This is a genomic window from Methylobacterium nonmethylotrophicum, from assembly GCF_004745635.1.
Taxonomy (GTDB): Bacteria; Pseudomonadota; Alphaproteobacteria; order Rhizobiales; family Beijerinckiaceae; genus Methylobacterium; species Methylobacterium nonmethylotrophicum.
The window spans coordinates 1-56,934 of the sequence record NZ_SRLB01000021.1; the positions used below are offsets into that span (position 1 = coordinate 1).

Sequence of the window (56,934 nt, forward strand, 5' to 3'; positions counted from 1 at the left end):
TCCGTCAGCATCGCGTCTCCTCGCTCAAAGCGCGGAAACGCTCACGACCGCAATAGGTTCAAGTGACAACAGGCCCTCGGCAACTGTCCGGCGCGGCGCTCAGGAAAAACACGAACGTCGCAGACTTGCCCGCATCCAGGCACCATCGCTCCCTCGAGAGCAGCGCGATCATCGCTGCCGGGCGTTCATCTGTTCCCACCGTGACTTGGAATAGCCGCCCTCCGCGGTGACCCATACCGAGGAGGATTAGAGGCATAATATTCCTCTGCCAGTTCCAGTTGGTATCCGGCCGCGTACTGTAATGCCTTTTGATCTCAGCCTGAACGTTATTGTGCCATCTTCTCAAGAGGCCACGATTCAAATTCGAAGCCAGAGTGATTTCATGCACGCCAAGCGTGAAGGTTTCTCCTCGTGTCGAACTGGGAACACGAGTCAGATAGGTGTACAACGTGCCTCTCCTGATTGCGACACCGGACGTCCTGCTCGTTATAATTTACATTCCTATAATATGATTGCGCAAAAACTTCAAGTAGCAATAAGCGATGACACATGATGTAACAAGTGAATTTCCTATTTTGACTTTAATATTTTCGCTTTCAGCAATCCCGGAGAACGAGCGATCGTATCCGGGATGCGCCGATGATGTCTTTCCTTCGATCTCCAGCGATTGGCCGGGATCAAGTCGCCCTCAGTAGCGCGGGCCGCCCGAGGTGTTGCCGAGCTGCTGCTGGTAGCCCGGGCGCGACGGGTTGCGGGCGTTCGGGTCGCCGCGCATCATGTGGTTGCGGCGCATGTGCCGGCGCATCATGCGGTCGTGCCGCTTCATGTGGCGGTAATGGTGGTGGCGGCGCATGGCGACGGGCTCGACCGTCGCCCCGGGGCCTGCGACGGTCGGGGCGGGCCCGGTCACGGCGGCCGAGGCCGAGGTCAGGGCGAGACCGCCCAGCAGCACGCTCGCCGCCAGGGCCAGGGTCAGAGACTTCATCGCGGGATCTCCAGATGGTGGCCCCCAAGGCCAGCCAGCCCGACAATCTTCGGCCGGGCCCGATGTTCCGCTGCGGCACCGGAAATCGACAGGAAACCTTTCACTGCGGCAGCGCGCGGGTGCGGCGTCGACGACCGGCCCGGGTCCCGTCTTGCGCCTTGCCGCCGCCTCCGCCATCCCGGCGCCCATGCGCTCCCTCCCCTCCCTGCCGATCGACTCCGTCCTGGGCGACCTCGCGGCGTCCCTCGCGGATCCCGCCGCGCGCGGGCGCCCCAACGCCGTGCTGGTGGCGCCGCCGGGCGCCGGCAAGACCACCCGGGTGCCGCTCGCCCTCCTGGAGGCGCCCTGGCGCGGCGACCGCCGGATCATCCTGCTCGAGCCGCGCCGCCTCGCCGCCCGGGCGGCGGCCGAGCGCATGGCCGCGACCCTGGGCGAGGCGGTCGGCGAGACGGTGGGCCTGCGGGTGCGCCTCGGCTCGAAGGTCTCGGCCCGCACCCGCATCGAGGTCGTCACCGAGGGCGTCTTCGCCCGCATGATCCTGGACGATCCGGAGCTCGACGGGATCGCCGCGGTGCTGTTCGACGAGTTCCACGAGCGCTCCCTCGACGCCGATCTCGGACTGGCGCTCGCCGTCGACGCGCAGGGCGCGCTGCGGGAGGACCTGCGCCTCCTGGCGATGTCGGCGACGATCGACGGCGCCCGGGTCGCCGCCCTGATGGGGGACGCCCCGGTGATCGTCTCCGAGGGCCGCGCCTTCCCGGTCGAGACCCGCTACCTCGACCGCGACCCGCAAACCCGCCTGGAGGACGCGGTGACCGACGCCGTGATGCGGGCGCTGCGGGCCGAGCCGGGCTCGGTGCTCGCCTTCCTGCCGGGCCAGGCCGAGATCCGCCGCACCGAGGAGCGCCTGCGCGAGCGCCTGGCCGACTGGCCGGACGTCGACCTCGCCCCGCTCTACGGCGCCCTCGACCGGGCCGAGCAGGACCGGGCGGTGCGGCCGAGCCCGGCCGGCCGCCGCAAGGTCGTGCTCGCCACCTCCATCGCCGAGACCTCGCTGACCATCGACGGCGTGCGGGTGGTGGTCGATTCCGGCCTCGCCCGGGTGCCGGTCTACGAGCCGGATCTGGGGCTGACCCGCCTCGTCACCCAGCGCGCCTCCCGCGCCTCCGTCGACCAGCGCCGGGGCCGCGCCGGCCGCACGCAGGCGGGGGTGTGCTACCGCCTGTGGTCCGAGGCCGCGACCGGCGCGCTCGAGCCGTTCACCCGGCCCGAGATCCTGGCCGCCGACCTCGCCGGGCTGGTGCTCGACTGCGCCGCCTGGGGCGTCGCCGACCCGACCACCCTGCCCTTCCTCGACGCGCCCCCGGCCCCGGCGCTCGCGGAAGCCCGCGCCCTGCTGACCGGCCTCGACGCCCTCGACGGCGACGGCCGCCTGACCCCGGTCGGCCGGGCGTTGCGCGCCCTGCCGCTGCCGCCGCGCCTCGCCCGCATGGTGGTGACCGCCGCCGGGCGCGGCCGGGAGGCGGCCCGGGCCGCCGCCGACCTCGCCGCCGTGCTGGTGGAGCGCGGCCTCGGGGGCGACGCCGTCGAGCTTGCCGAGCGGGTCGAGCGCTTCCGCCGCGACCGCTCCGGCCGGGCCGAGGACATGCGCCGCCTCGCCGCCGGCTGGGCCCGGCTGGCGACCGGCATGGCGGCCGCGCCGGCCGCCGCCGCCGAGCCGCCGGAGACCGGCGCCCTCCTGGCCCTCGCCTATCCGGACCGCATCGCCCGGGCCCGGGGCAAGACCGGCGAGTACGTGCTGGCGAACGGCCGCGGCGGCGCCCTCGATCCCGCATCCGCCCTCGCCCGCGAGCCGTTCCTCGCCGTGGCCGAGATCGTCGGCAAGGCCGCGTCCGCCCGCATCCTCGCGGCGGCGCCGATCACGCTGCCGGCCATCGAGGCGCTGTTTCCCGAGCGCATCGAGGCCCGCACCCGGGTCGAGTTCGATCCCGACGCGCGGGCCCTGCGGGCCCGGGCCCAGCGCCGCCTCGGCGCCGTCTCGCTGGCCGAGCGCATCCTGCCGGTCCCGGCCGATGCCGACAGCGCCGCGATCCTGGCCCGCGGCCTCGCCTCCCTCGGGGTCGCCGCGCTGCCCTGGTCGAAGGCGGCGCAGCAATGGCGCGAGCGGGTGATGTTCTTGCGCGCCGCCGAGGGCGAGCCCTGGCCCGACCTCTCGGACGACCACCTCGCCGCGACCCTGCCCGACTGGCTCGGACCCCGGCTCGCCGGCCTCACCCGCCTCGACGAGATCGGCGCCGATCGGCTCTCGGACGCCCTGCACGACCTCGTGCCCTGGACTCTCCGCGCCCGCCTCGACGCCGAGGCGCCGACCCATATCGAGGTCCCGACCGGCTCGCGCATCCCGGTCGACTACGCCGCCGAGGGCGGTCCGGCGCTCGCCGTGCGGGTGCAGGAGCTGTTCGGGCTCACCCGCCATCCGACCATCGGCGGAGGCCGGGTGCCGCTGGTGCTCCACCTGCTCTCGCCGGCCCAGCGCCCGATCCAGATCACCCGCGACCTGCCGGGCTTCTGGCGCGGCTCCTGGGCGGCGGTGCGGGCCGACATGCGCGGGCAATACCCGAAGCACCCCTGGCCGGAGGATCCGCTCGCCGCCCCGCCGACCCGGCGGGCCAAGCCGCGGGGGACGTGAGGGGACAGTCCGCACGCGGCCACCGCAGCGGCCTGCGGATCAGCGCATCGCAGCCCGCAAGGAAATCGCAGCACTTTCTGTGAGAGGCTTGTTCGACCAAAGAAGACCGGTTCATGCTGCCCGACGACCTCGACACGATCGCCGCCGACTGGTGCTGGCAGACCGATGCGGATCTGCGGCTGACCGAGGTACGCGGTCGCTACGAGGCACTCACGGGTCAGCCCGTACCGCTCGGGCACCGGTGGCCCGGGCTCGTGCCCGACGAGGGCGGGGTGCCGGATGCGGCGGCGCTCCTGCGGCGGGAGCCGTTCCGGGACCTCGTCCTGGCGCACCGGCACCGCGACGGGCGGACGCGCTGGTTCCGCTTCGGCGGGGCGCCGGCGACGCAACCGGACGGCTCCTTCTCGGGCTATCGCGGGATCTGCGCCGAGGTGCCGGGGCCGCCGTCCGGCCACCTCGAGCAGGTGCGGCGCTGCGAGGCGGTGATCGAGGCCCTGCCGATCGGGGTGAGCCTGTTCGACCGGGACCTTCGCCTCATCGCCTTCAACGACCGCCTGCGCGCGCTCTTCGACCTGCCCCCCGAGCTCATGCGCCTCGGCACGCCGCTCGAGAGCCTGATCCGCGCCAGCGCCCGCACCGGCAACTATCCGCACCTGACCCCCGACGAGGCCTGGGATTTCGTCTCGGCACGCATCGCCCGGCGGGTCAAGCTGGAGCGCGAGCGGCCGCTGCCGAGCGGCCTCCTCCTCAAGACCACCATCACGCCGCTGCCCGACGGCAGCACCATGGTGACCCACGAGGACGCCACGGACCGCGCGCTCGCCGACGCGAAGCTGGCGGAGCAGAACCGGCGCCTCGACCACGCCCTCGCCCACATGTCGCACGGCCTCGTCCTGTTCGACGCCGAGCACCGGGTCACGGTCGTCAACCGGCAGTTCCTCGACCTCTACGGCCTGTCCCCCGAGACCGTGCATCCCGGCATCACCGCCGAGGAGCTGATCCACCGGCGCACGGAGGCCGGCAACTTCCCGGGCCTCACGCCCGGGGAGGCCTGGCTCCAGGTCCGGGAGCGCATCGCCTCACGCCGCCGCTACCGGCTCGACCAGACGCTGGTCGACGGCCGGGTCATCGCCGTGACCTACGCGCCGACGCCCGACGGCGGCTTCGTCACGGTGCACGAGGACGTCACCGCGGCCAAGCGCGCCGAGGCCCAGATCGTCCACATGGCGCGCCACGACGCCCTGACGGGGCTGCCCAACCGCGCCCTGCTGCACGACGGCCTGAGCGAGGCCCTGGCCCGGGGTGCGGGCGTCACGGCGATCCTGTGCCTCGACCTCGACCGCTTCAAGACGGTCAACGACACCCTCGGCCACGCCGTCGGCGACAAGCTCCTGCGCGAGGTGACGGCCCGGCTCACCGCCGAGGTCCGGGCCGAGGCCGGGGCCAGCCTCGCGACCCTGGCGCGGCTCGGCGGCGACGAGTTTGCCCTCATCCTGCAGCCGACCTCGCGCTTCCGCGCCGGCCGCCTCGCCCGCCGGCTGATCGAGGCGGTCGGGCGCGGCTACGACATCGACGGCAAGCGCATCAATGTCGGCCTGAGCGTCGGCATCGCGCTGACGCCCGCGGACGGGCGCGAGCCCGAGGGCCTGTTGCGGGCCGCCGACATGGCGCTCTACCGCGCCAAGGCCGACGGCCGGGGGATCTCCCGCTTCTTCGAGCCGGCCATGGATGCGGCCATCCAGACCCGGCGCGGCGTCGAGCTCGACCTCGGGACCGCGCTGGCGCAGGAGCAGTTCGCGCTCGCGTTCCAGCCGTTCCTCGACCTCTCCGCCAACCGGATCGCGGGGTTCGAGGCGCTGCTGCGCTGGCATCATCCGGTCCGCGGCGTGGTGAGCCCGGCCGCCTTCGTGCCGATCGCCGAGGAGACCGGCCTGATCGTGCCTCTCGGCGAGTGGGTGCTGCGGCAGGCCTGCCGCGAGGCCGCGCGCTGGCCGCACGCCGTCCGCGTCTCGGTCAACCTCTCGCCGGTGCAGTTCCGCGGCGGCGCCATCGACGCCACCGTGATCGCGGCCCTGCGCGAGGCCGACCTCGATCCGCGCCGGCTCGAACTCGAGATCACCGAGGGCGTGCTGCTCCAGGACAGCGAGGCGACGCTCGCCATGCTGCACCGCCTCAAGCGCCTCGGGGTGCGGATCGCGATGGACGATTTCGGCACCGGCTACTCGTCCCTCGGCTACCTGCGGGCCTTCCCGTTCGACAAGATCAAGATCGACCGCGCCTTCGTGGCCGACCTCGCGGTGCGGCCCGATGCGCTGGCCATCGTGCGGGCGGTGACGACGCTGGCCGACAGCCTCGGCATGAGCACCACCGCCGAAGGGGTCGAGACCGAGGAGCAGCTCGCCCATCTGCGCGCGGCGGGCTGCACCGAGGTCCAGGGCTACCTGATCAGCCGACCGGTGGCGGCCGGTGCGGTGGCGCCGATGCTGAGATGCGGGTGACCGTCCGGGCGAGAGGCGAAGGTCCCGGCGCGGCCGGTCTTGCCCACCGCGCCGGTCCCGGGTGACGCCCGGCCGTCGGCTAGGACGGCTTTGCCGCCCGTCACTCGTCCTCGCCGTGGCCCAGGCTCTTCGGGGTCACGAACCGCTCGACGACGCCGTCCCCGGCCTCGACGGTCGCCCACGACTCCGCCGGCAGATCGATCACGGCGATCGCCGCGGTCGGATACTTCCTGGTCAGCGCCCGCCGCGCCTCCCCCGGCTTCGACAGGAGCCGGGCGAGGTCCTGGACGCCCGGGTTGTGCCCGATCATCAGGGCGGTCGCGGCGTCGTCCGGGATCGCCCGCACCACGTCGAGGAGGCGCGAGACCGGCGCCTCGTAGATCTGCGGCACGGTCTCGTCCGGCACCGCCCCGAGGGCCGGCTTGACGAGGTCCCAGGTCTCCTGCGTGCGCCGGGCCGGCGAGACCAGCACCCGGTCGGGGATCAGCGCTTGCGCCGCCAGGTAGGCGGCCATCTTCGGCGCCGCCTCCCGCCCGCGGGGGGCGAGCGGCCGGTCGGCATCGGCCATGCCCTCCGGCCAGTCGGACTTGGCGTGGCGGAGCAGGATGAGGCGGCGCATCGGCTCAGCGTCCCTCGCGGCGGCTCAGGAAAGCGAGCTTCTCGAAGAGCCCGACATCCTGCTCGTTCTTCAGCAGCGCCCCGTGCAGCGGCGGGATCAGCTTGCGGGGATCGCGCTCGCGCAGCTGCTCGGGCCCGATATCCTCGGCCATCAGGAGCTTCAGCCAGTCGAGCAGCTCGGAGGTCGACGGTTTCTTCTTGAGGCCCGGCGCCTCGCGCACCTCGAAGAAGATCCGCAAAGCCTCCTCGACCAGGCGCTGCTTGATGCCCGGGTAGTGGACGTCGACGATCGCCTTCAGCGTGTCGGCGTCCGGGAACTTGATGTAGTGGAAGAAGCAGCGGCGCAGGAAGGCGTCCGGCAGCTCCTTCTCGTTGTTCGAGGTGATGATCACGATCGGCCGGCGCGCCGCCCGCACGGTCTCGCCGGTCTCGTAGACGTGGAACTCCATCCGGTCGAGCTCGAGCAGCAGGTCGTTCGGGAACTCGATGTCGGCCTTGTCGATCTCGTCGATCAGCAGCACCGGCCGCTCGGGCGCCGTGAAGGCGTCCCAGAGCTTGCCGCGGCGGATGTAGTTGGCGATGTCGGAGACCCGCGGGTCGCCGAGCTGCGAGTCGCGCAGGCGCGAGACCGCGTCGTACTCGTAGAGGCCCTGCTGCGCCTTGGTGGTCGACTTGATGTGCCAGGTCAGCAGCGGGGCGTTCAAGCCCCGGGCGATCTCCTCCGCCAGGACGGTCTTGCCGGTGCCCGGCTCGCCCTTGACGAGGAGCGGCCGCTCCAGGGTGATGGCGGCGTTGACCGCGACGGTGAGGTCGCCGGTGGCGACGTAGCTCTCGGTTCCGGTGAAGCGCATCGGGCTCGTATCAGTCCTGTCGTCCGGGAATTTTCTTCGAACCTATGCGGCGAAAGCCGCGCTGGCGAGCCCCGCGGCGAAGTCAGAGCTTCGAGGGATCGAACCACACGCAGCTGCGGGCGATCACGGCGAAGTTCACCTCCGAGCGGGCCGGCTGGGGCAGCAATTCGCCGTCGATCGCCACCGTGGTCTGGTTCGAGGTGGCGCCGTCGCCGAAGGTCTGGGGCCGGGTCACGTAGCAATACTGCTTCTCGGGCTTCTGCTCGTCGCCCTTGAAGTTCCAGCCGGTGACGATCGAGCCGTCGAGGTAGGGCACGGTCTTGAACACCGTGAAGCTCGTGCGCACGGCCGCCGCCGCGGAAGCCGGCGCCTCGGTCTTGCCCTGGTTGCCGGTGAGCGAGGACACGTCGGGCCGGCCCTTCGCCGCCGGCACCCCGCCCTCGATCTTGAGGGTGTTGTCGGTGAGCCGGACCTCGCCGCTCGTCTTGATCGTCGTCGTCTCGAGGGCCTGGGTCAGGGCCTTCGCGAGCTTGTCGGAGGCGTTCCCGACCTCGTTCATCGTGGCGTAGCCGTAGAAGGCGGCGCCGAGGCCGGCACCGGCCAGCCCCACGAAGACCCCGAGGCCGATCGCCCGGAACAGGAACGCGCGGGCGTTGGAGATCCGGGCCTCGGCCCGCAGGCGCCCGTTGACGTGCTGGGCGAGCGCCACGTTCTCCGGCGTGCCCGGTGCGAGGTAGCTCACGGTCTCGGCCTCTCGATGCGGTCGTCGTCGCGCGCCGGCGGCGACGGGGGCGTGCCGGCCTGCGGCACGGTCGGCGAGCGGCGCTGGTCGAGGGGGATCGCGGCGCCCGACGCCACAGCCGCCTCCCGCATCGCCCGCTGCGCGTCCTGGATCTGGGTCGCGCTCTCCGCCACCTGGTTGAGGAGCAGCGGCACGCCCTCGGCCTGCATCACCGCGTCGAGGTCGTCCTCGTCGCCGTAGGTCCTGCGCACCTGCACGGCGCAGAGCGCCAGGAGCGTCGACGCGAAGGCCGCGCAGAGCGCCGGCGCGAACACGAAGACCCGCAGGAAGGCGTGGACCTGCTGGTCGGTGACGTCGACCGGATCGGCGCCGTAGACCATCGCGGTGAAGGAGTGCAATTGCGAGCGCCGCACCGCGTCGCGGTAGACGCCTTCGGCTTCCGTCACCCGGCGGTCGGCGGCGGCGCGGTCGAGCTGGGCCCGGGCGGCGCGGGCCTCCGCCAGGTTCCTGGCCACCACCGCCCGCTCGTCGCCGGCGGATTTCAGGCTGCCGGCGATGGTGGCGGTGCGCGGATCGGTGACGCAGCGCAGGTAGCTGTAGCGCTTGCCGCGGCTGTTGGTGCCCGACAGCCGCTCGCAGCGCTGGCCCGGCAGCCCGGCGAGCTGGGACGACGCCTCCGTGGTGCGCTTCTCGAGCGCCGCGGCCTCGGCCGCGTACTGCGCCACCCGGGCATCGGCCTGGGCGATGCGGTTGTCGATCGTGCCGCGGTCGGCCTCCGCTTCCCGCAGGGCAGTGCGGGCCTTCGACGCTTCGGCGAGGCGGGGATGGAACATCATCTCGCCGAGCTGCGACACCGACTTGGTGGTCACGCCGGCGGCCATCACGATGCCGATCACCGCGAGGCCCTTGATCAGCCAGTCGCGCTGCACCCGGATCAGGATGCCGAGCGGCACCCGGCACAGCTCGATCGCCGCGTAGACGATCGGCGCCAGTAGCATGAACCAGAAGCTCTGGTCGTTGCGGTCGGCATAGGTCTCGGCGAAGAACCAGGCCCCGGCGAGCGAGGTGCAGATCACCAGCGCCTCGACCACGTACGCGATGGCGACGTAGCCCCAGCGGATGCGGTAGCCCTTGCGGATCGCCCGGTCCTGCTTCCAGGCATCGGTCTCGTCGGTCCAGGCGCGCTGCTCGCGCGAGACCACCCGGTCGGGAGGCTGTCTGCCCATCGCGGCTCCTTGCGCCGGCCGCCCGGGAGCGGCCGCGTACACGGATTCTCAATCCTTCGTCCTATGCGGGTTTTGCGCCGAAAATGCGCCCTCTGCGAGCGGGGCTCGCCGCGGCGCAGCGTCCGGGCCGCGGTTTACGCACCGCAAAACGCTCCTGGCCGCGTTAGAACGTGCACCCTGGCGCGGTTCCTGCGCCGATTCCGACGCCGCCAGGCCGGCGTCGCCAGACTGGAGCGAGGCCCCGCATGTCGGACGACCGCTACCACAAGGACCGGCTGGGCAACCGCCGGCTGAACCCCGAGACCCTGATGCTCGGCTACGGCTACGACCCCGCCCTCTCGGAGGGGGCGGTGAAGCCGCCGGTCTTCCTGACCTCGACCTTCGTGTTCACCTCCGCCGAGCACGGCAAGGCGTTCTTCGACTACGTCTCGGGCAGGCGCGAGCCGCCGGCCGGCGAGGCGGCGGGTCTGGTCTATTCCCGCTTCAACCATCCCAACAGCGAGATCGTCGAGGACCGCCTGGCGGTGTTCGAGGAGGCCGAGGCGGCGCTCCTGTTCTCGTCGGGCATGTCGGCGATCGCCACCGTGATCCTGGCGCACGCCCGGCCCGGCGACGTCGTGCTGCATTCCCAGCCGCTCTACGGCGGCACCGAGACGCTGATCGCCAAGACGCTCGCGGGCTTGCGGATCGGCGCCGTCGGCTTCCAGGACGGCACCGACGCGGCGAGCGTCACGGCGGCGGCGGAGGCCGCCGAGGCCCTGGCGGCGAAGACCGGCGGGCGCGTCAGCGTCGTGATGGTCGAGACGCCGTCGAATCCCCTGAACACGCTGGTCGACCTCGCGCTCGTGCGCCAGGCCGCCGACCGGATCGGCGCCCGCCAAAGCGGGGCGGCGCCGGCGGTGGTCTGCGACAACACCCTGCTCGGGCCGCTCTTCCAGCACCCCCTGCGACACGGCGCCGACATCTCGGTCTACTCGCTGACGAAGTATGTCGGCGGCCATTCCGACCTCATCGCCGGGGCGGCGCTCGGCTCGGCCGCCCGGATGAAGCCGGTGCGGCTCCTGCGCTCGGCGATCGGCACCCAGCTCGATCCGCATTCCTGCTGGATGCTGGGACGCTCGCTGGAAACCCTGACCCTGCGGATGGAGAAGGCCAACCGCAACGGCGAGATCATCGCCGAGCGGCTGCGGGCCCACCCGAAGGTCACGCGCCTGCACCATCTCGGCCATCTCGCGCCCGGCTCCGGCGCCGCCCGGGTCTATGCCGCGCAATGCGCCGCCCCGGGCTCGACCTTCTCGTTCGACGTCGCGGGGGCTGAGCCGGAGGCGTTCCGGGTGCTCAACGCGCTCCAGCTGTTCAAGCTCGCGGTGAGCCTGGGCGGCACCGAATCGCTCGCCAGCCACCCGGCCTCGACGACGCATTCCGGCGTGCCGAAGGAGGTACGCGACCGCCTCGGCATCACCGACGCGACGATCCGGGTCTCGATCGGCATCGAGCATCCGGAGGACCTGGCGGCGGACCTGGAGGCGGCGCTCGCGACGCTGGAGTGATGCCGCCACGCGAGCCCGAAAGCGCCGGCCACCCGCCCTTTTGGCTTGCCCCGCCGGGTCCCCTCCGCAAGATGGCCGCCCGCACCCCGACCGCTTCGCGGCCGGGCGGTCCCATCCGCACAGCGAAGAGGCCCCGCCGCTCCCGATGACCGAGCCCGCCGCGTCCGGTTCCTACAAGGAGGTCATCCTGTTCCTGGTCACGGCCGGGATCGTGGTGCCGCTGTTCCACCGCCTGCGCATCAGCCCGGTTCTCGGCTTCATCGGGGCCGGGGCCCTCCTCGGGCCGTCGGGCCTCGGGCGGCTCACCGACGTGGCGCCCTGGCTCGGCGCGATGACGATCTCGAACCGCACCGAGATCGCGCATCTCGCCGAGCTCGGCGTGGTCTTCCTGATGTTCATGATCGGGGTCGAGCTGTCCTGGGAGCGCCTGCGGGTGCTGCGCCGCCTCGTCTTCGGCCTCGGCTCGCTGCAGGTGGTGGTGTCGAGCCTCCTCGTCGGGGTGGTGCTGATGGCGCTCGAGGTGCCGCCCACCGCCGCGATCCTGGTCGGGCTGGCGCTGGCGCTCTCCTCCACCGCCATCGTGGTGCCGGTGCTGGCCGAGCAGAAGCGGCTCAACACGCCGGCCGGCCGGTCGAGCTTCGCGGTGCTGCTGTTCCAGGACCTCGCCGTGGCGCCGGTGCTGTTCGCCATCGCGGTCCTCGGCCGCAAGGACAGCGACGCGCTCTCCGGCCTCGCGGTGGCGCTCGGCCAGGCCGCGGTGGCGCTGGCGCTGCTCGTGGTCGCGGGGCGCCTGGGCCTGCGGCCGCTGTTCCAGCTCGTCGCCCGCACCCGCAGCCCCGAACTGTTCATGGCCGCCTGCCTCCTGGTCATCGCGGCCACCGCCCTCGTGGCGGCGGGAAGCGGCCTGTCGATGACGCTCGGGGCGTTCGTCGCCGGCCTGCTCCTCGCCGAGACCGAGTACCGCCGGGCGATCGAGGCCACCATCGACCCGTTCAAGGGCCTGCTGCTGGGCGTGTTCTTCGTCTCGGTCGGCATGGGCATCGACCCGGCGGTGCTGATGAAGACCCCGCTCACCATCCTGGGGCTCGCCCTCGGGCTGATCGTGATCAAGGGCGCGGTGATCCTGGGCGTCGGGACGGCCCTTCGTCTGCCCCGTGCGGTGGCGCTCGAGAGCGCCCTCTTGCTCGGGCCGGGGGGCGAGTTCGCCTTCGTGCTCGTCGGCAGCGCCATCGCGGCGGGGCTGGTGCCCGACGATCTCGGCCAGGCGGCGCTCGTCGTCACCACCGCCACGATGGTGATGATTCCCGGCCTCGCGGCGCTCGCCCGCCGGCTCGGCCGGCGGATCGACCGCACCGCCCTCGGCCGGGCCCGGGCCGAGCCGCCCCCGCCCGAGCGCCAGCCCGGCCGGGTGATCGTGGCGGGCTACGGCCGGGTCGGCCGGCTCGTCGCCGAGATGCTGGCGCGCCACAAGGTGCCCTACATCGCCCTCGACATGGACGCCGCCCGCGTCTCCGACCAGCGCCGCCTCGGCAACCCGGTCTATTTCGGCGATTCGGCCAATCCCGAGCTCCTGCGCCGCTGCGGCATCGACACCGCCCGCGCCCTCGTGGTGACGCTCGACCAGCCCCGGGCCGTCGAGGCGGTGGTGGCCGCCGCCCGCGCCGAGCGGCCGGACCTGACCATCGTCGCCCGGGCGCGAGACGCCCGCCACGCCACCGCCCTCTACGAGATGGGCGTCGACGACGCGGTGCCGGAGACGATCGAGGCCTCGCTCCAGCTCTCGGAGGCGGTGCTGGTCGATGTCGGGGTGCCGATGGGGCTGGTCATCGCCTCGATCCACGAGCGCCGCGACGAGTTCCGGGCGCTGCTGCGGCGCAAGGAGGCGGCCGAACCCCCGCCGTTCCAGGCCCGGCGCACCGTCGGCAAGGCCCCGTGAGACGGCCATGATGAGCGGGCTCGGGCCGCAGCAGGAGGCGGCGCTCAAGGCGGTGTCGGACTGGCTGAAGCGCGGCACCCCGCAGGTCTTCCGCCTGTTCGGCTTCGCCGGCACCGGCAAGACCACGCTCGCCCGGCGGCTGGCCGAGGATGTCGAGGGCGGCGTGCTGTTCTGCGCCTATACGGGCAAGGCGGCCTCCGTGATGCGCGCCCGCGGCTGCCCGGACGCCTCCACGATCCACAGCCTGATCTACCGCACCCGCGAGGATTCCGAGGGCGGGCCGGCCTTCACCCTCAACCGCACCGGGCCGGTGAGCAAGGCTGCGCTCGTCGTCATCGACGAGTGCTCGATGGTCGACGGCGACCTCGGCAACGACCTCCTGTCCTTCGGCACGCCGGTGCTGGTGCTCGGCGATCCGGCGCAGCTGCCGCCGGTCAAGGGCGGCGGCTTCTTCACCGAGGCCCAGCCCGACGTGATGCTGACGGACGTCCACCGCCAGGCCGCCGACAACCCGATCGTGCGCCTCGCCATGACGGTGCGGGAGGGCAACCGGCTCGATTACGGCGCCTACGGCGAGAGCCGGGTGATCCCGCGCCGGGAGATCGACCCCGCCACGGTGCTGGCCGCCGACCAGGTGCTGGTCGGCCTCAACCGCACCCGGCGGCTCTATAACCGCCGCATCCGCGAGCTGATCGGCCATTCCGACCCGATGCCGGCGGTGGGCGAGAAGCTGGTCTGCCTGCGCAACGACCGCACCAAGGGCCTGCTCAACGGCTCGACCTGGACCGTCCAGGCCCTGCGCGCCGCTCCCCGCCCCGACCTCGTGCGCCTCGACGTGGTGCCGGAGGACGATCCGGCGCTCCGCCGCAAGCCCCAGGACATCCGGGTGCTGCGCTCGGTGATCGCCGGCAGCGACGAGGAGGTGCCGGCGATCCTGCGGCGCGAGACGGAGGAGTTCACCTACGGCTACGCGCTCACCGTGCACAAGGCGCAGGGGTCGCAGTGGGACAAGGTCGTTCTGTTCGACGAATCCTATGCCTTCCGCGAGCATCGGGCGCGCTGGCTCTACACGGCGCTGACGCGGGCGGCGGAGGTGATCACGGTGGTGGTGTAGGGGCCGACGGGCCGGCTTGAACATCCGCGCCCACGCGGTAACTCATCGGCATGTCCATCGAAGTGTCCTACACGCTACGGAAGACCGAGCCCGGCGCCCTGCTCCGGGAGCTCGACGATGTGCGCGTGCTGACCGACGTGACGTCCGACGACGGGGACACGATTACCGCCGGCACGGAAGGCACGGTCGTCGCCGTGTGGAACGGGGGCGAGGCCTACGACATCGAGTTTCCGGAGCCGCTGGGAGCGCTCGCGACCGTGAGGGCCGCGGATCTCGCGCGTGTCGGGCGCTCGGTGCCTTGAGCGAGGACGAGTGGCGGCCGGCCCTCGAGGTGCCGGGCAGCAAGCTCGTTCATTACCTGCTGAACGTCGATCATCCCAAGGGCGGCCCGAAGGCGCGTTTCTTCCTGGCCTTCGGCTTCGATCCCACTCAGCCTGAGACCATGGCGGAGGCCCTCATCCTTACGCGACCGACGCCCGGTGCGTCCCGCACCTCGCGGAGAACGGCCCCTATCGCAGGATGATCGTCGAGGGGGGCCGATGGAGACGCCGGACGGCCGCCGACCGCAGGTCCGCAGGTCCGCAGCGTGTGGCAATTGCAGGATGGATCGATGTGGCGTCTCATCACGGCCGTGCCGCTCACCTGACGCGACATGAACCTGTCGAGCCGCATGTTGAGTTGAAGCGGGTGGGAGGTGGTACTTTGATCGACACCCCTCATGACCACGCGATCGAAGAGTTGCGCAGGCTGGTCCGCGAAGGCCTCGAAAGCGGGCCGAGCCCGTGGGAGACCATAGCCGAAGTGAAGGCCGAGGCGCGTCGGCGCTCGGAGGCATCGGTCGCGAAGGCCGGCCCGGATGATCCTGCGCGCACGCCTCAGGCCGGCCGGTCTTGCGCCACGATTCCGAGCACGGCGGCAACGGCTTCCGAGGGTGACAATGCCGCACTGTCGATGACGAGCCGCGGCCGGTCCCACGGCTGGTAGTCGCTGCGCTGAATCGCCTCCCACGAGGGCGGGACGAGGCCGGGAATGTCGGACACCCGACCTTCGACGCGGCGGCGATGCTCTTCGGCATCCGGGCACACGACCTCGACCTCGATCAGCCGCGCCGCGGAGCGGGCGGCCACGGCCCGCCATCCGTCGCGGCTGGCGGTGACCGGGTTGACGCAATCGGCCACGACGGTCCGCCCATCGTCGAGGTTCGCCCCCGCGAGGTCCTGCGCCACCGCGTAGCCGGCTGCAGCCACGGCGCCCGCCGGCACGCCCGCATCCCGGATCGCCTGCTCGATGATGTCTATTCGCAGGTAGGTCGCCGCGAGGGCGCGGGCGAGCGCGCGGGAGATGGTTGTCTTTCCGGTCCCGGGCAGGCCACCGAACACGATCAGCATTGGCGCGGCCTCCCGGCGATCGCGACGGAGAAGGGCGGAGACGGCCGGCTCTTCGACCTCGCCATATCACGTCACCCGGCGTCAGACAGGCGGCCCGGCCGCCGGATCGTCGCGCCCGCCCGCGTCCACGCTGGACGAACGCCGCCGCAACCCCCACCTACGCCGCAGCACGGACACGGACAGCCTGCCCGGAGAGACATCCTTGGCCAACGACGACGCGGGGGGCGCCCCCCGCATGCATGCGACGACGATCCTGATGGTGCGCAAGGGCGGCCGGGTGGTGATCGGGGGCGACGGGCAGGTCAGCCTCGGCCAGACCATCGTCAAGGGCAATGCCCGCAAGGTCCGGCGCCTCGCCAAGGGGGCGGTGATCGGGGGCTTTGCCGGCGCCACCGCCGACGCCTTCACGCTGTTCGAGCGGCTGGAAGCCAAGCTCGAACAGTACCCGGGCCAGCTCACCCGGGCCTGCGTCGAGCTGACCAAGGACTGGCGCACCGACCGCTACCTGCGCCGCCTCGAGGCGATGATGCTGGTGGCCGACAAGGACGTGAGCCTGCTCCTCTCCGGCGCCGGCGACGTGCTGGAGCCCGAGGGCGGCGTGATGGCGATCGGCTCGGGCGGCAACTACGCGCTGGCCGCCGCCCGGGCGCTGGAGGAGCAGGACCTCGACGCCGAGGCGATCGTGCGCCGCGCCATGCGGATCGCCGCCGAGATCTGCGTCTACACCAACGCCAACCTGGTGATCGAGAGCCTGGACGCGGCTTGAGCGCCCTCCCCGATCCCGTCCCCACGGCCCGAGACATCCCCGCTAGCATCCCATGACCACCTTCTCCCCCCGCGAAATCGTCTCCGAGCTCGACCGCTACATCGTCGGCCAGGGCGACGCGAAGCGCGCGGTCGCGATCGCGTTGCGCAACCGCTGGCGCCGCCAGCAGCTCCAGGGTCCGCTCCGCGAGGAGGTGGCGCCCAAGAACATCCTGATGATCGGCCCGACGGGGTGCGGCAAGACCGAGATCTCGCGCCGCCTGGCGCGGCTCGCCGGCGCCCCCTTCCTGAAGGTCGAGGCGACGAAGTTCACGGAAGTGGGCTATGTCGGCCGCGATGTCGAGCAGATCGTGCGCGACCTCGTCGAGGTCGGCATCGGCCTGAAGCGCGACGAGAAGCGCCGCTTCGTGCAGGCCAAGGCGGAGGCCGCGGCCGAGAACCGGGTGCTCGATGCCCTCGTCGGCCCGACCGCGAGCCAGGCCACCCGGGACGCCTTCCGCAAGCGCTTGCGCGCCGGCGAGCTCGACGACAAGGAGGTCGAGCTGGAACTGGCGGCGGGGGCCCCACAGGGCATGCCGATGTTCGAGATACCGGGCATGCCCGGCGCGGCGATGGGGGCGATCAACCTCGGCGACATGCTCGGCAAGGCGCTGGGCGGCCAGAAGGGCAAGCCGCGGCGGATGACCGTCCGGGACGCCCACGCGCCGCTGATCAGCGAGGAATCCGACAAGCTCCTCGACCAGGAGAGCGTGGTGCAGGAGGCCCTGCGCGACGTGCAGGACAACGGCATCGTCTTCCTCGACGAGATCGACAAGATCTGCGCCCGCGAGGGCCGCTCCGGCGCCGACGTCTCGCGCGAGGGCGTGCAGCGCGACCTGCTGCCCTTGATCGAGGGCACCACCGTCGCGACCAAGCACGGGCCGGTGAAGACCGACCACATCCTGTTCATCGCCAGCGGCGCCTTCCACGTCTCGAAGCCCTCCGACCTGCTGCCGGAGCTGCAGGGGCGCCTGCCGATCCGGGTCGAGCTGAGCCCGCTCACCGTCGACGATTTCCGGCGCATCCTGACCGAGACCGAGGCGAGCCTGACCAAGCAGGCGGTCGCCCTGATGGCGACGGAGGGCGTGACGATCGACTTCACCGACGACGCGATCGACGCGCTCGCCCGGGTCGCGGTCGACGTGAACTCCTCGGTGGAGAATATCGGCGCGCGGCGGCTCCAGACGGTGCTGGAGCGGGTGCTCGACGACGTCTCGTTCACGGCGCCCGACCGCTCCGGCGAGACGGTGACGATCGATGCCGCTTACGTGCGCGACCGGGTCGAGAGCCTGGCGCAGAACGCGGATCTGAGCCGGTTCATCCTCTGAGGGTCACCTGACGCGTCATGTCAGCCCGGGTTCTCGCCCTCGGCGAGCCCCGGCATGACCCGGACGCTGAAACCGCGCCGGGAGCGGCAGGCACGATCCGCCCTCACCCCTCCCACACCTGCCCCGGCCGCAGCGCCAGGAACCGCTCCGCCGGCACCCCGGCCTCGCCGAGCGCCGTCCCCAACGCCTCGGCCGGCGCCTCCGCGCCCTCGTTGGTCAGCCGGAACGTGCCCCAGTGGTGGCCCAGCGCCTGCGCGGCCCCGACGTCGCGGAAGATCCGCACCGCCTCCTCCGGGTTGACGTGCTGGGCCTGCATGAACCATCGCGGCTCGTAGGCGCCGATCGGCAGGGTGGCGAGGCGGGGCCCGCCGAAGCGCTCCCGCACCGCCCGGAAGATCGCCCCGTCGCCGTAGCCGGTATCGCCGACGTGATAGAGCACGCCCGCGGGCGTGGTGAGCACGAAGGCGCACCACAGGGCCATGCGCCTGTCGTTCACGCCGCGGGCCGACCAGTGATAGGCCGGCACCAGGTGCACGGTGATCTCAGCCCCGAGATCGACCGACCCGCCCCAGTCCCGGGTCTCGACCGGGATCGTGGCATCGTAGCTGCGCAGGATCGCGTCGTTGCCGAGCGGCGCCACGAAGGTCGGCGCGTGCTCGGCCCAGAGCCGGGCCAGGATCGGCCCGTCGAGATGGTCGTAGTGGTTGTGGGTGACGAGCACCGCATCGATCGGCGGCAGGGCCGCGAAGGCGATCCCCGGCGGGTTGGCGCGCTTCGGGCCGGCGAAGCCCACCGGGCTCGCGCGCTTGGCGTAGACCGGGTCGATCAGGATGTTGCGGCCCGCGACCTGGATCAGCAGGCTGGCATGCCCGATATGGACGACGCGCAGACCCTCGACCCGCTCGGGCGGCGTGTCCTGCGGAAACGGGCTCGGGACCCGGGCCGGCCAGGCCTCGCGGCCGCCAGCGAGCTGCCAGCGCGCCAGCTCGGCCACGTCCTTGTCCTGCGGCTGGCCCGGCGAGAAGAACCGCACGCCGTCGAAATGGTCGCTGACCGGGCCCTGGTAGTAGGGGTTGCGGCTGCGCCGGTGGGCGGCGTAGCCGACGCCGCCCAGCGTCATCACGGTGACGGCGCTGGCGAGCTTGAGGAAGCCACGGTTCTTCATGCACCCGGAGATGACCGGCCGAAGGCCGAGGTCAAGGTGCGTCTCCGCGGACCCTTCGCCGCGCCCGGACCGCATTGCACAACGCCGCCGGATCCTTACATTCATCCCATCGGCAACAACAGGAAGGAGGTGATCCAGTGTCTCATTGTCATCAGCCGCGGTCGTCTGCGCGCCGGACCTGGATCGTCGCCTCCGGCTTTACGGCCTGAGCGCACGACGAACGATCCGGGATCGGTGACGATCCTGACGGAAGTCTGTCGGACCGCGGTTCGGCAATGGAAGGGCTGCCCCGGCGACGGGGCGGCCCTTCGTCCGTTATGCGCCCAGCATGGGCGCGGCCTTGAGCGGTCGGGTCCCTTCGTGCTCCGGTCACGGCGGGCGACGCGCACCTGGGACAGGGCGACCGGCCGTGGGAGGGGCGCGTGGAGGGATCCGCCCCGTCTTCACGGACGGGAGGTGAGCCTGCGGTCCGCTCGGCCTGCCCGGGCGTGATGTCGCCGGGGGCCCGGGTGAATGCACCGTCGATGGCGGCGGACCGGTCGCGCCGAGCCTCTCACCCCGGGTCGGCCATGGTCGCCGGTGGACGAGTTCGACCTTGCCGGGGTGGAGGCTGCTGATGGCGACGCGGTGCCACGGGGTGTGCCCGCACGATCGGCTCCCGCGCTCCCCTCTGCGCTGACGCGGCCCAGATACGACGCCCGCAGGTGGGCCGCTCGATCGAGATGGTGTCGCCCTCGTCGCGGCGGACCTACCTGCGCCGGACGCGCCGGCCCTCGACGCAAGCTCCGCGCAACCCGGCGCTGACACGATCCCGGCCGTTCGGCAGGGGTCTTCCAGTCATGAGCGATGAACCGGTGACGGTGGAGCGGGCGGGCGAGCGGCTGGCCTATCACCTGCTCACGGAAGCCTATCGCGACCTCGCCTCGGTGCTGCTCAGCGCCGACGCCAAGGCGGCCCGGAGCCTGTTTCACGCGGTCGAGGCGCGTACGGCGGATGCGCTCCGGGCCGTGGTGGCGGAGCGGCGGGACGGTCCCGCCTCGCTCCGTATCGCCCGCGCGGTCGGCGGCCAGCTCAACGAGCTGTTCGAGGGCGCGCATGGCCACACCGGCATCCCGGCGTCGCGGCGGGTGGCCTAAGCTCGACAGCGGCCGGACGATGTCTTACGCAGGGGCATGACCGCGGCGAGGCGGCCCCGACGGCAGGTGCGGCATGCGCAAGCTCCTGGTGACCGTGTTGATTCTGCTGTGCGCCGCCGCGGAGGTCCGCGCGGCCGAGCGGCCGCTCTGGCTGCGCGAGCCGGCCCTGTCGCCGGACGGGACCCGCCTCGCCTTCCGGTACCGCGGCCGGATCTGGACCGTGCCGGCGGCGGGCGGCGAGGCCCGGCCGCTGACCGCTCCGGGGGCCCACGCCGAGACGCCGCTCTGGTCGCCCGACGGGACGAGCCTCGCCTTCGCGTCCGACCGCTCCGGCGCCCTCAACCTGTACAGCGCGCCCGCCGAGGGCGGCGAGGCCCGGCGCCTGACCTGGTACTCCCTCGACGAGCGGCCGATGAGCATCACGCCGGACGGGCGGGCGGTGCTGTTCGCCTCGCGGCGGCTCGGCGACGCGACCCGCACCTTCGCGCCGCCCGGCCGCGCCGAGCCGGCCTCCCAGGTCTGGGCCGTGCCGCTCTCCGGCGGGCGCGAGACCCTGGTGCTCCCGAACGCCGCGATGGAGGCGCGCTGGGACCCGGAGGGGCGGCGCCTCCTCTATACCAGCCCCAACGTCGAGCAGCGCTTCCGCCAGCACCAGGTCTCCCGCGCCGTGCGGCAGGTCTGGCTCTACGACGCCGCGACGGGGCGCCACGAGCGCCTGACCGACGGCATCCGCGAGAGCCGCGGCGCGGTCTGGCTGCCCGGCGGCGAGATCGCGTACCTGAGCGAGGCCTCGGGCTCGCTCAACGTCTGGCGGCTCTCCCTCACGGACCGCGTGCCGCGCCAGGTCACGCGCTTTCCCGACGGCCCGGTGCGCTTCCTGTCGGCCTCCCGCGACGGCGACCTCGCCTTCGCCCGCGACGGGCAGATCTCCCGCCTGCTGCGCGGCGCCGAGGCGCCCGAGCCGGTGCCGGTCACGGTCGCGGACGTGACCTTCGCCGACGAGGTCCCGGCCCGCACCTCGGATTTCTCCGACCTCGCGGTCTCGCCGACCGGCCAGGAGGTCGCCCTGGTGGCGCAGGGCGAGATCTACGTCGCGTCGCGGGACGGCAAGTCGGTGAAACGGGTCACCCGCACCGCGGGCGAGGAGCGCAACCCCGCCTTCTCGCCGGACGGCCGCCGCCTCGCCTACGCGGCCGAGCGCGACGGGCGCTGGGGCCTCTACGAGGCGGCGCCGGGGCAAGGGGACGAGCGCGGCTTCGCGCAGGCGACCCGCCTCGTCGAGCGGGCGCTGCCGACGCCGCCCGGCGACGCCTTCCTGCCGACCTGGTCGCCGGACGGGCGCCGCCTCGCCTACATCCACGATCGCGGCGCGGTCCACGTCCTCGACCCGGCGAGCGGCGCCGACCGGGAGGTGGTGCCGCCGGGCCTGTTCTATCCGTACCACGACGGGTCGTGGTGGCTGTCCTGGTCGCCGGACGGGCGCTGGCTGGCGCTGCCGGTCCAGATCGACCGCGGCTTCGTCCACAACGTCGCGGTGGTGCCGGCCGACGGCTCGCGGCCGCCCCGGCGGGTGGCGCCGGCGGGCGAGGGCCAGAGCGCGGCGCAGTGGAGCCCGGATGGCGGGATGCTGCTGTGGCGCAGCGAGCCGGAGGACCTGCACTCCGCCTCCGGCGCCACCGAGCGGGCCGACATCGACGCGGTCTTCGCCTCGCGCCGGGCCCGGGACGCCTACGAGGCCCGCCTGCGCGCGCCCGTCGAGCCCGAGCCGCCCCGGCCCGCCGCGCCGGCGAGGAGCGCCGAACCCGGCATGGCGGCGGAGCCGGGCGCGGTGGCCGAGCCCAGGCTCGCGCCGGAGCGGGAGGCGCCCCGCCCGGCCCCCGCGCCGCAGCCTTTCGACCCGGACGGGCTCGAGGACCGGCAGCACCGGCTCTCCGAGGGGCATGTCGACGTGGTCCATGCCAGCCTGTTGCGCGACGGGGTGAGCCTGCTCACCGTCGAGCGCAGCGAGCGGCCGAAGGGCGAGGGCTTCGCCCTCACCGGCACGATCCGCGACCTGCGCCAGGGCACGCGCCGCACGGTCTTCTCCGACCTGCCCTACCGGCGCTTCAGCCCGGTGCGCCTGAGCGGCGACCACCGCGTCCTGACCTTCCTGACCGGGAACGGCTTCACCGAGGTCGATCTCGCCCGGGGGGCCCCGCGCCACGTCCGGGTCGAGGCGGAGGCCGGCCACGACCCGGCCGCGCGCCTCGCGGCGGGCTTCGACCAGTTCTGGCGCCTGACGCGGGCCAAGTTCCTCGATCCGGGCCTGCACGGGGTCGACTGGGACGCGGTGCGGGCCCGCTACGCCCGCTTCCTGCCGGCGCTGGCGGATGCCCGCGACCTCGCCGAGCTCCTGTCCGAGATGGCGGGCGAGCTCGACGCCTCGCATACCGGCGCCGGCCTCAGCCCCGGCGTGCCGCCGGGCGAGGAGACCGCGTCGCTCGGCCTCTACTACGACGAGACCTTCTCGGGACCGGGCATGCGCGTCGCCGCGATCCTGCCCGCCGGCCCGTTCGATGCCGGCGACACGCGGCTCTCCCCCGGCGACGTGATCACGGCGGTCGACGGCGAGGCCGTGCCGGAGGCGGGCGGCATCCGGCGGCTCTTGCGCGGCGCGCGGGACCGGCGGGTCGAGATCGCCTTTCGCAAGCCCGACGGGACGGAGCTGCGCGAGCGCCGGGTGCCGGTGGGCCTCGAGCGCGAGCGCGACCTCGCCTTCGAGCGCTGGCGGCGGGTGCGCCGGGACGCAGTGGCGGCCCGCTCGTGCGGCCGCCTCGGCTACGTCCACGTCCGTGCGATGGACGCCGCCTCCTACCGCCGGACCTTCGCGGAGGTGTTCGGGCGGTTCGGCCAGGCCGAGGGGCTGGTGGTCGACGTGCGCTTCAATGGCGGCGGCAACCTGCACAACCAGCTCATCACCCTGCTCTCCGGCCGCCCCTACCTGACCTACGCGCCCCGCTCCGGCCCGGTCCAGAGCGATCCGCGCGACCGCTGGAGCCGCCCCTCCGTGGTGCTGATGAACGGGGCGAGCTACTCCGACGCCTCGATCTTCCCGCAGGGCTACCACGACCTCGGCATCGGCCCCCTGGTCGGCGAGCCGGTGGCCGGTACCGGCACCTTCACCTGGTGGGCGCCCTCGATGATCGTGCCGCGCCTCACCTACGGCCTGCCGCAGATCGCCCTCCACCGCGCCGACGGCACCCGGCTCGAGAACACCGACGTGCTGCCCGACCTCGCCGTCCCGCCCGACCCCGCCGCCTGGGCGGAGGGCCGCGACCCGCAGCTCGCCGCGGCGGTGGACCGCCTGCTCGGAGACCCGGGCGGCGCCTGCCGGCCGGCGAGCGCGGCGGCGGTGCCGCGGTAGGGAACAGGGTCTCACCGTGACCGGCCTGGCCATGCGGGACGCTGCTCGCGGCTCCGCTCGGACGCCCGGCCGGTCCCGCGCGACCGACGCTGCCGACCCCCTGCGAACCTTCGAACAGGGCCTGCCGAACGACCGCATCGGGTGGTTCCCAGACGTTCGGCGGAGGCATGACGCGCGTCCGGAGTGCAAGCCGAAGCCGGCGCACCTGCCGTTCGGGCACTCCGCGACAGTCGCATTGCGGGCCCGGCCGACACGCGCTATCCTGTCGGGGTCGAAAAAGGTGGGCCGGCGTGGTGAGCCCCGGCCAGCTGCCTCCTCCGGAGCAGCCAATTTCCAGCCCCCGACGGGCCACGGACCACGACGATGCGGACGTGCGTCCGCTCGTTGTGGGGCAAACCTGAGCGGCATGACAGCCGCGCTGCGTCCTCCCGAGCTTCGGCGCGCGTCCTTGAACCGACAAGGACGATCCTATGCAACCAACACCGGTCCTCATCGTCGGCGGCAGCCTCGTCGGGCTGTCCGCCGCGCTGTTCCTCGCGTGGCGCGGCGTGCCCGTCACCGTGGTCGAGAAGCACTTCGGGAGCTCGCCTCATCCGCGCGCCATCGGGTTCACGGAGCGCACGTTGGAACACTACCGTGCCGCCGGCATCGGCGACGCGATCCCGCAATCGGATCCCGACTTCACGCTGCGCCGGGCCCGCTTCGACAGCCTGAGCGGCGAACCGCTGTCGGAAACCCCCTGGACCCCGGGGCAGGTGCCGGAGCGAAAGGACCATCTCTCGCCGATCCGGGGGGCGGCGATCGCGCAGGACAGGCTGGAACCGATCCTGCGGGCGGCGGCGGAGGAGCGCGGCGCCGTCCTGCGCCCTGGCGTCGAGCTTGTGGGCTTCCGCCAGGAGGCAGGCGGTGTCACCGCCGCGGTGCGCGACCGGACGACCGGGCATGCCGAAACGCTCCGCGCAGGCTACCTGATCGCCGCCGACGGCGCCGACAGCCCGATCCGCGAGCAGCTGGGCATCCCGCGGCAGGGCGTCGGGCACCTGCGCACCCTGCGCAGCGTCCTGTTCCGCTGCCCCGGGGCCGAGGACGCCTTGCGTCACGGCATCCAGCAGTTCGAGATCGCGCAGCCCGGGTTCGAGGCGTTCGTGACCACCTACGGCGATGGTCGGTGGGTGCTGATGTTCGGCGACGATCGGGAGCGCACGGAGGATGAGCTGCGCGCGGCCGTGCTTCGCGCGCTCGGCCGTCCTCTGTCCTTCGAGATCATCACCACCGGCCGCTGGGAGATGGCCGGACGCATCGCGGAACGGTACCAGGAGGGCCGGGTGTTCCTGATGGGCGACGCGGCGCATCAATTGCCGCCGACGCGCGGCGGGTTCGGCGCCAACACCGGCATCGACGACGCTTACAATCTCGCCTGGAAGCTGCAGCGCGTGATCGCCGGCACGTCGGCACCGGCCCTGCTGGACAGCTATACGCCCGAGCGCCAACCGGTTGGCTGGTTGCGCCATCAGCAGACCTTCGCCCGGCCGGATTACAGGCGTTGGATCGGCGACCTCCTCCAGGATGAGCACCTGTACGGTGACGCCGCCATGGAACTGGGCCAACTGCATCGGTCGACCGTGATCGTGGGTGCGGGGCCGGACCTGCCTCCGGCCGCCCATCCGGAGGTCTGGGCGGGTCAGCCCGGGACCCGCGCGCCGCACGCATGGGTCGCGTGTGGTGGCCGGCGTGTCTCCACGCTCGACCTGTTCACGCGAGAGTTCGTGCTGGTGTCGGCTGACCCGCGCTGGTGCGCGGCGGCGGACCGCGTCGGCGGCGTGCGGGCCTACCGCGCCGGGCAGGACGTGATGTTCCCCGGGACCGAACCGTTCACCGAGACGTTCGGTGTTTCGCCGGCCGGGGCCACGCTGATCCGTCCGGACGGCCTGGTGTGCTGGCGGGCGCAGGCCATGACGGACGATCCCGTGCCGGCTCTCGCGAGGGTGATGCGTCAGGTTGCGGCTCTTCCCGCCTGAGGTCAGCCCACGGCGGGTGGTCGTCGGCGTCGGCCACCGTCGGCCCATCGGGCCGGCGGTCCCCGTCATGGCAGCTCCGGACATCGGGCAACGCCGGACGTCGCGCCGACGGCGCGAGCGTGTCCGGAACGCGGCTGCTCGGGGGCGGCTCGGCGCCGACCCGCCCCCGAGCAGCCGCGTTCCGTCTCGGGCCCCCGATCGCAGGGTCAGGCCGACCGGGCTCTGAACCCAAGCGGCGTTGCACGGAGCAATTCCGCTCCGCCCTCGGTCTTGCATCGGTTTCGCCGCCGAACCGGTGCCGCTTCGGTACCGGGCGACCCGACCGGCGGAATGATGCCCAAGCATCACTCGCCGAAGCGGTCACCGGTTTGGCGGCGAAACCGATGCAAAAACAAGAAGATAAGCAGAGTTGCGCCATGCGGCTCTGCTTAGAGGAAGCTCTGCGGATCCACGTCGATCCCGACCCTGAGGTTGCCCCGGACCTTGGGCCCGCGGGCGAGCCAGTCGCGCAGGTAGCTCTGGATGTCGATCTCGCGCTCGGTCTTGACCAGCAGGCGGAAGCGGTAGCGGCCGCGCACCAGCGCCAGCGGCGCCTCGGCGGGGCCGAGCACCATCACGCCGGGCGGCGGCTCGGCGACGCGGGCGAGCGCGCGGCCATGGGCTTCCGCCGCCTCGCGGTCGGTGCAGGAGATGACGAGGGCCGCCAGGCGCCCGAAGGGCGGCAGGCCGGCGACCTCGCGGGCCGCCGTCTCCTCGGCGTAGAAGCGCTCGGCGTCGCCGGAGATCAGCGCCGCGATCACCGGGTGCTCGGGCTGGTAGGTCTGGACGAGCGCCCGGCCCGGCTTCTCGCCGCGCCCGGCGCGGCCCGTCACCTGCTGCAGCAGCTGGAACGTGCGCTCGGCGGCGCGGGGATCGCCGGAGGTCAGCCCGATATCGGCGTCGAGCACGCCGACGAGGGTCAGATGCGGGAAGTTGTGGCCCTTGGCGACGAGCTGGGTGCCGACGACGATGTCGCAGCCGCCCTCGGCCACGGTCTGCAGCTCGGCCCTTAAGCGTTCGGCCCCGCCGGGAAAGTCGCTCGAGAGCACGATCACCCGCTTGTCCGGGAAGGTGGCGGCGACCTCCTCGGCGATGCGCTCGACGCCCGGCCCGCAGGCGGTGAGGTTGTCGAAGGTGCCGCACTCGGTGCAGGCCTCGGGCCGGCGCTCGGCATGGCCGCAATGGTGGCAGACGAGGGCGCGGCGGAAGCGGTGCTCGACGAGCCAGGTCGAGCAGTTCGGGCATTGGTAGCGGTGGCCGCAGGCCCGGCACAGGGTGAGCGGCGCGTAGCCGCGGCGGTTGAGGAACAGGAGCGCCTGCTCGCCCCGCGCATTGGTCTCGGCGATGGCGGAGACGAGGCTCGGCGACAGGTAGCGCCCGCGCGGCACCTTCTCAGCTCTCATGTCGATGGCGCGGATCTCCGGCAGGCGCCGGCCGCCGAAGCGCTCGGGCATCGCCACCCGGCGGTAGCGGCCGCGCTCGGCATTGACCCGGGTCTCGATCGACGGCGTGGCGGAGGCGAGCACCACGGCGGCGTTCTCGAGCTTGCCGCGCACCACCGCCATGTCGCGGGCGTGGTAGCAGACGCCGTCATCCTGCTTGTAGGCGCCCTCGTGCTCCTCATCGACCACGATCAGGCCGAGGGAGCGGAAGGGCAGGAAGAGGGCCGAGCGGGCGCCCACCACCACCTGCACCTCGCCCGAGGCGACGCCGGCCCGGATGCGCTCGCGCCGGCGCCCGCCGACCCCCGAGTGCCAGGCGGCGGGCCGGACGCCGAAGCGGCGGGCGAAGCGGTCGAGGAACTGGGCCGTCAGCGCGATCTCCGGCATCAGCACCAGGGATTGCACGCCCCGGCGCAGCGCCTCGGCCACCACCTCGAAATAGACCTCCGTCTTGCCCGATCCGGTGACGCCTTCGAGGAGCGTCACGCCACCCTCGCCGGCCGTCCCGCCCGAGGGAGGCGGCGCCGTCAGCGTCGCGACCAGGGCGCGGGCCGCCTCGGCCTGGGGCCCGGAGAGGGCATCGTGCGGATGGTCGGGGTCCGGCGGCTCGGCGACGCGCTCCGGGGCGAGCGCCACCGTCTCGAGCACGCCGTCGTCGATGAGCCCGTCGACGACGCTGGCGCTGACCCCGGCCTCGAGGCTGAGCGCCCGCTTGCCCCGCACCACCCCGTCGGCCGCCACCGCCACCACCTTGCCGCGGGCCGGGGTCATCCGGCTCGGCGGCATCCCGGTCGCCCGCACGCCGATCCGCGCGGTCTCGGTGCGGCTCTCCTCCGGCAGGCGGAGCGCCATGGCGAGCGCCGAGCCCTTCGGCGCCAGGGTGTAGCGGGCGATCCACTCGACGAGGCGGCGCAGGGCCGGGCTCAAGGCCTCGACGCCGATCCGGCCGCTGACGCGGCGCAGGTTCGAGCCGGCGCCGTCGCGCAACCCCCACACCACCCCGACCGTCTCGCGGGGCCCGAGCGGCACCTGCACCACGTCGCCCTCCCGCAAGGGTAACCCGGGCGGCACGGCGTAGCTGTAGGCCTGGTCGAGGGCGAGGGGGATGAGGATGTCGGCGATCGGGGCGGTCATCAGGGCGTGCGGTCGGGCGGCGGTCACGGTCTCATATAGGGATTGCCGCGCCGCGCCGCCCGCGCTCACGCCTCCTCGTCCTCGCCGATCCGCCGGCGCACGCCCCACTCGCCCAGCACGGCATTGAGGTCGTCGAGGATGAAGTGGCGGGCGCTGTCCTGGTCGTAGCCCTCCTCCAGGAGCGCGTCGTACTCGGTGAAGACGTGGCGGGCGTAAGCGACCAGGCCGAGCCAGGCGGCGGTCTCGGGCGCCGCGCCGCGCAGGCCGGCGCTCGCGAGCGCCCGGTCGACGATCGCCTCGGCCTCGAACTCGGGCACGCGGGGTGCCAGGCGCCCGAGCGCCGCCGCGACGGCCTCGCGGCGGGTCGGGAGCGCGGCCCGGGGGGATGCGGAGGGGAGCGGGTTGGAGCGGTGGCTCATCGGCATCCTCGAAGGGCGATCCGGGAGCGGAACCCTGCCGGAGCGGGCCGCCCGTGTCACCCCCCGCGCCGCACCGGGCCAGACGCTCACAAGAAAATTTTCCTATTAACGCGCCCGGAAAAAGATCAGTAAGAAACATTCGGAATAACTGACGCAAGGACGGCGCAGCGCGCGCCTTGATCAACGGTTCGATGCCTATGATGGTTCTCACCCGCCTCACCGGTCGTTTCCTGACGCTGTCGCTGCTGCTCGGTGCGATCATGGTGGGGCTCTGCGCCCACACCCTGATGCGATTCGAGGAGAGCGCCGAGACCACGGCGCGGATCGGCAGCCGGATCCTCCCGGTGGTCGACCGCCTCGGCGACCTGCGGGCGACGATGACCCGGGTGCGGCTCGGCGCGACCCGGGTGATCGACGCGGCCGACCCGGCCGAGATGGCCCGGGCCCGGGAGCGCAACGAGGCCCGCATCGCGGAGATGCAGGGTCTGGTCGAGGGATTCCGGAGCCTGCCGCTGACACCGGCGGAGCGCGAGGCCTTCGACGGTTTCACCCGGACCTGGACCGCTTACCTCGCCCAGCAGACGGGCGCCTTCGGGCAGGCGGCGCGGGATCCGGCCGCCGCCAAGGCCGTCTTCAACGGCCCGGCCAACAAGGCGTACGACCAGGCCTGGAAGGAGCTGGAGCGGCTGAAGGCCGGGTTCGCCGAGGAGGCCGCCGCCGCCGTCGCCGCCTCGGAGGCGGCCCGGGCCGGAACCGAGCGGACCGTGATCGTGGCTACGGCGGGTGGCGTGATCCTGGCCATGCTGCTGATGGGCTGGCTCGCTCGCGACATCGCCGGCCGGGCGGTGCGCCTCGCCGCCACCATGCGGCAGCTGGCGGAGGGGAACAGCGAGACCGCGATTCCCTGCACCGGGCGCAGGGACGAGATCGGCGAGATCGCCGAGGCGGCGATCGGCTTTCGCGAGAGCCTGCGCCGCAACCGCGCCCTCGAGGCGGAGGCGGAGGCGGCCCGGGAGGGCCTCGAGGCGCAGCGGCGGCAGGCGATGGGCGAGGTCGCCGACGCGTTCGAGCGGGCGGTGGGCGGGGTCGTCAGCGCGGTCTCGGCCTCCGCCGACCGCCTGCAGCGCGCGGCCCGCACCATGAGCGCGGTCGCGGCCGAGACCTCGGCGCGATCGGGCGCCGCCGCCGCGGCCGCCCGCGACGCCTCGGCCAATGTCGGCATGGTGGCGGCCGCCGCCGAGGAGCTCGGCGCCTCGGTCGACGAGATCGGCCGCCAGGTCGGCGGCTCGGCCGACCTCGCCCGGGAGGCGGTCGGCGAGGCCGACGCGACGGCAACCCACGTCCAGGCGCTAAGCGAGGCGGCCGCGCGGATCGGCGACGTGGTGGCGCTGATCTCCGCCATTGCCGGCCAGACCAACCTGCTGGCGCTCAACGCCACCATCGAGGCGGCCCGGGCCGGCGAGGCGGGGCGCGGCTTCTCGGTCGTCGCCGCCGAAGTGAAGGGACTCTCCGCCCAGACGAGCCGCGCCACGGCCGAGATCACTGGCCAGATCGGCCAGATCCAGGCCGCGACAGACCGGGCCGTCGCGGCGATCAGCGGCATCTCGGGCCGCATCCGCGAGCTCAACGGGGTCGCCGCCTCGATCGCCGCGGCCGTGGAGCAGCAGGGTGCGGCGACGCAGGAGATCGTCCGCAACGTCACGGAAGCCGCCGCCGGCACCGGCGCGGTCACCGGCACGATCGGCGAGGTGGCCGGCGCGGCGCATGAGACCGGCCAGGCGGCAGGCCAAGTCCTCGACGCGGCCTCGGCCCTGTCGCGGGAGGCCGAGCATCTCTCGGCGGAGGTCGGGCGGTTCCTGGCGACGGTGCGGGCGGCCTGACCGCTCCGCACGACCGCCCGTCACGGGAGGTGGCGGCCCCTCCCCGTCGGGCTCGTGCCGTCGCCGCCTCAACCCGGATTCCCGGTTCCGGCGCACCTACCGGGCTCGCCGGAGAACCATCACGCCGCCCGTGCCTCGAAGTCGATCCGCGGGTCGATCCAGCTATAGGTCAGGTCGGAGATCAGGTTCACCACCAGACCCAGCAGCGAGAAGATGTAGAGGTTGGCGAACACCACCGGATAGTCGCGGTTCACGATCGATTCGAACGACAGGAGCCCGAGCCCGTCGAGGCTGAAGATGGTCTCGATCAGGAGCGAACCGGCGAAGAACGCCGAGATGAACGCGCCCGGGAAGCCCGCCACCACGATCAGCATCGCGTTGCGGAAGACGTGGCCGTAAAGCACCTGGCGCTCGGACAGGCCCTTCATGCGGGCAGTGAGCACGTATTGCTTGCGGATCTCGTCGAGGAACGAGTTCTTGGTGAGCAAGGTCGAGGTCGCGAAGGCGCCGATCGCCATGGCGACGATCGGCAGGGTGATGTGCCAGAGGTAGTCGGTCACCTTCTGCCAGAGCGGGAAGGTCGACCAGCCCTCGCTGGTGAGGCCGCGCAGGGGAAAGAGCTGCAGGAACGAGCCGCCGGCAAACAGCACGATCAGCAGGATCGCGAACAGGAAGCCGGGGATCGCGTAGCCGACGATGACGACGCCCGACGTCCAGACGTCGAAGGGCGAGCCGTCCCGCACCGCCTTGCGGATGCCGAGCGGAATCGAGATCGCGTAGGAGATCAGCGTCATCCAGAGGCCGAGGCTGATCGAGACCGGCAGCTTCTCGCGGATGAGCTGGAGCACCGAGACGTCGCGAAAGTAGCTCTTGCCGAAGTCGAAGCGGGCGTAGTCCCACAGCATCTTCAGGAAGCGCTCGTGGGCGGGCTTGTCGAAGCCGAATTGCTGCTCCAGGCGCTTGATGAAGGCCGGGTCGAGCCCTTGCGCGCCGCGGTAGCGGGAATTCGTCTCGCCCCCGCCGCCGGGCGAGGCGCCGCGGCCGGCGAGGTCGCCGCCGCCGCCGGTGACCCGGGACATCGCGGTGTTCTGGCCCTGGAGCTGGGCGAGCACCCGCTCGACCGGCCCGCCGGGGGCGAACTGCACGATCACGAAGGAGATCAGCATGATCCCGAGGATCGTCGGGATCATCAGGAGCAGGCGTCGCAGGATGTAGGCCGCCATCGTGTCAGGTCCTGCCGATCTTTCGCGCCTTGTCGGCGTCGTGCCACCAGATCGCCGGCACGCCCAGCCCGTATTTCGGCAGCTCGCGCGGGCGTCCGTAGAGGTCCCAGAGCGCCAGGCGGTGGGTCGCGCCGTACCACATCGGCACCCAGTAGCGCCCGGCCCGCAGCACCCGGTCGAGGGCTCGGCAGGCGGTGGTGAGCGCGGCCCGCGAGTCGGCGTCGGCGACGCGGTCGAGCATCGCGTCGACGGCCGGATCGCCGATCCCGGAGAGGTTCTGCGAGCCCGGCACGGTGGCGCTGCGGCTGCCATAGACCTCGCGCAGGGAGGCTCCTGGGGTGACCGAGCCGCCGAACCGCGACGAGACCACGTCGAAGTCGAAATCCTTGAGCCGCGCCTGGTACTGCGCCGGATCGACGAGGCGCGAGCTCGCCCGGATGCCGAGCAGGGACAGGTTCTTGATGTAGGATTGCAGCAGCGGCTGGAAGACCGGCGAGGAATCCAGGAACTCGAAGGCGAGCGGCTGGCCGTCCGGCAGCTTCATCACGCCGCCGTCGCGGGTGCAGCCGGCCTGGCGCAGGAGCGTGTCGGCCCGCCGCAGAAGGGCCCGGTCCTGGCCGGACCCGTCCGAGCGCGGCGGCGACCACGGCTCGCCGAACACCTCGTCGGGCACGCGCCCCCGGAACGGCTCGAGGAGCGCGAGTTCGTCAGGCGCCGGCGGCCCTTCCGCCTTCAGGTCGGAATTCTCGAAGAACGAGGCGGTGCGCTTGTAGGCGCCGTACATCAGGTTCTGGTTCGACCACTCGAAGTCGAAGGCGAGCCCGATCGCCTCGCGGATGCGGGGGTCGCGGAAGACGGCGCGGCGGGTGTTGAGGAACCAGCCCTGCGTGCCCGAGGGGGTGGCGTCCGGCACGGTCTCGCGCTTGACGCGGCCCTCCTGGGCCGCCGGGAAGTCGTAGCCGGTGGCCCAGACCCGGGAGGTGAATTCCTCCCGCCATGTGAAGGTGCCGGCCTTGAACGCCTCGAAGGCGACGTCGCGATCGCGAAAATACTCGTAGCGGATCTCCGAAAAATTGTTCTGGCCGACGGTGACCGGCAGGTCGGCGCCCCAGTAATCGGCGACGCGCTCGAAGGCGATGAAGCGGCCGACCTCGAAGCGGGAGACCCGGTAGGGGCCGGAGGCGAGCGGCGGCTCCAGCGTCGAGGCCTCGAAGTCGCGGGTCCTGTAATAGGCCTGGGAGAAGATCGGCAATTCGGCGACGATCAGCGGCAGGTCGCGGCTGCGGCCCGGTGCGAAGCGCACCACCACCACGTCGTCGCCCTCGGCGCTGGCGCCGGCGACGTCGCGCAGGACCGCGGCGACGCGCGGGTGGCCCTTCTCCTTCAGCGTCATGACCGAGAAGGCGACGTCGCGGGCGGTGAGCCGCGAGCCGTCGTGGAAGCGGGCCTGAGGGCGAAGCGAGAAGCGGTAGGACAGGCCGTCCTCGCTCACCGAGACGCTGCGGGCGACGAGGCCGTAGACCGCGTCCGGCTCGTCGAGGGCCCGGACCATCAGGCTGTCGAACGTCAGGTCCATGCCGGCGGCGCCGTCGCCCTTCAGCACGTAGATGTTGAGGGTGTTGAAGGTCTCGAAGGCCTGGTTGCCGGTGGTCGTCGAGAGTTGCGCCGAGAAGCTGCCGCCCTTCGGCGCCAGCGGGTCGACGTAGTCGAAGCGCGGGAAACCGGCGGGGTATTTCAGGTCGCCGAAGCTCGACAGGCCGTGGCGCTCAGGCCCTTGCGCGAAGGCCGGGACGCGGGCGGCGAGGAGCGCGGCCCCGCTCCCGGCCAGGAAGCTGCGCCGGCGGATCATCGCGCCGCCCCGGTCTTGGCGGCGAGCCCCTGGTCGTACCACCAGGTCGTCGGGAAGCCCGAGGCGCCGTATTTCGGCAGCACCGCCGGATGGCCGAAGCGGTTCCAGCGCAGGGTCCGCGACACGTTCGAGGACCATTGCGGCACGACGTAGTTGCGGGCGAGCAGCACCCGGTCGAGGGCGCGCGTTGCCGCCACCAGCTCCTCGCGGTCGCCGGCATAGATCACCTTGTCGATCAGCGCGTCGACGCCCGGATCCTTGATGCCCGGAAGGTTGCGCGAGCCCGGCCGGTCGGCCGCGGCCGAGCCCCAGAAGTCGCGCTGCTCGTTGCCGGGCGAGAGCGATTCGGGCCAGGAGCTGAGCGCCAGCGCGTCGAAGTCGAAGCTGCGGGCGAGGTTCTGGTACTGGGCCGGGTCGACCACCCGCAGCGAGACCTTCAGGCCGATGCGCTCGAGCGCCGCCCGGTAGGGCAGCACGATCCGCTCGGCCGAGTTGTCGTAGCCGAGGAACTCGACGGTGAAGGGCTGGCCGGTGGCCTTCTCGACCATCTGGTTGCCGCGGATCTCGTAGCCGGCCTCCTGGAACAGGCGGACGGCCTCGCGCAGGTTGGCGCGCACCGCCTCGGCGTTGCCGTTGACCGGGTTCCTGTAGGGCGTGGTAAAGACCGACGCCGGCACCTTGTCCTTGACGCTCTCCAGGATCGCCCGCTCGCGGCCCTCCGGCAGGCCGGACGAGGCGAGCTCGGTTCCGAAGAAGTACGAATCGACCCGCTTGTAGAGCCCGTAGAACAGGGTGCGGTTCATCTCCTCGAAGTCGAAGGCGAGGTTGAAGGCCCGCCGCACCCGCTCGTCGGCGAACTTTTTCCGCCGCAGGTTGAGGGTGAAGGCCTGCATGATGCCGAGGCCTGCCTGCGGGAATTCCTCCTTGACGATCCGGCCCTCGCGCACGGCCGGGAAGCCGTCATAGGCGGTGGCCCAGTTGCGGGCGATGTTCTCGGTGCGCCAGTCGAACTGGTCGGCCTTGAACGCCTCGATCAGCACCGTGGCATCGCGAAAATACTCGTCGCGGAGGGTGTCGAAGTTGTTGGCGCCGCGGTTCACGGGCAGGTCGCGGCCCCAGTAATCCGGCACCCGCTCGTAGGCGACCGAGCGGCCGGCATCGAAGCGGGCGAGGCGGTAGGGGCCGGAGCCGAGCGGGATCTCAAGGGTCGTCTCGGTCGGGTTGCGGGGCCGGCCCGATGCGTCCTTGCCCTGCCACCAGTGCTTGGGCAGGATCGGGAACTGGCCGACGATCTGCGGCAGCTCGCGGTTGCCCGTCTCCGAGAAGGTGAACCGCACCTCGTGCGGGCCGGTCGCCTCGGCCTTCGTCACGTTGTGATAGTAGGCGGAATATTGCGGGCTGTTCTCCTTCAGCACCTCGAAGGAGAAGACCACGTCGTCCGCCGTCACCGGCTTGCCGTCGTGCCAGCGCGCCTCCGGCCGCAGGCGGTAGACGACGCTGCCGAGGTCGTCGGCCGGCCGCACCGCCTCGGCGAGGAGCCCGTAATAGGTCGAGGGCTCGTCCTGCGCCTGGGCCAGCAGCGTGTCGTAGATCAGCGGGATCTGCCCCTCGAGGTCGCCCTTCACCCCGGCGACGACGAGGTTGAAGTTGTCGAACGACCCCTGCGAGCCGAGCCGCAGCAGGCCGCCCTTCGGGGCGTCCGGGTCGGCATAGTCGAAATGCGTGAAGCCCGCCGGGTATTTCGGCTCGCCGAGGAGCGACAGGCCGTGGCGCCAGCCGCCGCCTGTCGGCGCGCCGGCCGCGGGAGCGGCCGGGCTCTGGGCCTGGGCCGGCGCGAGGGCGGCGAGGCCCGGGAGGGCGAGAGCGAGAGCCAGGGCGGCGCGGCGAGTGAGGGGGCGTGCGGTCACGCGGGGCGATCCTCCGGTCGGGACGGGTCTCGCCACCGTTCTAGGTCGCGGGGGGCGCCTGCGCCAACCCGGGCGCGTCGGCGCAGGGGGGCGAAGGAGGCCTTGGACGAAAAAGGCCGGGCTCTCGCCCGGCCTCGCGCTCACGCAGTCTCCCTCGGGACCGTCAGGGCTTCGGGAAGTCGACCGGCTTCTCGGACAGGGTCTTGAGGTAGGCCAGGATGTCGGCCCGCTCGGCGCCCGAGGGCACGCCCGCGAAGGCCATGATGGTGCCCTGGACGTACTGCTTCGGGGCGTGGATGAACTGGTCGAGGTCCTCGTAGGTCCAGTTGCCGCCCTTGGCCTTCATGGCGGCCGAGTAGTTGAAGCCCTCGTGGCTGCCCTTCGGGCGCTCGACGACGCCGTAGAGGCCCGGGCCCACCTTGTTCGCGCCGCCCTTGTCGAAGCTGTGGCAGGCCGCGCACTTCTTGGCGGCGGCCTGGCCCTTGGTGGCGTCGGCGCTGGCGAGGCGGACCGGCAGCGGCTCCTCCTTGGCGGCGGCCGGAGCGGCGGCGCCGGCATTCTCCTCGGCGGCCGGCAGGGCGTAGCCGCGATCACCCGCCGGCTTCGGCTTGTAGATCAGCTCGGCCAGGAACCCCGTTCCCATCGCGAGAAGCAGGGCGCCGAGCACTGCGCCGGCGATCTTGTTAAGCTCGAAGGAATCCATGTTTCGGCGGCTCCGATGCTCCGGTGAGCAGGGGCGATGCGAGGCGCGGCCCGGCGCCGCGCCGCAGTGAAGGTCCGCCGGTGCTTAGCCGTTCTGCGACGTCGTTGACAATGGCTCCAAACATTGTCGGTTGGTCGCAGCGCCTCGGCGTGTGGACAGCGCCACGGTCGCGGCCGCGGACCGCCCGCTCGGCCCGCCATGACAAGCCCGGCCGGCGCTGCTAAGAGCCGCGGCTTGCCGGGCGACCGGTCGTTCACCCGTTCCGAAGCGCCGCATGTCCGATCCGCTCGTCCTGATTCCCGCCCGCCTCGCCGCCACCCGCCTGCCCGAGAAGCCGCTGGCCGACATCGCCGGCGCGCCGATGATCGTGCATGTCTGGCGCCGGGCGATCGAGGCCGGCATCGGGCCGGTCGTGGTCTGCACCGACACCCCGGCGATCGTGCAGGCGGTCGAGGCCGCGGGCGGGCTCGCGGTGATGACCCGGCCCGACCACCCGTCGGGCTCCGACCGCCTCGCCGAGGCCCTGGAGGTCATCGATCCGGAGGGGCGCCACGACGTGGTGGTCAACGTTCAGGGCGACCTGCCGACCATCGATCCCGCGGCGATCGCCGCCTCGGTCGCGCCTCTGGCCGACCGGGCCGTCGACATCGCGACCCTCTGCGCCGTCATCACCCGGCCCGAGGAGCGCACCGAGCCGAGCGTCGTCAAGCTCGTCGGCTCCGAGATCGCGCCCGGACGCCTGCGGGCGCTCTACTTCACCCGCGCCACCGCGCCGTACGGCGACGGCCCGCTCCTCCACCATATCGGCCTCTACGCCTATCGCCGCCGCGCGCTCGAGCGCTTCGTCGCCCTGCCGCCGAGCCCGCTCGAGCGGCGCGAGAAGCTCGAGCAGCTGCGCGCGCTCGAAGCCGGGATGCGGATCGACGCGGTGGTGGTCGACGACGTGCCCCTCGGCGTCGACACCCCCCACGACCTCGCGCGCGCCCGCGCCATCCTGGCCGCCCGGCGCCTGAACTGACTTCCCCGAAAGCCTTACGTGATGAACCAGACGATCTCCTACCAGGGCGAGCCCGGCGCCAACTCGCACATCATCATCCAGGAGGCCTATCCGGACTGGACGCCGCTCCCCTGCGCCACCTTCGAGGACGCGCTCACGGCGGTGCAGGACGGCTCGGCGGCGCTCGGCATGATCCCGATCGAGAACTCGATCGCCGGGCGCGTCGCCGACATCCACCACATGCTGCCGGCCTCCGGGCTCCACATCGTCGGCGAGCAGTTCCTGCCGATCCACTTCCAGCTCATGGCCCTGCCGGGCGTCGCGCTGGAGGAGATCCGCACCGTGCACAGCCACGTCCACGCGCTCGGCCAGTGCCGCAAGATCATCCGGCGCCTCGGCCTCAAGGCGGTCGTCGCGCCCGACACCGCCGGCGCCGCCCGCCAGGTCGCCGAGGCCGGCGACCGCACCCGCGCCTCGCTCTCGCCGCGGCTGGCCGGCGCCATCTACGGCCTCTCGATCCTGGCCGAGGACGTCGAGGACGAGGCGCACAACACGACCCGCTTCGTGGTGCTCTCCCGCGAGCCGGCCGTGCCGCCGGCGGGCAACGGCCCGACGGTGACGAGCTTCATGTTCCGGGTGCGCAACATCCCGGCCGCCCTCTACAAGGCGCTCGGGGGGTTCGCCACGAACGGCGTCAACATGACCAAGCTCGAGAGCTACATGGTCGAGGGCCAGTTCACCGCGACCCAGTTCTACGCCGAGGTCGACGGCCACCCGGAGGAGCCGTCCCTGCGCCGGGCCCTCGACGAGCTGGCGTATTTCTCGAGCGCCTTCCGCATCATCGGCACGTATCCGGCGCATCCGTTCCGGGAGAGCGCGCGGCCGCCGGCCGAGTGATGCCGCCGCGCCTTCGAACGGACTCGTTCGCAGGCGCTGGCTCAGCCCGAACGGGTTCGCGCCGACAGGCGCAGATGTGCCGAACGCCTTCGCACCGATGTGTCGACGCGAAGGCGCCAGGGTATGAGACGGGGCCCCGGCCCCTCATGCCGGCGGCCCGGGACGCTGACGCGCCGGATCGGTGATCCAACGCGACTTGTCGACCTGGGGCCGAAGGCTCGGCGAACGGCACCGAAGGTCGGTGTCGACGGCCGTCGATACGAGACCGGCTCAAGCGGATGCCGGTTGAAAGCACCCTGCCGCCGGCGGTCCGTGGCCGGCGGGACGAGGCTCAGCCCCGCACCGGAAAGACCCGCGGCGACAGTTCCTCCAGGCTGCGGCCGGCCCAGTCGCGGCCTGGGGCCCCGGCGACGACCTCGGCCTGGCCGCGCCGCAGCATCGCGATGTCCTCGGCGATGTCGAAGGTCGTGACCTCCCCGTCGCGCACGACCTGGATCCCATCGACGAAGACGTCGCGGACGGCGCGGTCGTTGGCCGAGTAGACCAGGCTGCGCAACGGCTCGTAATCGGGCTGCATGTACGGGTTGCTCATGTCGATGACGGCGAAATCCGCCTTGCAGCCGACCGCCAGCCGGCCGAGATCGGGCCGCCGGATCATGTCGGCGCCGCCGCTCGTCGCGGCCGTGAAGGCCTGGGCGGTGGTCGCGGCGGTGTAGCTGCCGGCCCGGATGCGGCCGGCGTAGCAGGCCAGGCGCAGCTCATCGAGCATGTTGTGCGGGAAGGTGTCGGTGCCGATCCCGCAGGGGATGCCGGCCTCCACGTACCGGCCGAGGGAGTTCAGCGCGATGCCGCGCCGCGCGAACACGACCGGGCAATGGGCGACGCCGGCGCCGCTGTCGCGCAGGCGCTCGAAGTCGTTCGCGTGCGGGAAGTGCAGCCAAGGGTGATCGTTGAGGAAGATGCCGTGGCCGATCACGAGGTCGGGCCCCAGGGCCCCGATCTTGTCGAGCCAGCCGATCGGCGTCTCGCCGTACCGGCGCAGGATCTCCTGGAACTCCACGATGCTCTGCGCGGCGTGGATCTGGATCGGCTGGCCGCGGTCGCGGGCGGCAGCCAGCGCCTCGAGGATCTGGCCTTCCGTCACCGTGTCGATCTGGGCCGGGCAGAGCAGGCCCGAGATGCGGCCGCTCGGATGGCGCCCGGCCTCGTCCATCAGGTCGATCGCCTCGCGCAGGAGCCGGTCGCCGCGGGCCGGATCGAGGTCGTACTCGACCGAGTGGCCGTTGGTGGTCTTCCACGGCCCGGAGCGGAACATCGCCCAGAGCACCGCCCGGATGCCGGTCTCGGCGTAGTGCTCCGGCCAGTCGGGACTCGGCTGGCCGAGGTCGCAGATCGTCGTGACGCCGCTCTTGAGAAGCTCCGAGACGGCGACGCGCCGGGCGTGCCGGGCGTAACCCGGCCCGATGTTGAAGACCGGCATGAACTCGTAGAGCGAGCTCTGGCCGAGCTTGGCGCTGCCGAGCTCCTCGAGCATGCCTTTCCAGCCGGGCTCGTGGCCGGGATGGGAGTGGATGTTGACGAAGCCCGGGATCAGCATCAGCCCGGTGCCGTCGATCTCCTGCGCGACCAAGCCCTCGTAATCCTTGCCGACGAAGACGATGTCCTTGCCCGAGAAGGCGAGGTCGGCGTTCTGCAGGTAGACGTGGGAGCCGGCCTCGGCGTCCCAGGCGACGATCCAGTCGCAGTTCCGGTAGAGCGTCGCGCCAGTGGCTTCGGTCACGGGTCCCCTCCCCTGATGTGTCAGGCGGCCTCGCCGCCGCGGTCGTAGACGATCGTGCCGCCGCGGATGGCGAGGTCGCAGCGCGTGCCGGACAGGATCTCCTCCGGCGCGGCGCTCGTCATGTCGCGCGAGAACACCGCGATGTCGGCCGCCAGTCCCGGCACGAGGCGGCCGCGATGCCCCTCGGCCTTGTTCACGTAGGCTCCGAGCGCCGTGTAGGCGTGCAAAGCCTCGGGCAGCGACAGCCGCTCCTCGCCACCGATGATGGTGCCGCGCGAGGTCTTGCGGGTCAGCATCGTGAACAGGTTCGGAAAGGGATCGATGTCGCAGACCGGCGCGTCGCTCGAGGCTGCTGCCGCGAGCCCGCGGTCGAGCCAGGTCTTCATCGGGTAGGAGGCGGCCGCCCGCGCCTCGCCCAGCACCGAGACGTAGAGGTCGCCGAAATCGTGGATGAAGACCGGCTGCGGCACCGGCTCGACGCCGAGCCGGACCATGCGGTCGATCTGCGCCGGGCTGTTGAAGCCGCAATGCTCGATGCGGTGGCGTCGCGCCGGATCGGGCATGGCCGTCAGCGCCTTCTCGAAGGCGTTCAGCGTCTGCTCGATCGCCGCATCGCCGATGGCGTGCACGGCGAGCTGGTAGCCCTTGGCGTGATAATCCGCCACGTAGGCGTCCATCTCCGGGTCGGTCAGGAGCGACAGCCCGAGGGTCTCGGGCTCGCCGAGATAGGGGCGCGACATGGCGGCGGTCCGCCCGCCGGCGCTGCCGTCGGTGAAGATCTTCACCGGCCCGACCCGTAAGCTGTCGTCGCCCGCGCCGGTGATCGCGCCGTCCGCGAAGGCCCGCTCGACGATGCCGCCGGGCCCGCCGAGCAGGCAGAGATTCGCCCGCACCGGCAGGCGCCCGCTGCGCTGGGCGTTGCGGTAGGCCGCGACCTCGCGGTAGCCCGCCCGCATGCCGACCCCGGCATCCATGACGCTGGTGATGCCGTAGGACAGGCAGGCCTCGCCCGCCCGCTCGATCGCGGCGACCAGGTCCTCGTCGGTCGGGGCCGGCAGCACGGCCTTCAGCCGGTCGCGGCCCGTCTCGGCCAGAAGCCCGGTCAGGCGGCCGTTCTGCTGCTCGATCGCGCCGCCCTGCGGCACCGGCGTCGCTTCGTCGATGCCGGCGAGCTTGAGCGCCAGCGAGTTGGCGACCGCCACGTGGCCGCAGGCGCGCACGAGGTAGACCGGGTGGTCGGGCGCGACGGCGTCGAGCTCCTCGCGGAACGGGTGGCGCTTCACGTCGAGCTCGAACTGGTCGTAGCCGCGCGCCAGGATCCAGCGGCCCGGCGGCAGCGCCTGCGCCCGCTCGCGGATCCTGGCCAGGAGCGCGTCGAGCGTGCGGGCCGCCGCCGGCGTCGCGTCGATGTCCAGCATGCCGAGCCCGTAGGGCAGGAGATGCATGTGGGCGTCGTAGAGGCCGGGGGTCGCGAGGCGGCCCCCAAGGTCGATGACGCGCGTCCCCGGCCCGATCAGCGATGCGAGATCCGCCGCCGAGCCGGTCGCCAGCACCTTGCCGGCCCACAGCGCGACGGCCTCTTCCATGCCCTCCCGCAGGCCGCAGAAGACGCGGCCGTTCGTCAGGATCGTATCGGCTTTCGGGAACGCCGCCATCTGTGCTCTCTGCTGTCTGCTGTGTCGGAGGCTGTTTGCCTTAACCAGGGATCCATCCTACCCGCGACCTCATCCTGAGGTCGCGGATGGGACGTGACAGACACGGGCGAAGCTGATCTCCGCGATCAAGCATGCTCTCACGCCGCCGTCGTGCCGGCCGCATTCATGGCGGCGCGCTTCTGCTCGTAGAGCGCCAGCCGAGCCTGCAGCCGCGGGTGGCGCACGCTATCGCCGAAGCGGGTGAAGGCGGGAATCGTCTCGGCGAAGTGGCAGGCCGCCTCGTGTCCGGCCCCGATGGGCCGCAAGCCCGGCGCCTCCTCGCGGCAGCGCGCCTGCGCGACCGTGCAGCGGGTGTGGAAGCGGCACCCGGGGGGCGGGTTCATCGGGCTCGGCACGTCGCCGTCGAGGGCCGGCCGCGCGTTGCGGCGGGTGGGATCCGGCACCGGCGCGGCGGAAAGCAGCGCCTGCGTGTAGGGGTGGCGCGGGTTGGCATAGAGCACCTTCGCCGGGGCGGTCTCGACGACCTGGCCGAGATACATCACGGCCACCCGGTCGGCCATGTGCTTCACCACCGCCAGCCCGTGCGAGATGAACAGGTAGGCGAGGCCGAACTCCGCCTGGAGATCCTTGAGCAGGTTCACCACCTGCGCCTGGATCGAGACGTCGAGGGCCGAGACCGGCTCGTCGCAGACGATCAGCTTCGGCGAGAGGGCGAGCGCCCGGGCGATGCCGATGCGCTGGCGCTGCCCGCCGGAGAATTCGTGCGGGAAGCGGTCGGCATGGTAGCTCGCGAGGCCGACGAGGCCGAGAAGCTCGCGCACCCGGGCCGCCCGGGAGGCGGCGTCGCCGATCCCATGGACCAGCATCGGCTCGGCCAGGATCTCCTCGACGCTCATGCGCGGGTTGAGGCTCGCGAACGGGTCCTGGAAGATCACCTGCATCTGCCGGCGCAGGGGCCGCAACGCCGCCCGTCCGTCCCGCGTGACGTCGCGGCCCTCGACGCGGATCGTGCCGCCGCTCGGCTCGATCAGCCGCAGGGCGAGCCGGGCGAGGGTGGACTTGCCGCAGCCGCTCTCGCCCACCACCGCCAGCGTCTCGCCGACTGCTATGCGCAGCGACACGCCGTCGACCGCCCTGACGATGCCGACCTGCCGGCGCAGGATCAGGCCCTGATGCACCGGGTAGTGCTTGCGGACGTCGTCGAGCTCGAGGAGCGGCGTCATCCGTGCGCCTCCACGGGGGCCTTCCAGCAGGCGACGGCGTGGCCGGGCGCGAGGCCGGCGAGCGGCGGGTCGGCGTCCCGGCACGCCTGCCCGGCGAAGGGGCAGCGCGGGTTGAACCGGCAGCCGGCCGGCAGGGCGAAGGGCGGCGGCACGGTGCCGCCGATCACCACGAGCCGGTCGCGCTCGTCCTCCATCCGCGGCATCGCGCCCATGAGGCCGATCGTGTAGGGGTGCTGGGGGTCGTCGAAGATCGCCGCGACCGGCGCGCGCTCGACGATGCGGCCGGCATACATCACCGCCACCTCGTCGGCGACCTGGGCGACCACGCCGAGATCGTGCGTGATCAGGATCATCGCCATGCCGGTCTCGGCCTGCAGCTCGCGCAGGAGGTCGAGGATCTGCGCCTGGATCGTCACGTCGAGGGCCGTGGTCGGCTCGTCGGCGATGAGGAGCGCCGGGCGGCAGGCCAGCGCCATGGCGAGCATCACGCGCTGGCGCATGCCGCCGGAGAGCTGGTGCGGGTACTCGTCGAAGCGCCGCTCGGGCGCCGGGATGCGCACCTGCCGCAAAGCCGCGATGGCCTTCTCCTTGAGCGCCCGGGCGGGCAGCTTTTCGTGCCCCGCCAGGGCCTCGACGATCTGGTACCCGACCGTGTGGACCGGGTTCAGGCTCGTCATCGGCTCCTGGAAGATCATCGCGATGCGGTGGCCCCGCAGGCGCCGGAACGCGCCGGGCGCCAGCCCGACGAGCTCGCGCCCCTCGAGACGGATCGAGCCTCCCGTCACCCGTCCGGGCGCGGGGACGAGCCCCATCAGCGAGAGCGACAGCATGCTCTTGCCGCAGCCGCTCTCGCCGACGATGCCCAGCGTGCGCCCGGGCGGCACCGCGAGCGAGACGCCGTCCACCGGGCGGATCCCGCCCCGCGGCGTCGCGAAGGTCGTGACGAGGTCGCGCACCTCGAGGACCGGCGCCGGGTCCGGCGCGGCGGCGCCGCGCGGGACGATCACGGGGTCGGCCGGGTTCCGGATCGGGCGGGCGGCGGCGAGAGGCACGGCCGCGCCCCTACCGCTTCAGGCTCAGGTCGAGGCCCTTGTAGAGGCCCGCGCCGTAGAGCCCGTGCGGCCGCACGCCCTCGACGCGGTCGCCCGACACGACCCAGAGCTGGCGCGTGACGAGGGGGATCCAGACATGGGCGGCGGTCAGGAGGCGCTGCACCTCGGCCGTGGCCTGCGTGCGCTTGGCCGGATCGGTGGCGGTGGCGGCGGCGTCGATCAGCCGGTCGGTCGTCTCGTCCTTCCAGTTCATGCGGTTGGGCGTCGGCGCCTGCGTGCTCCTGAAGTAGAGGCTGAGCGCCTCGGTCGCGGTCCCGTACGGATAGGACAGCATGAAGGCGTCGAATTCCTGGGTGGCGAGCTTGCCCCAGGCGACGGTGGCGTCCCAGAGCTGGATCTGCATGTCGATGCCGACCTTGCGCAGGTCCCCCTGGATCGCTTCGGCGATGCGCGGGTTCTGGTCGTCCCGGATGCCGTAGACCACGAAGGTGGCCTTCTGGCCGTCCTTGACGCGGATGCCGTCCGGCCCGGGCTTCCAGCCGGCCTCGTCCAGCACCTTCACGGCGCCGGCCGGGTCCAGGGGCGGCATCATCGCGGCCGCCTTGGCGTCGTAGTCGAGCGCGGTCGGGCTCAGGAGCGAGTGCAGCGGCGTGCCGTGGCCGAAATAGATCGCCTTGACGATCGCGTCCTTGTTGACCGCCATGTTGGCGGCGCGCCGGATCGCCGGATCGCTCGAGACCGGCTTGTTGACCCGGAAGGCGAAGAAGACGTCGTAGATGTAGTTCTTCTGCTGCTGCACCTTGAGGCCCGGCACGCGCTGCATCGTGTCGATCGAGAACAGCGGCGGATAATAGGTGATGTCGGCCTGGCGCGCCTGCATGGCGGCCATCAGGGTGTTGGCCTCGGGCACCACCTTCCAGACGATCTGGTCGACCTCAGGCTTCGGATTCCTGTAGATCGGCGGGCCCCAGGTGTAATAGGGGTTCTTCTTCATCACCAGATCCTGGCGCGGCGTCCAGCTGACCCAGCAATACGGACCGGTGGCGTTGAAGCCCTGGACACCGAAATTCTGGCCGAGCTTCTCGACGGTATTCTTGTCGACGACCGAGCCGAAGGATTGCGTGAGCTGGTAGAGGAGGTCGCTGAACGGCTCCTGCAATTCGTAGACGAGCGTGTGGTCGTCGGTGGCGCGGATGTCCTTCACCTTGCCGGCGCGGTTGGCGACCGGCGAGCGGGTGGCCGGATCGATCCAGCGCTTGAGCGAGAAGACCACGTCCTCGGCCGTCATCGGCCGGCCGTCGCAGAACTTCACGTCCTGGCGCAGGTCGAAGGTGTAGGTCCGGCCGTCCTCGGATCGCGTCCAGGACTTCGCCAGCAGCGGCTTGACCGTCTTCATGTCGAAGTCGAGGCTGACCAGCGTGTCGGCGAGCATGAACAGGACCTCGGAGGCCGAGGTCGCGGTCGAGCGCACCGGGTCGTAGCGGTCGGCGTCGATGACGCGCAGGATGGTGAGCGGCGCCTTCGTCTGGGCGAGGGCCGGGGCGAGGCCGAGCAGCGACAGGCCGGCCGCCCAGGCGGCCCTCACGAGCGTCTTCATCAAGAAACAATCCTCTCGAGCATCAGCGGCGCAGGCGGGGGTCGAGGGCGTCGCGCAGGCCGTCGCCGAGGACGTTGAAGGCGAGCACGACGACGAAGATCAGCAGGCTCGGCAGGACCGAGACGTGGGGGGCGAAGAACAGGAAGCTGCGCCCGTCCGCCGCCATGGCGCCGAGTTCGGCCGTCGGCGGCTGCGCGCCGAGCCCGATGAAGGACAGGAGCGCGCCGAGCAGGATCACCTGGCCGAAGCGCAGGGTGACGAAGACGAAGATCGGCGAGAGGCAGTTGAGCAGGACGTACTTGGTCAGGATGCGGCCGTCGCCCATGCCGATCGCACGGGCGGCCTCGATGTAGTCCTGCTGCAGCACCACGATCGCGGCGCCGCGCACGACCCGGGCCATGAGCGGGATGGTGGCGATCGCGAGCGCGGCGAGCACGGCCGTGAGGCCCGGCCCGACGATCGCCGTCAGCGCCAGGCCGAACAGGATCGCCGGGAAGGACAGGAGCACGTCCATGAGCCGCATCATGAGCCCGGAGACGCGCGGGTAATAGGCCGCCGCGAAGCCGACGAGGCCGCCGAGGCTGCAGCCGACGACGACGGCGCAGAGGCTCATCGCGAGCGTCATCCTTAGCCCGAAGAGCAGGCGGGTGACCATGTCGCGCCCCTGCCCGTCGGTGCCGAGAAGCGCGCCGTCGCCCGGGGCCTTGAGCGTGTTGGCGAGGTCGCCCGCGTAAGGGTCGGTGGGCGCGAGCCACGGCGCGAGGAGCGCCGCCAGCACGAGCAGCACGACGACGACGAGCGCCACGGCGCTCGCCGGCTCGCGCAGGAGGAAACGCAGGACCGAGGGGCGCGCCGTCACCGCGAAGGCGGCGTGCGGGCTCGCCTCGGGCGTGAGCGCGATCGTATCGCTCATCGGGCCTCCCGGATGCGGGGATCGAGGAACGCGTAGAGCACGTCGACGACCAGGTTGATCAGGATGAAGCCGACCGACAGGACGATGATGGTGCCCTGCGCCATCGGCGCGTCGCTCGACAGGATCGCGCCGACCGCGAGCCGCCCGATGCCCGGCCAGCTGAAGATCGTCTCGACCACCACCGCGCCGCCGAGCAGGAAGCCGATCTGCAGCCCGATCAGGGTGACGACGGGGATCAGCGCGTTGCGCAGGGCGTGCCGCAGCACGACGGCTGTCTCCGTCAGGCCCTTCGCCCGGGCGGTGCGGACGTGGTCGGCCCCGAGGACGTCGAGGACGGCGCTGCGCGTCATGCGGGCGACCGGACCGACGAAGACGCCGCCCAGCGTCATCGCCGGCAGGATCACGCCCCGGATCCCCTCCGGCGTCCAGAGCGGCCCGGTGCGGCCGGTGAAGGGCAGGAGCTGCCAGTGGAAGCCGAGGAGCCAGACGAGGCCGAGCCCGAGCAGGAAGACCGGCACCGAGACGCCGGCGACCGAGGCCGCCACGACCATTCGGTCGGGCCAGCGGCCGCGCCAGTAGGCGCCGACCGTGCCGAGCAGGATGCCGAGCGGCACCGACCAGATCAGCGAGGCGACCATCAGTTCGAGCGTCGGCCCGATCGTGTTCCCGAGCTCCTGGGCGACCGGCATGTTGTTGATGATCGAGACGCCGAGATCACCCCGCAGCAGGCGCCCGAGATAGATCAGGAACTGGATCCAGAGCGGCCGGTCGAGGCCGAGATCGCGCCGGATGGCCTCGATCACGTCCTGCGTCGCGGTCGGCCCGGCCCGGACCACCGCCGGATCGTTGGGCACGACCTGCATCAGAAGGAAGCCGACCAGCAGGACGCCGAGCAGGACCGGAACGGCGAGGAGCAGACGCTGCAGGATGGTGCGGAACATCGGCGCCTAGCGTCGCCCCACCCGGACCGGCAGGTGCCGGCTCTCCCGCAGCACCGTCGGGCCGACCGCGCTCCGGGACCTGCTCGATGCCCTGTCGTCCTTGCGCCCTGACACGTGAGCCCTCCCGCGCGCTGCCGCATCCGTCGCCGGAGCTGCAAGGTCTGGGCCAGGATAGGACCTGGCAGCCGCAGCACAAGCCGCTCGTCGAACAGGACGGCTCATCCGCAGGGCGGCCAACACGTGTCACGGGATCGGTCGCATCGGGCCGTGCATCGGCGGCTGATCGGCGGCATGATCATGCGCTGTTTCTCCCGCATGACGCAACGCGAGCACATCTGCGATGTCAGCCGGCTTGCCAACTTCCGGAGCGGCTCCCGCGACGAATCCCAGGAGGGTGCCATGAGCTTGCTGAACGACCTGACCGGGGCGCCGCCCGGGATGAGCGGGCGCGCCCTCGTCCTGCGTCTCTGCGCGATCGGGGCGGTGCTCGCCGGGGCCGCCGGCAGCTTCGCCTATGCGGGCGGCTGGCTCTCGCCGGGCGTACTCACCCCGGCCCGGGTGATCGACCGCTTCGAGGAGGTCAACGGGCCCCATCCCGGCTTCCGCCGCAACCACGCCAAGGGGCTGTGCGTGGAGGGCAGCTTCGCGGCGAGCGGCGCAGGCGCGCGGATCTCGAGAGCGGGCGTGTTCGCGGCCGGGCGGGTGACGCCGGTCGAGGGCCGCGTGGCGCTCGCGGGCGGGCAGCCCTACGCGGCCGATGCCACGACCACCGTGCGCAGCCTCGCCCTGCGCTTCCGGCTGCCGGACGGCGAGGAGTGGCGCACGGGCATGAACGACATCCCGGTCTTCCCCGTCCGCACGCCCGAGGCCTTCGCCGAGCAGCTCCTCGCCGCCAAGCCCGATCCGGCGACCGGCAGGCCCGAGCCTGAGCGGCTGCGCGCCTTCTACGCGGCCCATCCGGAGAGCGCCGCGGCGGCGGCCCTGATCAGGGCGCGCACGGTCACGGCGGGCTTTGCCGACGGCACGTACCGGAGCCTGAACGCCTTCCGGTTCGTGGCGGCCGACGGCCGCGCCACGCCGGTGCGCTTCGCCTACTTGCCCGAGGCGCCGTCAGCCCCGGCGCGCGGCGCGCAGGAAACCGGCACCGACAGGAACGTGCTGTTCGACGACCTGGCGGCCGCCCTGCGGCGCGAGCCGGTGCGCTGGCGCCTCGTGGTGACGATCGGCCGGGCGGGCGATCCGACCGACGACGCGACGAGGCCCTGGCCGGCGGATCGCGAGACGGTCGATGCCGGAACGCTGACGCTCACCGGCGCGGCGCCCGAGGCGCCGGGCAATTGCCGGGACATCAACTTCGACCCGCTCGTCCTGCCGGACGGCATCGCGCCGTCCGACGATCCGCTGCTGAGCGCCCGCTCGGCTGCCTATTCGCGATCCTTCACCCGCCGCGCCGGCGAGGCGAAATCGCCCTCCGCCGTCACCGGCACGCCGACCCATGGAGCCGCCCTGTGACGAGCCCCCCTCGCTTCGCCCTGCCGGCACGCCTGCTCCACTGGAGCATGGCGGTCCTGATCCTCGCCATGCTGCTGATCGGCGCCGCGATGGTGACGTCGCTCGGCGACTATCACGCGCTGGTCTCGCTGCACCGGCCCCTCGGGGTCCTGATCCTGGTGCTCGCGCTCCTGCGGCTCGCCTATCGCCGGCGCCACGCGCCGCCGCCCCTGCCCGACGACCTGCCCCTCTGGCAGCGGCGGGCGGCGCATGCATCGCACGTCGCGCTCTACGGGTTGATGCTCGCCCTGCCCCTCGTCGGCTGGGCGATGCTCTCGGCGGCGCGCTACCCCGTCGCGCTCGCCGGCCCGCTGGTGCTGCCGCCGATCCTGCCGGGCAGCCTGATGCTCCATGCGGGCCTGCGCGCCCTCCACACGATGCTCGCCTACGCGCTGTTCGGGGTCATCCTGGTCCATCTCGGGGCCGCCCTTATGCATGCGCTGATCCGCCGGGACGGGGTGTTCGCCAGCATGGCGCCGTGGCGGTCGCGGGCCTGAGGGATCCGGCGCCCGCGATCCGCCGTCCCCTGCGCGCTTGAGCTCCGGGCCGCGATCCGGCTAAGGCCGCCTGTGGGCGGGCCCGACGGCTCCGCCGGAGGGTCGACGATGCGGACCTGCGCCCTGCTCGCCGGAGCGATGCTCACCGGCATCGTCGCCGCCGCGGCCGAGACGGCCCCGCGGCGCGACGAGTTCTACTGGCTCGGCGAGATCAACAAGGCGAGCGCCGTCATCAACACGGAGCAGGGGCTGCTCGATCCCGGCCTCGCGCCCGGGATCGCCCGGGGGCTGGACGCCGTGCTGCGGGCGGGCGACGCGCCTGGCGGCAAGCGCCCGACGCTGGTCATCACCTTCGAGCCGCTGCTGATCCAGGCGGCGGGCGTCGAGGCGACGCTGCTCCATGCCGGGCGCTCGAGCCAGGACATGCTGGCCACTGTCCGCGCGGCGATCATCCGCGACGAGATGCTGCGGCTCGCCGAGGCGTTGCGCACGACGACCGCCACGATGGTGCGGCTCGCCCGGGCGCATGAGGGCACGGTGGTGCCGAACTACACCAACGGCGTGGCGGCCCAGGCCAACAGCTACGGCCATTACCTCCTCGGCCACGTCGCCGGGCTCAGGCGTGACGCGGAGCGGCTGCAGCAGGCCTTCGCGCGCCTCGACCGCTCGCCGATGGGCACCACGGTGCTGAACGGCACGAGCTGGCCGCTCGACCGCGACCGGATGGCGGCCTATCTCGGCTTCGCGGCCCTCGTCGACAACGCCTACGACGCCGCCCAGATCGCGGCGACCGAGATCCCGGTCGAGGTCGGCGCGGTGGCGACCGCGATCGCGCTGCATGGCGGCGCCTTCGTGGAGGACGTGATGACCCAGTACGCGCAGAGCCGGCCCTGGATCCTGCTGCGGGAGGGCGGAGGCAACACCTACGTTTCTTCGGCGATGCCGCAGAAGCGCAACCCGGGCCTGCTCAACGACACCCGCGCCGAGGCCTCGCGCGTGCTCTCCCTCGGCATCGGCCGCGCGATCCAGGCCCACAACATCCCGCCCGGCATGAGCGACGCCAAGACCGTGCGGGACAACGCCGCCGTGCTGGCGGGCGCGACCCGGATGCTCGAGATGTGGGACCGGGTGCTCGACGCCCTCGTGATCAGCCCCGAGCGCGCGCTGGAGGAGCTCAACAGCGACTGGACCGCCTCGCAGGAGCTGGCCGATGGGCTGATGCGCCGCCACGGCCTGCCGTTCCGCGCCGGGCACCACTTCGCCTCGGAGATCGTCGACTACGCCCGGGCACACGACCTCCGGCCGAGCGACTTCCCCTATGCGGAAGCGCAGCGGATCTACGAGGCGACGCTCCGCGAGATGAGCCTGCCGGCCGCCCCGCTGCCGATGGACAAGGCGGAGTTCCGCCGGGCGCTCGACCCGGTGGCGATCGTGCGGAACCGGGCGACTTCCGGCGGGCCGCAGCCGGTCGAGATGGCCCGGATGCTGGACGAGGCCGACCGGGCCGTGGCCGGCCAGGCGACGTGGATCGCGGCGCAGCGAGGGCGGATCGACGCGGCCCTCACCCGGCTGGACGCGGATTTCGGCAGGCTGCTGGCGCGGGCGCCGCGCTGACGGTCGTGCGACCGGGGGACCGGACCCGGGCGGGCCTTCACGCGATCGTGGGCTTGCTCTCGACGAACCGCCGTGCCCAACTCGACGTTGTGCGAACCGAGACCGTGCCGCCCGAGGGGCGGGCCGCCTGCGAACCGGCAGGCGTGTGGCTCGGCCGCGAGACAAAACGCCCGTCGGGGCGAACAAGACGTCTGGGGAGGAAACAGGATGACAGCGAGCATCGGACTCCGTCCGCGGATCGCGCGCGGCGTGGCCGCCGCCCTGGTGGCGGCCGGCCTGTCGACCGGGACCGCCGCCGCGCAAGGCCTCAAGCAGTACGATTCGAGCGGCAAGGCGTTCTGGAAGAACCCGCCGCCGGACTGGTTCCTCGGCGACGAGACCGCGGCGCAGAAGGGGCTGGCGCCGCCCGCGAACCCGGCCCTGCCGGCCTCCGACGACGAGCTGGCGGAGAACCTGAAGGCGGTCAAGCTGCCGCCGGGCTTCACGATCAGCGTCTATGCCAGCGGCGTGCCCGAGGCGCGCCAGATGGCCTTCGGCGACAAGGGCACGCTGTTCGTCGGCTCGTTCGGCGCGACCAACGTCTACGCCATCGTCGACCAGGGTGGGAAGAAGATCGTCAAGACGATCCTCAAGGGTCTCAACATGCCCACCGGCCTCGCCTTCCGCGACGGGGCGCTCTACGTCGTGGCGATCGACAAGATCTTCCGCTATGACAACATCGAGGCCAACCTCGACAAGCCGCCGGAGCCGGTCGTCGTCTACGACGACATGCCGTCCTACGTGGCGCATGGCTGGAAGTACCTGACCTTCGACAAGGACGGCTGGGTCTACGTGCCGTTCGGGCCGCCCTTCAACGTCGGCAACCCGCCGAGCAGCGTGTCGCAGATCCGCCGCGTCGACCTCAAGACCGGCGCCGCGGAGATCGTCGCGCTGGGCGTGCGCAACAGCGTCGGCGGCGACATCGACCCGCGCACCGGCCGCTACTGGTTCACCGAGAACGCCCGCGACTGGATGAGCGACGACATCCCGAGCGACAAGCTCAACATGATCACGAAGGTCGTCGAGCATTTCGGCTATCCGTACTGCCACCAGGGCGACCTGCCGGATCCGAAATTCGCGCAGGGCCGCACCTGCGCCGAGTTCACGCCGCCGGTGGTGAAGCTCGGGGCGCACGTGGCGCCGCTCGGCATGAAGTTCTACACCGGCTCGTCCTTCCCGGCCGAGTACAAGAACAACATCTTCATCGCCGAGCACGGCTCGTGGAACCGGCATCGCTACCAGGGCGGGCGCATCGAGCGGGTCGTGGTCGACCCGGACGGCAAGAACGCGAAGCTCGAGACCTTCGCCTCCGGCTGGATCAAGGGCGACCGCGAGTATAGCGGGCGGCCGGCCGATATCCTGGTGGCGCCGGACGGGTCGCTCCTCGTCGCCGACGACTGGGCCGGTGCGATCTATCGCATCGCCTATACCAAGTGACCCTGCACCCGGTGAGGCGTCGCACCCATCGATGGCGTTCCGCGGCAGCCTGGAGATTCTCCGGGCCGACCCGCGGGGGGCTCGCCGCTCTCCTCGCCGCCGCCCTCGTCCCGCTCCAGCCGGCCCGGGCGGCCGAGGCGCCCGAGGTGGCGCAGGCCTGCCTGTCCTGCCACGGCGACGCGCTCGCCGAGGGCGCGCCGCCGATCGCCGGGCATTCGAACAACTACATCCAGCTGCAGCTGGTGTTCTTCCGCGCCGGCCGGCGCAAGAACGAGATCATGCAGGGCGTGGCGGAGGGCCTGTCGGACAACGACATCCGGGCCCTCGGCAAGTACTTCGCCTCCCTGCCGGTGCCCGACACCAAGCCGCCCGCGGACACCCAGCCGGACCTGACCAAGGCCGGCGAGGCGGCGGCAGGCCGGCACCGCTGCGCCGCCTGCCACGGCGACGCCTATCTCGGTGTCCAGGCCGCGCCGCGGGTCGCCAGGCTGCCCGAGGCCTACCTCGCCAAGGCCCTCGGCGACTACCGCTCCAACGCGCGGCCGAGTTCCGGCGGCGCGGCGATGACCGAGGTCGCGGGCGCGCTGTCGAATGACGACATCAAGGCCCTGGCGCATTACCTGGCGGTGATGCCCTGATCGTGGGCGCGGCGCACGGATGCGTCGCGCCGATACGAGGCGGGTTGATGATCGTCGGTCGAGCCCGCGCCGCGCTATCCGGCCCCGATCGTGCTCGCGGGGGCACAGCGTGCTGGTCGTGAAGCCGAAAACCCGGACCAACGCGGCCTGCGTCAAGCCTGCCGTCTTTTGCGGGTTGCCCGCGCTCCGATCTTGTTGGGTGGTTTCTCGGCGGGCACAGGCACCCGGTTCGTGGCCGGATCGGCCTCGCCCGCGGCGATGGCGATAGCCTCCTTCGACTGGATCAGGCGGCGTCCAAGCGTGGTCACGACACCGCTCCGCGCGTCGAACGCGGATTCCACATTTTTGTAGACCTCCACATTTCTGTGGGACACGCTACCTCCATGAACGCGCAGGAGTTCAAGAAGTGGCTCGCCGCGCAGGGCTGCAGCTTCGAGCCGAAGCGGGGCGGCTCTGGCCACCTGATCGTCCGGCGCGGCGATCGTAAGTCGGAGCTGCCAATGCATGGCGGCCGCAAGGAGCTCGGCACTGCCATCAAGAAGCAGCTCGGTTTGAAGTGATGTTGGCCTATCCGATCGAACTCACGCCCGACGACAACGACACGCTGCTCGTTACCTGCCCGATCCTGCCTGTCGTCGCCACCTTCGGCGAGGATGAGGCGTCGGCGCGCCGGCACGCGGTGGATGCAATCAAGACGGTGCTCGCCAGCATGATCGCGGATGGGGAGGAGATCCCGCTTCCGCCGGAAGCGAGTACGGACGACGCCGTTGTCCTGCCGTTGCTGACCGAGCTGAAGGTGCTGCTCTACGGCGCCTTGCGGACGGCCGGCATCACCCGGGCTGAGCTGGCGCGCCGCCTGGGCTGGAACCGGGAGAGCGTCGACCGGCTGTTTCGCCTCGAACACCATTCCCGCCTCGAACAGATCGAGGCTGCGTTCGCGGCACTGGGGCGGCGCGTGGCGATCAGCGTCCGCGACGCGGCCTGAGGCGGCGTCCGGACGCTGCCTCACCCACCCCCGACCTCCTCCCGCATGAACCGCGCAAAGCGCGGGTCGCTCAGGTAGGCCACGTTGACCCGCATCATCGGCGGGCCGGCCGGTCCGTCGGGCAGGAAGAGCCCGCCCGGCGCGATCAGGATGCCGTGCGCAGCGGCGCGGCGCGACAGGGCGTCGAGGTCGCAAGCGTCCGGCAGCCCGCACCAGAGGTAGTAGCCGCCCCGCGGCTCGCCGAAGACCGGCAGGCCGAGGGCGTGCAGGACCTCCCGGCCCTGGAGGGAGGCCGCCTCGATCCGGCCGGCGAGGCGGCGCAGGTGGCGGCGGTAGCGCCCGCTCTCGATCAGGCCGTGGACGATCCGCTCGACGAAGCCCGAGCTGTTGACGCTCGTCACCATCTTGAGGTCGCGCAGGGCTTCCGCGACGTCGGGCCGGGCCGCGACGTAGCCGCAGCGCAGGCTGGCCGAGAGGGTCTTGGCGAAGGTGCCGACATAGATCACGCGGTCGAGCTGGTCGAGGGCGGCGAGCCGCGGCATCGCGGCCGGCAGCACGTCGGCGAAGGGGTCGCTCTCGACGAGGCGCAGGTCGAGGGCGCCCGCACGCTGGAGCAGCCGGTGGGCGACCGGCAGGGTGAGCGAGCAGCCGGTCGGGTTGTGGGCGAGCGAGTGGGTGAAGAACAGCCGTGCGCCGCTCGCGCGCGCCATCTCCTCGAGATGCGTCACGTCCGGCCCGTCCGGGTTGCGCCGCACCCCGACGATGCGGGCCTTGGCGAGCCGCAGCTTGCCGAACAGCGGGTAGTAGCCCGGCGCATCGACCAGCACCGGCTCGCCGGGCGCCACGAACTGGCGGATGATCAGGTCGAGGGCGTGGTTGGCCCCGGCCGTGAGCAGCACGGTGCCGGGCTCGGCCTGGATCGACCGCTCGGCCAGGATCAGCGCGAGGCTCCGCCGCAGGGGCAGGTAGCCGTCCGGGCTGCCGTAGCTCTCGCTCGCCGCCGCGGCCGGCGGAAGGTGGCGGCCGACCTCCAGGCTCTCCATCCAGGCCGGCGGCGGGCGGCCGTCGCCGACGCGCACGTCGTAGTGGCGGTTCAGCTGCTCGCGCAGCAGCCAGACGCTGTCCACAGCCGCGACCGGCACGGGACCTGGGGGTGCGGGCGGAGCCGGCCGCCGTCCCGAGACGTAGAAGCCCGAGCCCGGCCGGCTCTCGACCCGGCCCGAGGCGACCAGGCGCTCGTAGGCGTTGACGACCGTGTTCTTCGACACCGCGAAGCCGGCCGCCGCCGCCCGGATCGAGGGCAGCCGCTCGCCCGTGCGCAGGAGCCCGCGCTCGATCCGCTCGGTGAGCCCGGCGACCACCTGCTCGACCCGGGTCCGGGGTTCGGGGCGCGTGACCGTATCCATGGGGCTAAGGGTACGGTCACTCCGGATCACGCGCAAAGCGTTCCTTGTGGGCAGGGCACGGATGGGTACGGTGCGGGCAACGGGCAGGTTCTGACAAGCCCGGACGAGGGAGAGAGATCTTTCGGCGACCGCGGGCGCGGCCGCCCTCGTCCGGCGCCGGCAGGCCGCCCGATCGCGCAGATCGCAGATCGCGGCGATCACAGATCGCGGCGATCACAGGCAGCAGGCATCCGACGAGATCCCCCCATGCAGAGCACGCCCCGGACGAACCGCACCTCGCGCATCGCCGGCTTCCACAAGAGGAGCCCGCGCGAGCGCCTGGACCTCGTCGCGGCCTTCGCGGATCTCTCGGAATCCGAGGTCGCGCATCTCTCGGAGTTCGGCAATCTCGCGCCCGACCTCGCCGACCGGCTGATCGAGAACGTGATCGGCACCATGACCATGCCGCTCGGCATCGCCACCAACATGCGGATCGACGGCGAGGACGTGCTGATCCCGATGGCGACCGAGGAATCGTCGGTGGTGGCCGCGGTCTGCAACGCGGCCCGGCAGGTCTACGAGGACGGCTTCACCACCTCGGTCTCCGGCAACCTGATGATCGCGCAGGTCCAGGCGGTGGGGGTGAGCGATCCGCACGCGGCGCGCCTGCGCATCCTTGAGCAGCGCGCGGCGCTCGGGGCGCTGTGCGACGCCTGCGATCCCGTGCTGGTGCGCCTCGGCGGGGGGCTTCGCGACGTCGAGGTGCGGGTGCTCGACAGCTTGAGCGGCCCGATGGTGGTGACCCACCTGATCGTCGACACCCGCGACGCCATGGGGGCGAACGCCGTCAACACCATGGCGGAGGCGGTGGCCCCCCACATCGCCGGCTGGAGCGGGGGCCGGGTCTATCTGCGCATCCTCTCGAACCTCGCCGACCGGCGGCTCGCCCGCGCCCACGCGATCTGGCGGACCGAGGCGATCGGCGGGCCGGAGGTGCGCGACGGGATCATCAGCGCCTACCACCTCGCCGAGGCCGACCCGTACCGCGCAGCGACCCACAACAAGGGGATCATGAACGGCATCGACGCCGTCGTGCTCGCCACCGGCAACGACACGCGGGCGATCGAGGCCGGGGCCCACGCCTACGCCGCGCGCTCGGGCCGCTACACCAGCCTTACCCGCTACGAGGTCACGGCCTCGGGCGACCTCAGCGCCTCGATCGAGCTGCCGCTCGCGGTGGGCCTCGTCGGCGGGGCGACCAAGCTCCACCCGACCGCGCAGGCCTGCCTCAAGATCCTCGGCGCGACGACGGCCGAGCGCCTGGCCCGGATCATCGCGGCGGTGGGGCTCGCCCAGAACTTCTCCGCCCTCAAGGCGCTCGCCACCACCGGCATCCAGAAGGGCCACATGGCCCTCCACGCCCAGAACATCGCCATGATGGCGGGCGCCGTCGGCGAGGAGATCGAGGCGGTGGCCCGCGTGCTGGTCGAGGGCCACCGCGTGCGCATCGACGTGGCGCAGGACGTCCTGGCGCAGATCCGCGGGGGGTGAGGACGGACGGGCTTCGCAGGCAGCCCGTCCCACCCGCGGCCTCATCCTGAGGTGTCGGCGATCGAAGATCGACGCGAGCTTCGATCGACGGCCTCGAAGGATGGCTCCAGAAGTCTCCGAGATCCCTGAACCCCT

Annotated in this window: 46 protein-coding genes; 23 read left to right on the forward strand and 23 right to left on the reverse strand. The window is 72.2% G+C overall.

Annotated elements, in window-relative coordinates; translation table 11 throughout:
* Positions 1 to 58: 58 nt before the first annotated feature.
* Together EU555_RS24480 and EU555_RS24485 are read right to left on the reverse strand one after the other, a co-directional pair.
* Positions 59 to 448: a hypothetical protein gene (locus EU555_RS24480; RefSeq protein WP_135417837.1), complete on the reverse strand. Its 390-nt coding sequence runs from the start codon at positions 446 to 448 to the stop codon at positions 59 to 61.
* A gap of 240 nt (positions 449 to 688) precedes the next feature.
* Positions 689 to 985, reverse strand: coding sequence for a hypothetical protein (locus EU555_RS24485; RefSeq protein WP_135417838.1), 297 nt, complete (start codon positions 983 to 985; stop codon positions 689 to 691).
* A 187-nt stretch (positions 986 to 1,172) separates the two neighbouring features.
* On the opposite strand from EU555_RS24485, the gene hrpB reads away from it, so the two are divergent.
* A complete protein-coding gene (hrpB, locus tag EU555_RS24490) occupies positions 1,173 to 3,674 on the forward strand; it encodes an ATP-dependent helicase HrpB (protein WP_135417839.1) in 2,502 nt (833 codons plus the stop codon).
* 113 nt (positions 3,675 to 3,787) lie between these two features.
* A complete protein-coding gene (locus tag EU555_RS24495) occupies positions 3,788 to 6,172 on the forward strand; it encodes a putative bifunctional diguanylate cyclase/phosphodiesterase (protein ID WP_135417840.1) in 2,385 nt (794 codons plus the stop codon).
* Positions 6,173 to 6,272: 100 nt separating this feature from the next.
* On the opposite strand, the gene EU555_RS24500 is transcribed toward EU555_RS24495, so the two are convergent.
* The 4 genes from EU555_RS24500 to EU555_RS24515 form a co-directional block, all read right to left on the reverse strand.
* Positions 6,273 to 6,791, reverse strand: a complete 519-nt coding sequence (locus EU555_RS24500; protein WP_135417841.1) for a SixA phosphatase family protein — start codon at positions 6,789 to 6,791, stop codon at positions 6,273 to 6,275.
* Positions 6,792 to 6,795: 4 nt separating this feature from the next.
* Positions 6,796 to 7,641 carry an AAA family ATPase gene (locus EU555_RS24505; RefSeq protein ID WP_135417842.1) on the reverse strand — a complete coding sequence of 282 codons (846 nt, stop codon included), beginning with the start codon at positions 7,639 to 7,641 and terminating at the stop codon, positions 6,796 to 6,798.
* A gap of 82 nt (positions 7,642 to 7,723) precedes the next feature.
* Positions 7,724 to 8,383: a hypothetical protein gene (locus EU555_RS24510; RefSeq protein WP_135417843.1), complete on the reverse strand. Its 660-nt coding sequence runs from the start codon at positions 8,381 to 8,383 to the stop codon at positions 7,724 to 7,726.
* On the reverse strand, positions 8,380 to 9,609 hold the full coding sequence (locus EU555_RS24515) for an ATPase (protein ID WP_135417844.1): 1,230 nt from the start codon (positions 9,607 to 9,609) through the stop codon (positions 8,380 to 8,382). The genes EU555_RS24510 and EU555_RS24515 overlap by 4 nt, the downstream gene beginning before the upstream one ends.
* Before the next feature lie 245 nt (positions 9,610 to 9,854).
* Here EU555_RS24515 and EU555_RS24520 point away from each other — a divergent pair, with 245 nt between their 5' ends.
* From EU555_RS24520 to EU555_RS37160, 5 genes are all read left to right on the forward strand, one after another.
* The gene (locus EU555_RS24520) at positions 9,855 to 11,159 is read left to right on the forward strand and encodes a cystathionine gamma-synthase family protein (protein WP_135417845.1); all 1,305 of its coding nucleotides are present in this window, start codon (positions 9,855 to 9,857) and stop codon (positions 11,157 to 11,159) included.
* A gap of 145 nt (positions 11,160 to 11,304) precedes the next feature.
* Positions 11,305 to 13,095, forward strand: coding sequence for a cation:proton antiporter domain-containing protein (locus EU555_RS24525; protein ID WP_135417846.1), 1,791 nt, complete (start codon positions 11,305 to 11,307; stop codon positions 13,093 to 13,095).
* Positions 13,096 to 13,102: 7 nt separating this feature from the next.
* A complete protein-coding gene (locus EU555_RS24530; RefSeq protein WP_425375147.1) occupies positions 13,103 to 14,209 on the forward strand; it encodes an ATP-dependent DNA helicase in 1,107 nt (368 codons plus the stop codon).
* Positions 14,210 to 14,259: 50 nt separating this feature from the next.
* Positions 14,260 to 14,511, forward strand: coding sequence for a DUF4926 domain-containing protein (locus EU555_RS24535; protein ID WP_135417847.1), 252 nt, complete (start codon positions 14,260 to 14,262; stop codon positions 14,509 to 14,511).
* The gene (locus tag EU555_RS37160; protein WP_245524468.1) at positions 14,508 to 14,732 is read left to right on the forward strand and encodes a DUF6883 domain-containing protein; all 225 of its coding nucleotides are present in this window, start codon (positions 14,508 to 14,510) and stop codon (positions 14,730 to 14,732) included. The genes EU555_RS24535 and EU555_RS37160 overlap by 4 nt, the downstream gene beginning before the upstream one ends.
* Before the next feature lie 352 nt (positions 14,733 to 15,084).
* On the opposite strand, the gene EU555_RS24545 is transcribed toward EU555_RS37160, so the two are convergent.
* The gene (locus EU555_RS24545) at positions 15,085 to 15,597 is read right to left on the reverse strand and encodes a P-loop nucleotide/nucleoside kinase family protein (RefSeq protein WP_135417848.1); all 513 of its coding nucleotides are present in this window, start codon (positions 15,595 to 15,597) and stop codon (positions 15,085 to 15,087) included.
* Between the two features lie 235 nt (positions 15,598 to 15,832).
* Between EU555_RS24545 and hslV the strand changes: the two genes are divergently transcribed.
* Positions 15,833 to 16,363, forward strand: a complete 531-nt coding sequence (hslV, locus tag EU555_RS24550; RefSeq protein WP_135417925.1) for an ATP-dependent protease subunit HslV — start codon at positions 15,833 to 15,835, stop codon at positions 16,361 to 16,363.
* 52 nt (positions 16,364 to 16,415) lie between these two features.
* Complete coding sequence (gene hslU, locus EU555_RS24555; protein ID WP_135417849.1) at positions 16,416 to 17,729, forward strand: ATP-dependent protease ATPase subunit HslU; 1,314 nt, start codon at positions 16,416 to 16,418, stop codon at positions 17,727 to 17,729.
* Between the two features lie 103 nt (positions 17,730 to 17,832).
* Here hslU and EU555_RS24560 read toward each other — a convergent pair whose 3' ends face one another.
* Positions 17,833 to 18,894 (reverse strand): MBL fold metallo-hydrolase, encoded by a 1,062-nt coding sequence (locus EU555_RS24560; protein ID WP_135417850.1) that lies wholly within the window; start codon positions 18,892 to 18,894, stop codon positions 17,833 to 17,835.
* An 839-nt stretch (positions 18,895 to 19,733) separates the two neighbouring features.
* Between EU555_RS24560 and EU555_RS24565 the strand changes: the two genes are divergently transcribed.
* From EU555_RS24565 to EU555_RS24575, 3 genes are all read left to right on the forward strand, one after another.
* Positions 19,734 to 20,030 (forward strand): hypothetical protein, encoded by a 297-nt coding sequence (locus EU555_RS24565; protein ID WP_135417851.1) that lies wholly within the window; start codon positions 19,734 to 19,736, stop codon positions 20,028 to 20,030.
* 73 nt (positions 20,031 to 20,103) lie between these two features.
* Entirely contained in the window at positions 20,104 to 23,433 is a 3,330-nt protein-coding gene (locus tag EU555_RS24570) for a S41 family peptidase (protein ID WP_135417852.1), read from the forward strand.
* Between the two features lie 470 nt (positions 23,434 to 23,903).
* Positions 23,904 to 25,451, forward strand: coding sequence for an FAD-dependent monooxygenase (locus tag EU555_RS24575; protein ID WP_135417853.1), 1,548 nt, complete (start codon positions 23,904 to 23,906; stop codon positions 25,449 to 25,451).
* Between the two features lie 428 nt (positions 25,452 to 25,879).
* Here EU555_RS24575 and EU555_RS24580 read toward each other — a convergent pair whose 3' ends face one another.
* Positions 25,880 to 28,066 carry a primosomal protein N' gene (locus EU555_RS24580; protein WP_135417926.1) on the reverse strand — a complete coding sequence of 729 codons (2,187 nt, stop codon included), beginning with the start codon at positions 28,064 to 28,066 and terminating at the stop codon, positions 25,880 to 25,882.
* 65 nt (positions 28,067 to 28,131) lie between these two features.
* Positions 28,132 to 28,485, reverse strand: a complete 354-nt coding sequence (locus EU555_RS24585; RefSeq protein WP_135417854.1) for a DUF2293 domain-containing protein — start codon at positions 28,483 to 28,485, stop codon at positions 28,132 to 28,134.
* A 191-nt stretch (positions 28,486 to 28,676) separates the two neighbouring features.
* Between EU555_RS24585 and EU555_RS24590 the strand changes: the two genes are divergently transcribed.
* A complete protein-coding gene (locus EU555_RS24590; RefSeq protein ID WP_135417855.1) occupies positions 28,677 to 30,365 on the forward strand; it encodes a HAMP domain-containing methyl-accepting chemotaxis protein in 1,689 nt (562 codons plus the stop codon).
* Between the two features lie 119 nt (positions 30,366 to 30,484).
* Here EU555_RS24590 and EU555_RS24595 read toward each other — a convergent pair whose 3' ends face one another.
* The 4 genes from EU555_RS24595 to EU555_RS24610 all read right to left on the reverse strand — a co-directional run bounded on the left by EU555_RS24595 (position 30,485) and on the right by EU555_RS24610 (position 36,047).
* A complete protein-coding gene (locus EU555_RS24595; RefSeq protein WP_135417856.1) occupies positions 30,485 to 31,588 on the reverse strand; it encodes a microcin C ABC transporter permease YejB in 1,104 nt (367 codons plus the stop codon).
* A gap of 4 nt (positions 31,589 to 31,592) precedes the next feature.
* Complete coding sequence (locus EU555_RS24600; protein WP_135417857.1) at positions 31,593 to 33,437, reverse strand: extracellular solute-binding protein; 1,845 nt, start codon at positions 33,435 to 33,437, stop codon at positions 31,593 to 31,595.
* The gene (locus tag EU555_RS24605; protein ID WP_135417858.1) at positions 33,434 to 35,344 is read right to left on the reverse strand and encodes an extracellular solute-binding protein; all 1,911 of its coding nucleotides are present in this window, start codon (positions 35,342 to 35,344) and stop codon (positions 33,434 to 33,436) included. The genes EU555_RS24600 and EU555_RS24605 overlap by 4 nt, the downstream gene beginning before the upstream one ends.
* 163 nt (positions 35,345 to 35,507) lie before the next feature.
* Positions 35,508 to 36,047 (reverse strand): c-type cytochrome, encoded by a 540-nt coding sequence (locus EU555_RS24610; protein WP_135417859.1) that lies wholly within the window; start codon positions 36,045 to 36,047, stop codon positions 35,508 to 35,510.
* Between the two features lie 274 nt (positions 36,048 to 36,321).
* On the opposite strand from EU555_RS24610, the gene EU555_RS24615 reads away from it, so the two are divergent.
* Positions 36,322 to 37,065 carry a 3-deoxy-manno-octulosonate cytidylyltransferase gene (locus EU555_RS24615; protein WP_135417860.1) on the forward strand — a complete coding sequence of 248 codons (744 nt, stop codon included), beginning with the start codon at positions 36,322 to 36,324 and terminating at the stop codon, positions 37,063 to 37,065.
* 21 nt (positions 37,066 to 37,086) lie between these two features.
* Positions 37,087 to 37,941, forward strand: a complete 855-nt coding sequence (locus tag EU555_RS24620; RefSeq protein WP_135417861.1) for a prephenate dehydratase — start codon at positions 37,087 to 37,089, stop codon at positions 37,939 to 37,941.
* A 331-nt stretch (positions 37,942 to 38,272) separates the two neighbouring features.
* On the opposite strand, the gene EU555_RS24625 is transcribed toward EU555_RS24620, so the two are convergent.
* From EU555_RS24625 to EU555_RS24655, 7 genes are all read right to left on the reverse strand, one after another.
* Positions 38,273 to 39,721 (reverse strand): amidohydrolase family protein, encoded by a 1,449-nt coding sequence (locus tag EU555_RS24625; RefSeq protein ID WP_135417862.1) that lies wholly within the window; start codon positions 39,719 to 39,721, stop codon positions 38,273 to 38,275.
* 20 nt (positions 39,722 to 39,741) lie between these two features.
* The gene (locus tag EU555_RS24630) at positions 39,742 to 41,376 is read right to left on the reverse strand and encodes an amidohydrolase (RefSeq protein ID WP_135417863.1); all 1,635 of its coding nucleotides are present in this window, start codon (positions 41,374 to 41,376) and stop codon (positions 39,742 to 39,744) included.
* A 137-nt stretch (positions 41,377 to 41,513) separates the two neighbouring features.
* Positions 41,514 to 42,599 (reverse strand): ABC transporter ATP-binding protein, encoded by a 1,086-nt coding sequence (locus EU555_RS24635; protein ID WP_135417864.1) that lies wholly within the window; start codon positions 42,597 to 42,599, stop codon positions 41,514 to 41,516.
* The gene (locus tag EU555_RS24640; protein WP_281041311.1) at positions 42,596 to 43,603 is read right to left on the reverse strand and encodes an ABC transporter ATP-binding protein; all 1,008 of its coding nucleotides are present in this window, start codon (positions 43,601 to 43,603) and stop codon (positions 42,596 to 42,598) included. Before EU555_RS24640 ends, EU555_RS24635 begins: the two co-directional genes overlap by 4 nt.
* A 58-nt stretch (positions 43,604 to 43,661) precedes the next feature.
* Entirely contained in the window at positions 43,662 to 45,248 is a 1,587-nt protein-coding gene (locus tag EU555_RS24645; RefSeq protein ID WP_135417865.1) for an ABC transporter substrate-binding protein, read from the reverse strand.
* 22 nt (positions 45,249 to 45,270) lie between these two features.
* Positions 45,271 to 46,161: an ABC transporter permease gene (locus EU555_RS24650; protein WP_135417866.1), complete on the reverse strand. Its 891-nt coding sequence runs from the start codon at positions 46,159 to 46,161 to the stop codon at positions 45,271 to 45,273.
* Positions 46,158 to 47,102 (reverse strand): ABC transporter permease, encoded by a 945-nt coding sequence (locus tag EU555_RS24655; RefSeq protein WP_135417867.1) that lies wholly within the window; start codon positions 47,100 to 47,102, stop codon positions 46,158 to 46,160. Before EU555_RS24655 ends, EU555_RS24650 begins: the two co-directional genes overlap by 4 nt.
* Before the next feature lie 399 nt (positions 47,103 to 47,501).
* On the opposite strand from EU555_RS24655, the gene EU555_RS24660 reads away from it, so the two are divergent.
* From EU555_RS24660 to EU555_RS24680, 5 genes are all read left to right on the forward strand, one after another.
* On the forward strand, positions 47,502 to 48,614 hold the full coding sequence (locus tag EU555_RS24660) for a catalase family peroxidase (RefSeq protein WP_135417868.1): 1,113 nt from the start codon (positions 47,502 to 47,504) through the stop codon (positions 48,612 to 48,614).
* Positions 48,611 to 49,150 carry a cytochrome b gene (locus EU555_RS24665; protein WP_135417869.1) on the forward strand — a complete coding sequence of 180 codons (540 nt, stop codon included), beginning with the start codon at positions 48,611 to 48,613 and terminating at the stop codon, positions 49,148 to 49,150. Before EU555_RS24660 ends, EU555_RS24665 begins: the two co-directional genes overlap by 4 nt.
* Positions 49,151 to 49,258: 108 nt before the next feature.
* Positions 49,259 to 50,764 carry an argininosuccinate lyase gene (locus EU555_RS24670; RefSeq protein ID WP_135417870.1) on the forward strand — a complete coding sequence of 502 codons (1,506 nt, stop codon included), beginning with the start codon at positions 49,259 to 49,261 and terminating at the stop codon, positions 50,762 to 50,764.
* A 207-nt stretch (positions 50,765 to 50,971) separates the two neighbouring features.
* A complete protein-coding gene (locus EU555_RS24675; RefSeq protein ID WP_135417871.1) occupies positions 50,972 to 52,240 on the forward strand; it encodes a PQQ-dependent sugar dehydrogenase in 1,269 nt (422 codons plus the stop codon).
* 11 nt (positions 52,241 to 52,251) lie between these two features.
* Complete coding sequence (locus EU555_RS24680; RefSeq protein WP_135417872.1) at positions 52,252 to 52,878, forward strand: c-type cytochrome; 627 nt, start codon at positions 52,252 to 52,254, stop codon at positions 52,876 to 52,878.
* A 152-nt stretch (positions 52,879 to 53,030) separates the two neighbouring features.
* Here EU555_RS24680 and EU555_RS24685 read toward each other — a convergent pair whose 3' ends face one another.
* The gene (locus tag EU555_RS24685) at positions 53,031 to 53,252 is read right to left on the reverse strand and encodes a hypothetical protein (protein ID WP_135417873.1); all 222 of its coding nucleotides are present in this window, start codon (positions 53,250 to 53,252) and stop codon (positions 53,031 to 53,033) included.
* A 9-nt stretch (positions 53,253 to 53,261) separates the two neighbouring features.
* Here EU555_RS24685 and EU555_RS24690 point away from each other — a divergent pair, with 9 nt between their 5' ends.
* Together EU555_RS24690 and EU555_RS24695 are read left to right on the forward strand one after the other, a co-directional pair.
* A complete protein-coding gene (locus EU555_RS24690) occupies positions 53,262 to 53,438 on the forward strand; it encodes an addiction module toxin, HicA family (protein WP_135417874.1) in 177 nt (58 codons plus the stop codon).
* On the forward strand, positions 53,438 to 53,863 hold the full coding sequence (locus tag EU555_RS24695; protein ID WP_135417875.1) for a type II toxin-antitoxin system HicB family antitoxin: 426 nt from the start codon (positions 53,438 to 53,440) through the stop codon (positions 53,861 to 53,863). Before EU555_RS24690 ends, EU555_RS24695 begins: the two co-directional genes overlap by 1 nt.
* Positions 53,864 to 53,883: 20 nt before the next feature.
* Here EU555_RS24695 and EU555_RS24700 read toward each other — a convergent pair whose 3' ends face one another.
* A complete protein-coding gene (locus EU555_RS24700; RefSeq protein ID WP_135417876.1) occupies positions 53,884 to 55,269 on the reverse strand; it encodes an aminotransferase-like domain-containing protein in 1,386 nt (461 codons plus the stop codon).
* A gap of 246 nt (positions 55,270 to 55,515) precedes the next feature.
* Here EU555_RS24700 and EU555_RS24705 point away from each other — a divergent pair, with 246 nt between their 5' ends.
* Complete coding sequence (locus EU555_RS24705; protein WP_135417877.1) at positions 55,516 to 56,799, forward strand: hydroxymethylglutaryl-CoA reductase, degradative; 1,284 nt, start codon at positions 55,516 to 55,518, stop codon at positions 56,797 to 56,799.
* Positions 56,800 to 56,934: the final 135 nt, after the last annotated feature.

Excerpts from the sequence above, each read along its gene's own strand:
- EU555_RS24655 (WP_135417867.1), bottom strand. The coding sequence starts at position 47,102 with ATGTTCCGCACCATCCTGCAGCGTCTGCTCCTCGCCGTTCCGGTCCTG.
- EU555_RS24560 (WP_135417850.1), bottom strand. The coding sequence starts at position 18,894 with ATGAAGAACCGTGGCTTCCTCAAGCTCGCCAGCGCCGTCACCGTGATG.
- EU555_RS24630 (WP_135417863.1), bottom strand. The coding sequence starts at position 41,376 with ATGGCGGCGTTCCCGAAAGCCGATACGATCCTGACGAACGGCCGCGTC.
- EU555_RS24580 (WP_135417926.1), bottom strand. The coding sequence starts at position 28,066 with ATGACCGCCCCGATCGCCGACATCCTCATCCCCCTCGCCCTCGACCAG.
- EU555_RS24500 (WP_135417841.1), bottom strand. The coding sequence starts at position 6,791 with ATGCGCCGCCTCATCCTGCTCCGCCACGCCAAGTCCGACTGGCCGGAG.
- EU555_RS24590 (WP_135417855.1), top strand. The coding sequence starts at position 28,677 with ATGCCTATGATGGTTCTCACCCGCCTCACCGGTCGTTTCCTGACGCTG.
- EU555_RS24645 (WP_135417865.1), bottom strand. The coding sequence starts at position 45,248 with ATGAAGACGCTCGTGAGGGCCGCCTGGGCGGCCGGCCTGTCGCTGCTC.
- EU555_RS24485 (WP_135417838.1), bottom strand. The coding sequence starts at position 985 with ATGAAGTCTCTGACCCTGGCCCTGGCGGCGAGCGTGCTGCTGGGCGGT.
- EU555_RS24515 (WP_135417844.1), bottom strand. The coding sequence starts at position 9,609 with ATGGGCAGACAGCCTCCCGACCGGGTGGTCTCGCGCGAGCAGCGCGCC.
- EU555_RS24525 (WP_135417846.1), top strand. The coding sequence starts at position 11,305 with ATGACCGAGCCCGCCGCGTCCGGTTCCTACAAGGAGGTCATCCTGTTC.
- hslV (WP_135417925.1), top strand. The coding sequence starts at position 15,833 with ATGCATGCGACGACGATCCTGATGGTGCGCAAGGGCGGCCGGGTGGTG.
- EU555_RS24675 (WP_135417871.1), top strand. The coding sequence starts at position 50,972 with ATGACAGCGAGCATCGGACTCCGTCCGCGGATCGCGCGCGGCGTGGCC.
- EU555_RS24570 (WP_135417852.1), top strand. The coding sequence starts at position 20,104 with ATGCGCAAGCTCCTGGTGACCGTGTTGATTCTGCTGTGCGCCGCCGCG.
- EU555_RS24575 (WP_135417853.1), top strand. The coding sequence starts at position 23,904 with ATGCAACCAACACCGGTCCTCATCGTCGGCGGCAGCCTCGTCGGGCTG.
- EU555_RS24610 (WP_135417859.1), bottom strand. The coding sequence starts at position 36,047 with ATGGATTCCTTCGAGCTTAACAAGATCGCCGGCGCAGTGCTCGGCGCC.
- EU555_RS24530 (WP_425375147.1), top strand. The coding sequence starts at position 13,103 with ATGATGAGCGGGCTCGGGCCGCAGCAGGAGGCGGCGCTCAAGGCGGTG.
- EU555_RS24595 (WP_135417856.1), bottom strand. The coding sequence starts at position 31,588 with ATGGCGGCCTACATCCTGCGACGCCTGCTCCTGATGATCCCGACGATC.
- EU555_RS24585 (WP_135417854.1), bottom strand. The coding sequence starts at position 28,485 with ATGAGCCACCGCTCCAACCCGCTCCCCTCCGCATCCCCCCGGGCCGCG.
- EU555_RS24505 (WP_135417842.1), bottom strand. The coding sequence starts at position 7,641 with ATGCGCTTCACCGGAACCGAGAGCTACGTCGCCACCGGCGACCTCACC.
- EU555_RS24700 (WP_135417876.1), bottom strand. The coding sequence starts at position 55,269 with ATGGATACGGTCACGCGCCCCGAACCCCGGACCCGGGTCGAGCAGGTG.
- EU555_RS24495 (WP_135417840.1), top strand. The coding sequence starts at position 3,788 with ATGCTGCCCGACGACCTCGACACGATCGCCGCCGACTGGTGCTGGCAG.
- EU555_RS24670 (WP_135417870.1), top strand. The coding sequence starts at position 49,259 with ATGCGGACCTGCGCCCTGCTCGCCGGAGCGATGCTCACCGGCATCGTC.
- EU555_RS24615 (WP_135417860.1), top strand. The coding sequence starts at position 36,322 with ATGTCCGATCCGCTCGTCCTGATTCCCGCCCGCCTCGCCGCCACCCGC.
- hrpB (WP_135417839.1), top strand. The coding sequence starts at position 1,173 with ATGCGCTCCCTCCCCTCCCTGCCGATCGACTCCGTCCTGGGCGACCTC.
- EU555_RS24520 (WP_135417845.1), top strand. The coding sequence starts at position 9,855 with ATGTCGGACGACCGCTACCACAAGGACCGGCTGGGCAACCGCCGGCTG.
- EU555_RS24635 (WP_135417864.1), bottom strand. The coding sequence starts at position 42,599 with ATGACGCCGCTCCTCGAGCTCGACGACGTCCGCAAGCACTACCCGGTG.
- EU555_RS24545 (WP_135417848.1), bottom strand. The coding sequence starts at position 15,597 with ATGCTGATCGTGTTCGGTGGCCTGCCCGGGACCGGAAAGACAACCATC.
- EU555_RS24535 (WP_135417847.1), top strand. The coding sequence starts at position 14,260 with ATGTCCATCGAAGTGTCCTACACGCTACGGAAGACCGAGCCCGGCGCC.
- EU555_RS24695 (WP_135417875.1), top strand. The coding sequence starts at position 53,438 with ATGTTGGCCTATCCGATCGAACTCACGCCCGACGACAACGACACGCTG.
- EU555_RS24650 (WP_135417866.1), bottom strand. The coding sequence starts at position 46,161 with ATGAGCGATACGATCGCGCTCACGCCCGAGGCGAGCCCGCACGCCGCC.
- EU555_RS24690 (WP_135417874.1), top strand. The coding sequence starts at position 53,262 with ATGAACGCGCAGGAGTTCAAGAAGTGGCTCGCCGCGCAGGGCTGCAGC.
- EU555_RS24620 (WP_135417861.1), top strand. The coding sequence starts at position 37,087 with ATGAACCAGACGATCTCCTACCAGGGCGAGCCCGGCGCCAACTCGCAC.
- EU555_RS24660 (WP_135417868.1), top strand. The coding sequence starts at position 47,502 with ATGAGCTTGCTGAACGACCTGACCGGGGCGCCGCCCGGGATGAGCGGG.
- EU555_RS24600 (WP_135417857.1), bottom strand. The coding sequence starts at position 33,437 with ATGATCCGCCGGCGCAGCTTCCTGGCCGGGAGCGGGGCCGCGCTCCTC.
- EU555_RS24705 (WP_135417877.1), top strand. The coding sequence starts at position 55,516 with ATGCAGAGCACGCCCCGGACGAACCGCACCTCGCGCATCGCCGGCTTC.
- EU555_RS24565 (WP_135417851.1), top strand. The coding sequence starts at position 19,734 with ATGAGCGATGAACCGGTGACGGTGGAGCGGGCGGGCGAGCGGCTGGCC.
- hslU (WP_135417849.1), top strand. The coding sequence starts at position 16,416 with ATGACCACCTTCTCCCCCCGCGAAATCGTCTCCGAGCTCGACCGCTAC.